The organism is Methylobacterium sp. 13MFTsu3.1M2 (assembly GCF_900112625.1).
Classification (GTDB): domain Bacteria; phylum Pseudomonadota; class Alphaproteobacteria; order Rhizobiales; family Beijerinckiaceae; genus Methylobacterium.
This window is the reverse complement of the sequence record NZ_FOMM01000004.1, coordinates 163625-219156: the sequence shown is the minus strand read 5'-3', so window position 1 is coordinate 219156 and position 55532 is coordinate 163625. Positions and strand designations below refer to the sequence as shown.

55 protein-coding genes, 1 tRNA gene, 1 pseudogene and 1 riboswitch (1 of these 58 cut by a window edge) are annotated in these 55532 nt (G+C 71.9%); of the genes and pseudogenes, 27 read left to right on the top strand and 30 right to left on the bottom strand.

Annotation, left to right across the window (positions count from 1 at the left end):
• Positions 1–52 precede the first annotated feature (52 nt).
• Positions 53–181: riboswitch (TPP riboswitch) on the top strand.
• Positions 182–245: 64 nt separating this feature from the next.
• The 4 genes from thiO to BM314_RS04455 are packed head-to-tail and all read left to right on the top strand — an operon-like array spanning position 246 to position 3137.
• Entirely contained in the window at positions 246–1469 is a 1224-nt protein-coding gene (thiO, locus tag BM314_RS04470) for a glycine oxidase ThiO (RefSeq protein WP_091977099.1), read from the top strand.
• Positions 1466–1678 (top strand): sulfur carrier protein ThiS, encoded by a 213-nt coding sequence (thiS, locus tag BM314_RS04465; protein WP_091977097.1) that lies wholly within the window; start codon positions 1466–1468, stop codon positions 1676–1678. Before thiO ends, thiS begins: the two co-directional genes overlap by 4 nt.
• 2 nt (positions 1679–1680) lie before the next feature.
• Entirely contained in the window at positions 1681–2484 is an 804-nt protein-coding gene (locus tag BM314_RS04460) for a thiazole synthase (RefSeq protein ID WP_091977095.1), read from the top strand.
• Complete coding sequence (locus BM314_RS04455) at positions 2481–3137, top strand: thiamine phosphate synthase (RefSeq protein ID WP_091977093.1); 657 nt, start codon at positions 2481–2483, stop codon at positions 3135–3137. The genes BM314_RS04460 and BM314_RS04455 overlap by 4 nt, the downstream gene beginning before the upstream one ends.
• A 58-nt stretch (positions 3138–3195) precedes the next feature.
• On the opposite strand, the gene BM314_RS04450 is transcribed toward BM314_RS04455, so the two are convergent.
• The 6 genes from BM314_RS04450 to map all read right to left on the bottom strand — a co-directional run bounded on the left by BM314_RS04450 (position 3196) and on the right by map (position 8965).
• Positions 3196–3948 carry a proteasome-type protease gene (locus BM314_RS04450; protein ID WP_020093523.1) on the bottom strand — a complete coding sequence of 251 codons (753 nt, stop codon included), beginning with the start codon at positions 3946–3948 and terminating at the stop codon, positions 3196–3198.
• Positions 3949–3992: 44 nt separating this feature from the next.
• Complete coding sequence (locus BM314_RS04445) at positions 3993–4820, bottom strand: transglutaminase family protein (RefSeq protein ID WP_020093522.1); 828 nt, start codon at positions 4818–4820, stop codon at positions 3993–3995.
• Positions 4821–4841: 21 nt separating this feature from the next.
• Entirely contained in the window at positions 4842–5789 is a 948-nt protein-coding gene (locus tag BM314_RS04440) for an alpha-E domain-containing protein (RefSeq protein ID WP_020093521.1), read from the bottom strand.
• A gap of 65 nt (positions 5790–5854) precedes the next feature.
• Complete coding sequence (locus BM314_RS04435) at positions 5855–7288, bottom strand: circularly permuted type 2 ATP-grasp protein (RefSeq protein ID WP_020093520.1); 1434 nt, start codon at positions 7286–7288, stop codon at positions 5855–5857.
• Positions 7289–7384: 96 nt separating this feature from the next.
• Entirely contained in the window at positions 7385–8131 is a 747-nt protein-coding gene (gene radC / locus BM314_RS04430; protein WP_020093519.1) for a RadC family protein, read from the bottom strand.
• Between the two features lie 6 nt (positions 8132–8137).
• Complete coding sequence (gene map / locus BM314_RS04425; RefSeq protein ID WP_056522448.1) at positions 8138–8965, bottom strand: type I methionyl aminopeptidase; 828 nt, start codon at positions 8963–8965, stop codon at positions 8138–8140.
• A gap of 200 nt (positions 8966–9165) precedes the next feature.
• On the opposite strand from map, the gene BM314_RS04420 reads away from it, so the two are divergent.
• The 5 genes from BM314_RS04420 (at position 9166) to BM314_RS04400 (ending at position 11308) form a co-directional block, all read left to right on the top strand.
• On the top strand, positions 9166–9423 hold the full coding sequence (locus tag BM314_RS04420; protein ID WP_020093518.1) for a zinc-finger domain-containing protein: 258 nt from the start codon (positions 9166–9168) through the stop codon (positions 9421–9423).
• A gap of 12 nt (positions 9424–9435) precedes the next feature.
• Positions 9436–10629: an FAD-dependent monooxygenase gene (locus tag BM314_RS04415; protein WP_091977092.1), complete on the top strand. Its 1194-nt coding sequence runs from the start codon at positions 9436–9438 to the stop codon at positions 10627–10629.
• 33 nt (positions 10630–10662) lie between these two features.
• Positions 10663–10749: transfer RNA gene (locus tag BM314_RS04410), tRNA-Leu, on the top strand.
• 43 nt (positions 10750–10792) lie between these two features.
• The gene (locus BM314_RS04405) at positions 10793–10957 is read left to right on the top strand and encodes a hypothetical protein (protein ID WP_244526932.1); all 165 of its coding nucleotides are present in this window, start codon (positions 10793–10795) and stop codon (positions 10955–10957) included.
• Between the two features lie 102 nt (positions 10958–11059).
• Positions 11060–11308: a flagellar protein gene (locus BM314_RS04400; protein ID WP_091977090.1), complete on the top strand. Its 249-nt coding sequence runs from the start codon at positions 11060–11062 to the stop codon at positions 11306–11308.
• On the opposite strand, the gene BM314_RS04395 is transcribed toward BM314_RS04400, so the two are convergent.
• The 4 genes from BM314_RS04395 to BM314_RS04380 form a co-directional block, all read right to left on the bottom strand.
• Complete coding sequence (locus BM314_RS04395) at positions 11298–11996, bottom strand: YoaK family protein (protein WP_091977089.1); 699 nt, start codon at positions 11994–11996, stop codon at positions 11298–11300. The genes BM314_RS04400 and BM314_RS04395 overlap by 11 nt on opposite strands.
• 112 nt (positions 11997–12108) lie before the next feature.
• Positions 12109–12480: a hypothetical protein gene (locus tag BM314_RS04390; RefSeq protein ID WP_020093513.1), complete on the bottom strand. Its 372-nt coding sequence runs from the start codon at positions 12478–12480 to the stop codon at positions 12109–12111.
• A 107-nt stretch (positions 12481–12587) separates the two neighbouring features.
• Positions 12588–12821: a hypothetical protein gene (locus tag BM314_RS04385; RefSeq protein WP_020093512.1), complete on the bottom strand. Its 234-nt coding sequence runs from the start codon at positions 12819–12821 to the stop codon at positions 12588–12590.
• Positions 12822–12971: 150 nt separating this feature from the next.
• On the bottom strand, positions 12972–13607 hold the full coding sequence (locus tag BM314_RS04380) for a carboxymuconolactone decarboxylase family protein (RefSeq protein ID WP_091977087.1): 636 nt from the start codon (positions 13605–13607) through the stop codon (positions 12972–12974).
• A 185-nt stretch (positions 13608–13792) separates the two neighbouring features.
• Here BM314_RS04380 and hrpB point away from each other — a divergent pair, with 185 nt between their 5' ends.
• From hrpB to BM314_RS04345, 7 genes are all read left to right on the top strand, one after another.
• Complete coding sequence (gene hrpB / locus BM314_RS04375; protein ID WP_091977086.1) at positions 13793–16258, top strand: ATP-dependent helicase HrpB; 2466 nt, start codon at positions 13793–13795, stop codon at positions 16256–16258.
• 41 nt (positions 16259–16299) lie between these two features.
• Positions 16300–16725 (top strand): PaaI family thioesterase, encoded by a 426-nt coding sequence (locus BM314_RS04370; protein ID WP_091977084.1) that lies wholly within the window; start codon positions 16300–16302, stop codon positions 16723–16725.
• A 73-nt stretch (positions 16726–16798) separates the two neighbouring features.
• The gene (locus tag BM314_RS04365) at positions 16799–18022 is read left to right on the top strand and encodes an SMP-30/gluconolactonase/LRE family protein (RefSeq protein WP_091977082.1); all 1224 of its coding nucleotides are present in this window, start codon (positions 16799–16801) and stop codon (positions 18020–18022) included.
• 90 nt (positions 18023–18112) lie between these two features.
• On the top strand, positions 18113–18697 hold the full coding sequence (locus BM314_RS04360) for a DUF1285 domain-containing protein (RefSeq protein WP_091977081.1): 585 nt from the start codon (positions 18113–18115) through the stop codon (positions 18695–18697).
• Positions 18694–19365 carry a CoA pyrophosphatase gene (locus BM314_RS04355; RefSeq protein WP_091977079.1) on the top strand — a complete coding sequence of 224 codons (672 nt, stop codon included), beginning with the start codon at positions 18694–18696 and terminating at the stop codon, positions 19363–19365. Before BM314_RS04360 ends, BM314_RS04355 begins: the two co-directional genes overlap by 4 nt.
• A gap of 9 nt (positions 19366–19374) precedes the next feature.
• Positions 19375–19632: a DUF6111 family protein gene (locus BM314_RS04350; RefSeq protein ID WP_020093505.1), complete on the top strand. Its 258-nt coding sequence runs from the start codon at positions 19375–19377 to the stop codon at positions 19630–19632.
• Positions 19629–20867 (top strand): CCA tRNA nucleotidyltransferase, encoded by a 1239-nt coding sequence (locus BM314_RS04345; protein ID WP_091977078.1) that lies wholly within the window; start codon positions 19629–19631, stop codon positions 20865–20867. The genes BM314_RS04350 and BM314_RS04345 overlap by 4 nt, the downstream gene beginning before the upstream one ends.
• Before the next feature lie 7 nt (positions 20868–20874).
• Here BM314_RS04345 and BM314_RS04340 read toward each other — a convergent pair whose 3' ends face one another.
• From BM314_RS04340 to BM314_RS04310, 7 genes are all read right to left on the bottom strand, one after another.
• A complete protein-coding gene (locus BM314_RS04340; RefSeq protein WP_020093503.1) occupies positions 20875–21276 on the bottom strand; it encodes a F0F1 ATP synthase subunit epsilon in 402 nt (133 codons plus the stop codon).
• Positions 21277–21416: 140 nt separating this feature from the next.
• Positions 21417–22871, bottom strand: coding sequence for a F0F1 ATP synthase subunit beta (atpD, locus tag BM314_RS04335; protein WP_020093502.1), 1455 nt, complete (start codon positions 22869–22871; stop codon positions 21417–21419).
• A gap of 42 nt (positions 22872–22913) precedes the next feature.
• Positions 22914–23804: a F0F1 ATP synthase subunit gamma gene (locus tag BM314_RS04330; RefSeq protein ID WP_056522491.1), complete on the bottom strand. Its 891-nt coding sequence runs from the start codon at positions 23802–23804 to the stop codon at positions 22914–22916.
• Between the two features lie 134 nt (positions 23805–23938).
• The gene (atpA, locus tag BM314_RS04325) at positions 23939–25471 is read right to left on the bottom strand and encodes a F0F1 ATP synthase subunit alpha (RefSeq protein ID WP_091977076.1); all 1533 of its coding nucleotides are present in this window, start codon (positions 25469–25471) and stop codon (positions 23939–23941) included.
• Between the two features lie 54 nt (positions 25472–25525).
• A complete protein-coding gene (locus BM314_RS04320) occupies positions 25526–26098 on the bottom strand; it encodes a F0F1 ATP synthase subunit delta (RefSeq protein ID WP_020093499.1) in 573 nt (190 codons plus the stop codon).
• Positions 26099–26314: 216 nt separating this feature from the next.
• Entirely contained in the window at positions 26315–27013 is a 699-nt protein-coding gene (locus BM314_RS04315; RefSeq protein WP_091977075.1) for a DsbA family protein, read from the bottom strand.
• Positions 27014–27142: 129 nt separating this feature from the next.
• The gene (locus BM314_RS04310; protein WP_091977073.1) at positions 27143–27769 is read right to left on the bottom strand and encodes a 2-hydroxychromene-2-carboxylate isomerase; all 627 of its coding nucleotides are present in this window, start codon (positions 27767–27769) and stop codon (positions 27143–27145) included.
• A gap of 212 nt (positions 27770–27981) precedes the next feature.
• Between BM314_RS04310 and BM314_RS04305 the strand changes: the two genes are divergently transcribed.
• Complete coding sequence (locus BM314_RS04305; protein WP_020093496.1) at positions 27982–29220, top strand: argininosuccinate synthase; 1239 nt, start codon at positions 27982–27984, stop codon at positions 29218–29220.
• 49 nt (positions 29221–29269) lie between these two features.
• Here BM314_RS04305 and BM314_RS04300 read toward each other — a convergent pair whose 3' ends face one another.
• Entirely contained in the window at positions 29270–29914 is a 645-nt protein-coding gene (locus tag BM314_RS04300; RefSeq protein ID WP_091977071.1) for a hypothetical protein, read from the bottom strand.
• 62 nt (positions 29915–29976) lie between these two features.
• Entirely contained in the window at positions 29977–30627 is a 651-nt protein-coding gene (mtgA, locus tag BM314_RS04295) for a monofunctional biosynthetic peptidoglycan transglycosylase (protein ID WP_244539837.1), read from the bottom strand.
• A 155-nt stretch (positions 30628–30782) separates the two neighbouring features.
• On the opposite strand from mtgA, the gene BM314_RS04290 reads away from it, so the two are divergent.
• Complete coding sequence (locus tag BM314_RS04290; protein WP_026604982.1) at positions 30783–31754, top strand: polyprenyl synthetase family protein; 972 nt, start codon at positions 30783–30785, stop codon at positions 31752–31754.
• 211 nt (positions 31755–31965) lie between these two features.
• Here BM314_RS04290 and mmsB read toward each other — a convergent pair whose 3' ends face one another.
• The 4 genes and pseudogenes from mmsB to BM314_RS04270 all read right to left on the bottom strand — a co-directional run bounded on the left by mmsB (position 31966) and on the right by BM314_RS04270 (position 37193).
• Complete coding sequence (gene mmsB / locus BM314_RS04285) at positions 31966–33093, bottom strand: multiple monosaccharide ABC transporter permease (RefSeq protein WP_244539843.1); 1128 nt, start codon at positions 33091–33093, stop codon at positions 31966–31968.
• Positions 33094–33188: 95 nt separating this feature from the next.
• Positions 33189–34724 (bottom strand): multiple monosaccharide ABC transporter ATP-binding protein, encoded by a 1536-nt coding sequence (gene mmsA / locus BM314_RS04280; protein ID WP_091977068.1) that lies wholly within the window; start codon positions 34722–34724, stop codon positions 33189–33191.
• 99 nt (positions 34725–34823) lie between these two features.
• Positions 34824–35896: pseudogene (gene chvE / locus BM314_RS04275) on the bottom strand (multiple monosaccharide ABC transporter substrate-binding protein).
• A gap of 547 nt (positions 35897–36443) precedes the next feature.
• Positions 36444–37193 (bottom strand): SDR family oxidoreductase, encoded by a 750-nt coding sequence (locus tag BM314_RS04270; protein WP_056522513.1) that lies wholly within the window; start codon positions 37191–37193, stop codon positions 36444–36446.
• 210 nt (positions 37194–37403) lie between these two features.
• Here BM314_RS04270 and BM314_RS04265 point away from each other — a divergent pair, with 210 nt between their 5' ends.
• From BM314_RS04265 to mutS, 5 genes are all read left to right on the top strand, one after another.
• Positions 37404–39137 (top strand): patatin-like phospholipase family protein, encoded by a 1734-nt coding sequence (locus tag BM314_RS04265; protein WP_091977067.1) that lies wholly within the window; start codon positions 37404–37406, stop codon positions 39135–39137.
• A 127-nt stretch (positions 39138–39264) separates the two neighbouring features.
• Positions 39265–39468, top strand: a complete 204-nt coding sequence (locus BM314_RS04260; RefSeq protein WP_091977064.1) for a hypothetical protein — start codon at positions 39265–39267, stop codon at positions 39466–39468.
• A 70-nt stretch (positions 39469–39538) separates the two neighbouring features.
• Complete coding sequence (locus BM314_RS04255; protein WP_091977063.1) at positions 39539–40396, top strand: alpha/beta fold hydrolase; 858 nt, start codon at positions 39539–39541, stop codon at positions 40394–40396.
• A gap of 237 nt (positions 40397–40633) precedes the next feature.
• The gene (locus tag BM314_RS04250; RefSeq protein ID WP_026604979.1) at positions 40634–40942 is read left to right on the top strand and encodes a hypothetical protein; all 309 of its coding nucleotides are present in this window, start codon (positions 40634–40636) and stop codon (positions 40940–40942) included.
• Between the two features lie 142 nt (positions 40943–41084).
• Entirely contained in the window at positions 41085–43802 is a 2718-nt protein-coding gene (gene mutS, locus BM314_RS04245; RefSeq protein ID WP_091977061.1) for a DNA mismatch repair protein MutS, read from the top strand.
• Positions 43803–43842: 40 nt separating this feature from the next.
• Here mutS and BM314_RS04240 read toward each other — a convergent pair whose 3' ends face one another.
• Both BM314_RS04240 and BM314_RS04235 read right to left on the bottom strand, forming a co-directional pair.
• Positions 43843–44280, bottom strand: a complete 438-nt coding sequence (locus tag BM314_RS04240; RefSeq protein ID WP_020093483.1) for a response regulator — start codon at positions 44278–44280, stop codon at positions 43843–43845.
• A 57-nt stretch (positions 44281–44337) separates the two neighbouring features.
• Positions 44338–45414: a histidine kinase dimerization/phosphoacceptor domain -containing protein gene (locus BM314_RS04235; RefSeq protein WP_091977059.1), complete on the bottom strand. Its 1077-nt coding sequence runs from the start codon at positions 45412–45414 to the stop codon at positions 44338–44340.
• A gap of 203 nt (positions 45415–45617) precedes the next feature.
• On the opposite strand from BM314_RS04235, the gene BM314_RS04230 reads away from it, so the two are divergent.
• From BM314_RS04230 to BM314_RS04220, 3 genes are all read left to right on the top strand, one after another.
• Entirely contained in the window at positions 45618–47003 is a 1386-nt protein-coding gene (locus BM314_RS04230; protein ID WP_091977058.1) for an AmpG family muropeptide MFS transporter, read from the top strand.
• Between the two features lie 25 nt (positions 47004–47028).
• On the top strand, positions 47029–47967 hold the full coding sequence (locus BM314_RS04225; protein WP_091977056.1) for an EcsC family protein: 939 nt from the start codon (positions 47029–47031) through the stop codon (positions 47965–47967).
• Between the two features lie 82 nt (positions 47968–48049).
• Positions 48050–48709, top strand: coding sequence for an MgtC/SapB family protein (locus tag BM314_RS04220; protein ID WP_020093479.1), 660 nt, complete (start codon positions 48050–48052; stop codon positions 48707–48709).
• Positions 48710–48744: 35 nt separating this feature from the next.
• Here BM314_RS04220 and ilvA read toward each other — a convergent pair whose 3' ends face one another.
• From ilvA to BM314_RS04195, 5 genes are all read right to left on the bottom strand, one after another.
• Entirely contained in the window at positions 48745–50337 is a 1593-nt protein-coding gene (ilvA, locus tag BM314_RS04215; RefSeq protein WP_280142534.1) for a threonine ammonia-lyase, biosynthetic, read from the bottom strand.
• 25 nt (positions 50338–50362) lie between these two features.
• Positions 50363–50710, bottom strand: coding sequence for a diacylglycerol kinase (locus tag BM314_RS04210; protein ID WP_020093477.1), 348 nt, complete (start codon positions 50708–50710; stop codon positions 50363–50365).
• Complete coding sequence (locus tag BM314_RS04205) at positions 50707–51765, bottom strand: AbrB family transcriptional regulator (RefSeq protein ID WP_020093476.1); 1059 nt, start codon at positions 51763–51765, stop codon at positions 50707–50709. Before BM314_RS04205 ends, BM314_RS04210 begins: the two co-directional genes overlap by 4 nt.
• A 110-nt stretch (positions 51766–51875) precedes the next feature.
• Positions 51876–53366, bottom strand: a complete 1491-nt coding sequence (locus BM314_RS04200; protein WP_091977052.1) for an argininosuccinate lyase — start codon at positions 53364–53366, stop codon at positions 51876–51878.
• 90 nt (positions 53367–53456) lie between these two features.
• Positions 53457–54392 carry a LysR substrate-binding domain-containing protein gene (locus tag BM314_RS04195; RefSeq protein ID WP_091977051.1) on the bottom strand — a complete coding sequence of 312 codons (936 nt, stop codon included), beginning with the start codon at positions 54390–54392 and terminating at the stop codon, positions 53457–53459.
• A gap of 136 nt (positions 54393–54528) precedes the next feature.
• Between BM314_RS04195 and BM314_RS04190 the strand changes: the two genes are divergently transcribed.
• Positions 54529–55532: the 5' portion of a catalase gene (locus BM314_RS04190; protein WP_056522549.1), read on the top strand. Its footprint extends 586 nt past the window's final position; 1004 of the gene's 1590 nt are visible here — the first part of the coding sequence; it begins with the start codon at positions 54529–54531; its stop codon lies off the right edge, out of view.

Here is a 55532-nt window from a genome sequence, read left to right as displayed (position 1 = left end):
TGGATGCTCGCGGCGCGGGGTTGACCGGCAGCGGCCGGGGAGCCACATCTGCGTCTGTTCCAGGGAGATCCCCGGCAAGGGGCTGAGAAACCGCTGGCACGTCCGTCAGGACCTGCGGCGCGGAAATCCTTCGAACCTGATCCGGCTCATACCGGCGTAGGGATTGGACCGCGGCCGCCTGAAAGGCAGGCCACAGCTTCTCACCGAAGCGCACGGCCCGATCTCCGCGACGGCAATCCGCGGAGATGATTGTGCCCCTCGACCGACCCGCCTCACCGATCGGCCGCCGCCGCAACCCGGACGGCAGCGTCGCGCCGGCGACCCTTCCGGCGCGGACGGACGTCGCCGTGGTCGGCGGCGGGCTGATCGGGCTGTCGATCGCGTGGCGCCTCGCCCGGGCCGGCCGCGCCGTGACGGTGCTGGAGCGGGACACGATCGGGGCGGGCGCGAGCCTCGCGGCCACCGGCATGCTGGCCCCGGCCGCCGAGCACGAGCCGGGCTCCGATCCGCTGCTCCCTCTCGCCCTGGACTCGCTGCGGCTCTGGCCCGAGTTCCGCGACGCCCTGGAGGCCGAGTCCGGCCGGGCGATCGACTACCGCGCCGACGGCACCCTGGTGCTGGCGGTCGGCCGCGACGAGGTCGAGCGCCTGCGCTTCCGCTACGACCTTCAGCGCCGCTCGGGACTCGAGGCCACGTGGCTGCCGGGCAGCGAGGTGCGGCGCCTGGAGCCGGGCCTGCGCCCCTCCGTCACCGCCGGGATCCATTGTCCGCGCGACCATCAGGTCGATCCTCGCCTAGTCATGGACGCCCTCACCGAGGCCTGCCGCCGCGCCGGAGTGATCCTGGCGGAGCGGACCCCCGTCACCGCCCTGGACTGGTCGGGTGGCCGCGTGACCGGGATCCGCGCCGGCGACCGCGTCGTGTCGGCTGAGACCGTCATCCTCGCCTCCGGCGCCTGGAGTGGGGAGGGCGGCCTGCTGCCCGACGCGCTCGCCCTTCCGGTCCGCCCGCTGAAGGGCCAGTCCCTGGCCCTGCGCACCACCGCCCGGACCGGTACCCTGGCGCGGATGGTCTGGACCGAGCAGGTCCACATGGCCCCGAAGAGCGACGGCCAGCTCGTCGTGGGCGCGACCGTGGAGGATTGTGGCTTCCGTCCCGGCGTCACCGCGGGCGGGCTCTACGCCCTGCTGGAGGGCGCCCGCCGGGTGCTGCCCGGCATCGAGGAGATGGAGGTGGAGGCTGTGTGGAGCGGCTACCGACCGACTTCGGACGACGACGCACCGATCCTCGACGCGATCGCCCCTGGCCTCGTCGCCGCCACCGGGCATCACCGCAACGGCTACCTGCTCGCCCCGGTCACCGCCGACGCGATCGCCGCGCTGGTGCTGCGCGGCGCGCTGCCGGAGGTGGCGCGTCCCTTCACCCGCGCGCGCTTCGGCCAGCCGGAAGCGCTGAGGGCCTCGGCATGAAACTCCTGGTCAACGGTGAGCCGCGCGAGTGCGCGGTCGAGACGGTGGACGCCCTGTTCCGCCTCGAGGCGGAGGAGAGCAGTATCGAGAGTCCGCAGGGTGTCGCCATCGCGCTGAACGGCCGCGTTCTGCGCCGCCGGGACTGGGGCGAGACACCGGTCGCGGAGGGCGACCGGGTCGAGATCGTCCGCGCCATGCAGGGAGGTTGAGCATGGACCAGAGTCACACGCCGCCGCGCCCCGAGGGTGGGGATGACAGCCTGACCATCGCCGGGGTGAGGCTGTCGTCCCGGCTGTTCATCGGCACCGCCGGCTACCCGACGCAGGCGATCATGCGCGACGCCGTCGCGGCGAGCGGCGCCGACGTGGTCACCGCCTCGATCCGCCGGGTCTCGCTGCAGGGCCACGGCTCGGACACGGTCAAGATCCTGAAGGGCAAGCGCTTCCTGCCGAACACCGCCGGCTGCGAGACGGCCCGGGACGCGATCATGACCGCCGAGCTCGCCCGCGAGGCGCTCGACACCAACTGGATCAAGGTCGAGGTGATCGGCGACCGCGAGACGCTCTACCCGGACGTGATGGAGCTGATCGAGGCCTGCCGCCATCTCGTGGACGACGGCTTCGTCGTGCTGCCCTACTGCAACGACGACCCGATCGTGTGCCAGCGCCTGGAGGATCTCGGCTGCGCCGCGGTGATGCCCATGGGCTCGCTGATCGGCTCCGGGATGGGTGTCGCCAATCCGGCCAACTTGGAGCTGATCTGCCGCCGGGCGACGGTGCCGGTGGTGGTCGATGCCGGCATCGGCACCGCATCGGACGCGGTGATCGCCATGGAACTCGGCGCCTCCGCCTGCCTCATCAACACCGCCGTGGCCAAGGCCGACGATCCGGTGCGGATGGCTCGCGCCATGGGCCGGGCCGTGGAGGCCGGGCGCGACGCCTACCTCGCCGGGCGGATCCCCCGCCGCGGCCGGGCCGAGCCGTCGAGCCCGCAGCTCGGCCTCGTCGGCTCGTGAGGGCGCTGCCGTCGCCGCTGCTCGCGGTGACGGACCGGCACGGGCATCCGCGGCCCCTCGCCGAGACCGTCCAGGCGGTCCTCGACGGCGGCGGGCGCTGGATCTGGTTCCGCGACAGGGACCTGGAGGCGGATGCCCGCCTGCGCCTCGGCGCGCGCGTGGCCGAGCGCGTGCGAGCCGCGAACGGCGTCCTGACGATCGGAGGCGACGTCGCGCTCGCGCGCGCCCTCGGTGCCGACGGCGTGCATCTCGGCGGCGGCTCGGGACCGGAGGTGATCGCGGCGGCGCGGGCCACCCTGGGCGCGGCTGCGCTCATCGGCGTTTCCGCGCACGCGCCGCACGAGGCCGCGGCCGCCGCGCGGGCCGGCGCCGACTACGTGACCCTCAGCCCCATCTTCACGACCACGAGCAAGCCCGGTTACGGACCGGCTCTCGGACCGGAGGGCCTCGCCGCCGCACGCGCGGCGGGCCTGCCGATCGTGGCTCTGGGCGGTGTCGGTCCGGAGGTAATCGGGGCCTGTCGCGCGGCGGGGGCGGCGGGCTTCGCCGTCATGGGCGGCCCGATGCGGGCGATGGATCCGGCCGAGGCGACCCGGGCGCTCCTGAAGGCCTGGGGCGCAGCGGAGTCTTCAGCGGCTCGGACAGCCACGTAGAAATCTGCCCCCGTCCCGGCGAGCGCAGCGGAGCAAGACGGCCGATGCTGTGGTTGCTCTAGGCGTTGGACGGTCCGTAGGGCGGGCGCGGGATCGCCCGGTGCGCCGCGCGCAGCGCAGCCGACCAGCGCTCGCGCAGATCGTGGAAGTAGCCCTCGCCGGCCTCGATCCGGTGGTTCACCTCGAGCGTCAGCGCGTTCCGGCGAGCGACGGCGATGTCGATCGGCAGGCCGACGCCCAGATTGGAGCGCATGGTCGAATCCATCGAGACCAAGCTCACCTTGAGGGCGTCGTAGAGGTCGGTCGTGTACTTCACGGCGCGGTCGAGGATCGGCTTGCCGTACTTGTGCTCACCGATCTGGAGGAACGGCGCGTCGGTGCTGCACTCGATGAAATTGCCGGCGGAGTAGATCAGGTACAGCCGCATCTCGCCGGTGCCGATCTGGCCGCCGAACAGCAGCGAGATCGAGAACCGGATATTGGCCGCCTCGAACCCGTCCTTCTCGATGGCGCGCACCCGCCGGATGGCCCGGCCGATCAGCTGCGCCGCCTGGAACATCGTCGGCGCCTCGACGAGCTTCTGCGGCGGCTCACCCTCCTCCTCGCCGGGCACGCCCTCCTGGAGCAGGCTGAGCACCGACTGGGTGATCGAGAGGTTGCCCGCGGAGGCGAGCATCATCACCCGCTCGCCCGGCACGTTGAAATGGTGGAGCTTGCGGTAGGTCGAGATGTCGTCGAGCCCCGCATTGGTGCGGGTATCGGCGACCATGACCAGCCCTTCCTCCACCAGGACACCGACGCAGTAGGTCATCGTTTTCGGGCTCTCGTGCGGTCGGCGGACCGGGGTCGGGACGGTCAGGATTGAGCGGCGGCCCTGCCTTGCTCGACCCGCAGCTTCACGTCCAGTGTTTCGGTGCCACCGCCGGTCCGGCTGCCGCGGATCGGCGCCGCCCCGAGATAGTCCAGGCCGGTGGCGACGCGGATGTAGTTGTCCGTCGGGCTGACATCGTAGCACGGGTCGAACGCCACCCAGCCGAGATCCGGCACCAGGGCCTCGACCCAGCCGTGGGGCGCCTCGACATCCGCCTGCCCGTCCTCCCGGGCCCGGTAGCCGGCGACGTAGCGCGCCGGGATGCCGATGTGGCGGGCGGCGGCGATGAGCACGTGGGCGAGATCCTGGCAGATTCCGCGGCCCGCCGCGAACGCCTTGCCGGCCGGCACCGCGCCGCTCGCGGGACCGGGCTCGTGGGCCACAGCACCGTGGACCGCCCCCATCAGCCGGTGGAGTCGGGCCAAGGTCGCACCGTCGTCCTCGGCGGCGACGCGCTCCGCGAAGGCGTGCAACTCCGGGCTCGCGGCGCACAGGTCCGTGTCGCGCAGGTAGAACTCGTCCGGCAGGCGCTCCACCGTGCCACGCACGACGCCGTGCGTGTCGTCGGTGTCGACCTCGCCGGTGACCCGGATGGTCAGGGCGTCGGCCGGCTCGTCCGGGGTGAACCAGTGGACGACGTTGCCGAACCCGTCCTCGCGGGCGGTCAGCCGCCCGTCGACGGTGGTGTCGATCCGCCACCCGCGGACGTACTGCCCATCATGGTCGCGCGGCGTCAGCCGCAGGACCTGCACGAGCCCGCGGGCGGGCTGCTCGTACGTGTAGATGGTCTCGTGAACCACGCGGATGCGCATGCGCCGTCCTGTCCGTCCTGTTCAGCCGACCAGATACTGCTTCGCGATCGCCTCGCCCACCTTGTTGTTCTCGGCGATGAACGCCTCGACGAACTCGTGCAGCCCGGTGGCGAAGACCCGGTCGATATCCTCGCCCTCCAGCTTCGCCAACATGTTTCCGGCGAGGCGCTGGCTCGGGCCCCGGCGGCCGTAGGCGTCGGCGATCAGGTCGAGATACTCGACGATCACGCCGTAGCAGTTCGCGAAGGAGCGCGGCATCTGCTTGTTGAGCATCAGGAGGTCGGCCACCAGCAGCGGCTTGATGCTCTCCCGGTAGACCCAGTGGTAGGCGTTGAACGCCGACACTTCGCGCAGGATCGTGGTCCACTGGAAGTAGTCGAGGCTGCCGCCCACCGTCTCGTCGTGCGGCAGCAGGATCTGGTACTTCACGTCGAGGATGCGGGCGGTGTTGTCCGCCCGCTCGATCGCCGTGCCGAGCCGGGTGAACCAGAAGGCGTCGTTGCGCAGCATCGTCCGGAACGCCGAGCCGTCGAAGGTCAGCGAGACGGTCTTCACCCAGTCGAGGAAGCGGCCGAACTCGTCGCGGTTCAGGTCTTTGCCGGCGTAGTTGCGCAGCTCCAGCCACGCGCCGTTGATCGCGTCCCACATCTCGGTGGTGAGCGCCGTGCGCACCGAGCGGGCATTCTCGCGGGCCGCCTCGATGCAGGAGCGGATCGAGGACGGGTTGTGCGGGCTGAAGGCCAGGAAGTCGCAGACCGTGTCGGCGTTGATCGCGCTGTAATGGGTCTTGAACGCGTCGGGGTCGCCGGCCGAGGCGAGGGCCGATTCCCACTCGTTGCTCCCGCCGCCGCCGTAGCTCGTCGGCAGCGACGCGAATCGGTGCGCCGCGTCGAGGATGCGGGCGACGAAGTCGGCGCGCTCGACGTAGCGGGAGAGCCAGAAGAGGTTGTCGGCAGTCCTGGAGAGCATCGGTCTTCAGCCAAGTCGTGCGGACCACGGTGTCCGCGCCTCGGAACGTCCGGATATCGCGGAGCTCAGGCGTCGAGCACCCAGGTATCCTTGGTGCCACCGCCCTGGCTGGAATTGACCACCAGGGAGCCTTCCTTCAGCGCCACCCGGGTCAGGCCGCCCGGAACGATGCGGATCTTGTCGGCCCCACACAGCACGAAGGGCCGCAGGTCGACGTGGCGGGGCGCGACGCCCGAGGCCACGAAGGTCGGGCAGGTGGAGAGCGACAGGGTCGGCTGGGCGATGAACCCGTCCGGGGCGTGCTTGAGCTTCTTGGCGAAGTCGTCGAGCTCGCGCTTGCTGGCATGCGGCCCGACCAGCATCCCGTAGCCGCCCGAACCGTTGACCTCCTTCACCACCAGGTCGGACAGGTTGTCCATCACGTACGCGAACGCGTCCTTCTCGCGGCACCGATAGGTCGGCACGTTGTGCAGGATCGGCTCCTCGCCGGTGAAGAACTTCACGATCTCCGGCATGTAGCTGTAGACCGCCTTGTCGTCCGAGATGCCGGTCCCGACCGCGTTGGCGAGGGTGACCGAACCGCGCTCGTAGGCGTTCATCAGGCCGGGCACGCCGAGCACCGAGTCCGGGCGGAAGACCAGCGGGTCGAGGAAGTCGTCGTCGAGGCGGCGGTAGATGACGTCGACCTTCCGCGGCCCCTCGGTTGTGCGCATGTAGACGACGTCGTCCTTGGTGAAGAGGTCGGACGCCTCCACCAGCTCGACGCCGAGCTTGTCGGCCAGGAACGAGTGCTCGTAGAACGCGGAATTGTAGCGTCCGGGGGTCAGCAGCACGACGGTCGGGTCCCGGGTCGCCGAGCCCGGCGCGAGGCTGCGCAGGGTGGCGAGCAGGGCGTCCGGGTAGTTCTCCACCGGCGCGACCCGGTGCTTCGAGAACAGGTCCGGGAACAGGCGCAGCATCACCTCCCGGTTCTCCAGCATGTAGGAGACGCCCGACGGGATGCGGGCGTTGTCCTCCAGCACGAAGAAATCGTTCTCGCCGGTCCGGACGATGTCGATGCCGGCGATGTGCACGTAGAGGTCGTGCGGCACGCGGAAGGACCGCATCTCCATGCGGTAATGGGCGTTGCGGTAGACGAGGTCGGCCGGGATGATGCCGGCCTTGATGCATTCCTGGGCGCCGTAGATGTCCTTCAGGAACAGGTTGATGGCGGTGACCCGCTGCGTCAGCCCGCGCTCCAGGAAGGCCCATTCCGGCTTGGTGATCACCCGGGGGATGATGTCGAACGGGATCAGCCGCTCGGTCGACTCGTTGTCGCCGTAGACCGCGAAGGTGATGCCGATCCGGCGGAACAGCAGCTCGGCCTGGCTGCGGCGGGTGTTGAAATGCTCGGGCGGCGTGGAGTCGAGCCAGGCCTTGAGCTGGCCGTAGGCGTCGCGGACGGCCGCCGGATCGGCCGCGCCGATCCCGTTCATCTCGTCGAAGGCCGTCACCGCCATCTCGCTCCTCCCGTACGCTCCCGCTCTTGAGGCAAGAGGCGCGCCACCCGATCATGGCTATATCCGCGGGCGATAACGCTCAAGGCGGCCGGAGGATCAGATCAACTTCAGGCCTTTCAGGCTGGCGTGACCGTTTCGGCCGAGGATCACGTGGTCGTGGACCACGATCTTGAGCGGCGCCAGGACGGCCACGATCTCGCGGGTCATCGCCACGTCGGCCGCCGACGGGGCCGGGTCGCCGGACGGGTGGTTGTGGGCCAGGATGATGGCCGTCGCCGACAGTTCGAGCGCCCGGCGGGCGACCTCGCGCGGGTAGACCGGCGTGTGGTCGACGGTGCCGCGTCCCTGCACCTCGTCGGCGATGAGGTGGTTGCGCTTGTCGAGGAACAGGACGCGGAACTCCTCGCGCGGGGCGAACGCCATGGTGGCGCGCAGATACTCGTGCAGCGCGCTCCACGAGCCCAGGAGCGCGCGCTCGCGGATCGCGCCCCGGGCCAGCCGCCGCGCCGCGGCCTCGATCACCTTGAGGTCGGACGCAACCCCGGCGCTCACGCCCTCCACTTCCATGAGCCGCGCCGGCTCGGCGCTGACCACCTCGGCGAAGCTGCCGAACCGGGCGACCAGCGCCTTGGCGAGGGGCTTCACGTCGCGCCGGGGAATCGCCCGGAACAGGACGAGCTCCAGCAGCTCGTAATCGGGCAGCGCGTCGGGCCCCGCGGCGGAGAACTTCTCCCGCAGGCGGTCGCGATGGCCGTGGTAGTGCGGCGTCTCCTTCTCGACCGGCGACGGGGCGGCGCTGTCGGCGAACAGCCCCGCCTCACCGTCGTCCTGCCGCTCGGGCACGGTCGGTCAGGCGGCCGGGTTGACGGGCTGGTGCAGCCCCTTCGGCGAGATCGTGAAGATCTCGACGCCGGTCTCGGTGACACCGACCGTGTGCTCGAACTGGGCGGAGAGCGAGCGGTCGCGGGTCACGGCGGTCCAGCCGTCGCCCAGGACCTTCACGGCGGGCCGGCCCAGATTGATCATCGGCTCGATCGTGAAGAACTGGCCGGGTTTGAACGGCACGTCGTAGCTGGCCTCGACGTAGTGCAGGATCGTGGGCGCGTCGTGGTAGGTGCGCCCGAGGCCGTGGCCGCAGAAATCGCGCACCACCGAGCAACGCTCGCCCTCGGCGTAGGACTGGATCGCCCGGCCGATGTCGTTGGTCGATCCGCCGGGCTTCACAGCGGCGACGCCCCGCATCAACGCCTCGTAGGTGATCTCGCACAGGCGCTGGGCCTTGCGCGGCACCTCGCCGACATAGGCCATCCGGCTCGAATCACCGTGCCAGCCGTCGAGGATCAGGCAGATGTCGAGGTTGACGATGTCGCCCTCGCGCAGCGGCTTGTCGTTGGGGATGCCGTGGCAGACCACGTGGTTGATCGAGGTGCAGATCGACTTCGGGTAGCCGCGATAGAGCAGCGACGCCGGATAGGCGCCGTGGTCCATGGCGAAGGTGTAGGCGAGCCTGTCGAGCTCCTCGGTGGTGACACCGGGCTGCGTCGCCTCCATCAGCAGGTCGAGGGCCTCGGCGGTGAGCCGCCCCGCCCGGCGCATGCCCTCGAAGCCCTCGGGACCGTGGATCGGCGGTTCCGGGGCGCGGCGCGCACCCTGCGCACTGGCCTGTTCCTGCTGCATGGTCGGGACTTTTTTCGCGGCGGCGTCAATCGGGCTTCGCCCTATGTACGGCGCGGGGCCCGCGAGTCCAAGCCGCATCGGTCGTAGGTCGGGCGAGGCTTGCGCCAGTCGCGGGGCTGGCGGCATAAGCGGCCGCGAGACGCCCGGGAGCGCGCTGGCAGATTCGCCGCGCGGTCGGTCGCGGGGCAGGCGAGGGCCGGATGGCAGGCAAGGCGGTACCGCACTTCCACAACGAGCCGGGCGTGCCGGTGATCACCGTGGGCGTGAAGGAGTTCATGTGCATCGGCGCGCTGCCGCCGTTCGACCACCCGCACGTGTTCCTCGACATGGGCGCCGACAGCGAGATCATCTGCCAGTACTGCTCGACGCTCTACCGCTACCGGGCCGGCCTGAAGGCCGACGAGGCGGAGCCGCAGGCCTGCGTGTGGCGGGACGACGCCAAGGTCGCGGCGGAGTAGGCGCCGCCCACCGTGCCTTCTGGCAGTCCATCACTGCGGATCGGGATCGTCGGGGCCGGGATCGGCGGCCTGACGGCGGCGCTGGCGCTGTCGGATGCCGGCCACGCCGTCACGGTGATCGAGCGCCGGACCGGCTTCAGCGAAGTCGGGGCCGGGATCCAGATCTCGCCCAACGCGAGCCGGGTTCTGGCGGGCCTCGGGCTCTCCGCGGCGCTGCGCCGGGCGGCGAGCGAGCCGCCCGCCGTCGAGGTGCGGGCCCTGGACAGCGGCCGCCGCATCGGCAGCGTGGCGCTCGGCGCGCAGGCGCAGAGCCGCTTCGGCGCGCCCTACTACGTGATCCACCGCGCCGACCTGCAGACGCTGCTGCTCGACGCGCTCCGGAGCCGCTCGACGATCCGCCTGCTGATGGGGCGCACCGTCACCGCCGTGTCCCAGACCGCGTCCGAGGCCGTCCTCACCGTCGAGGGCGCGAGCGGGGCCCAACCGGTCGCCTTTGACCTCGCGATCGGCGCGGACGGGCTGAGGTCCCGGCTGCGCGCGCATCTCGATTCGGCGCCGCTCCGGCCGGGTCAGGCCGCGGCGTGGCGCGCGCTCATCCCGATGGAGGCGGTCCCGCAGGACCTGCGCGGCGGCGCCACCGGCCTGTGGCTCGGCCGCGGCCGGCACGTGGTGCATTACCCGGTGCGGGACGGCCAGTTCCTGAACGTGGTGGCGGTGGTGCCCGAGGCGGTGGGCGACGAGGGCTGGGGCCGGCTCGGGGAGCCGGCCGTGCTGCGCGGGCACCTGCGCGGCAGCGCCGCGCCGCTGCGCGACCTCCTGAGCCTGCCGGATTCCTGGCTGGTCTGGTCGCTCGCCGACCGGGCCGTGGCGCGCCCGCTCGCCCGCGACCGGCTCGCGCTGATCGGCGATGCCGGCCACCCGGTGCTGCCCTATCTCGCGCAGGGGGCCGCCCTGGCGATCGAGGACGCCGCGGTCCTCACGCGCGCCCTCGCGGACAACGCCGACGTTCCGGCCGCGCTCGCGGCGTATTCGGGCGCGCGGACCGCACGGGTGCGACGGGTCCAGAAGGCGGCGCGGAGCAACGGCCGGACCTATCACGCCGGCGGCGTGGTGGCGTTCCTGCGCAACGCCGTGATGGCCCGTCTCGGCCCGGACGGCATGCGCGACCGCTACGCCTGGCTGTATGGCTGGACGCCCCCCGCTTGATCGGACCCGCCGCCCCCGCTACCGAGGGTGCATGCGGACGTGGCGGAACCGGTAGACGCACGAGACTTAAAATCTTGCGGCCGCGAGGCCGTGCGGGTTCGAGTCCCGCCGTCCGCACCAGCACGCAGCGCGACGCCGGACCGGGATGCCGGAGGGGAATGGCGTGATCTACGTGCTCATCATCATGCTCGCCGGCTCGGGCTCCGCGATCGGATCGGTCGAGTTCAACACCAAGCAGGCCTGCGAGGCCGCCGCGAAGCAGATCGCCGAGGCGGAGCGGCCCTACGGCGGCGCCTCTCCGGTGACCGTGTGCGCGCCGAAGGGGTGAGGCGGACGCGGCGGCCGTCGCGCCGGATGGATCGCATTTGAGCGATCGCCGAAACCGGCCCTTGTCGTGTCCCTGCCAGAGTGGCGGCGGGGAGATTCCGGTATGATCGACGCCCTCCAGACCGCCGCGACCGGCATGACCCGGGCCACCGACCGGCTCGGGAGAGCGGCCGAGACCATCGCGGCGAGCGGCGCGCCCACCGGCGACACGGCCCTGCCGCCGGCCGCGCAGGTGGACCTGTCGGGCGCCGCGCTGGACTTGATCGGGTCGCGGTCGGCCTTCGCGCTGAACGCCGCGGTGGCGCGCTCCGCCGACCGCATGATGGGCCAGCTCCTCGACGTCACCGCCTGAGTGCGGGGAGGGCGAGTCCGGCCAGGATCGCGGCCGCCGCGAAGAGCAGGGCCACGCCGACGAGGCGGTAGGCCACGACCCCCACCACACCGCCCGCCAGGAAGGCGCCGACGGTCAGCAGGTACAGCCGCAGCCGCTCCGGATCGTGGGGCTTGAGTGGATCCGCGCCGGATGGGCCGCGGTCTAGCCAGCGCGCGAGTTCGATGCCGATGTCGGTGATCATGCCGGTCACGTGCGTGGTCCGCACCCGCGCCTCGGAGATCTTGGTCACGGCCGCGTTCTGAAGGCCCAGGACGAAGCTCAGGCCGAGTACCAGGGCGTGGCTCCGCGCCGGCTCGTGGAGCGGCAGCACGAGCAGGCCGACGGCGACGAGGAGGATCGCCTCCGCGAAGACCCCGTAGGCGTAAGCGCCCGGACGGTGCCCGCGGCGGCGGCTGCGGATCAGCAGCGTCGCGGTGGCGGCGCCGAGCACGAACAGGACGACGAGCAGACCGGCCTGCGCGGCGAGGAGCAGGTCGCCCGTGCCGGTCCTGTCCGAGATGGCCGAGACGTTCCCGGTCATGTTCGAGGCGTAGAGGCCCACCGCGTAGAAGCCGGCGGTGTTCAGCGCGCCGGCCACCCCGGCGAGGGAGAGGGCGAGCGCCCTATCGGCCTCGGGGGTGCGCGTCTCGCCTTCGTGGACCAGCATGGACCCGTCGATGACCCGTCGGTGGGGTGCCGGAAACCCGATTCGGTCGGCGCCCCCACCGTCTTAAGCCACGCGCCCGGGCGCCGTCACGGCGCCGGGCGCAACCCCCGGCTCACCAGCCGCGATAGCCGTAGCCGCCCTCGTAATCCCCGCCCCAGTGGCGGGCGGGGCCGTAGCCGACCGGGACCCGCTCGTAGGTCACGGTGCGGCGGGTGGCGTAGACCGGCGCGTCCTCCTCGTAGACGCGGTAGACCGGGGGCCGCCGCACGACCACGGGAGCCGGGGCGTAGCCGTAATCCGCGTATCCGTAGCCGTAGCCGGGCGCCGCGTGGGCCTGGGTCGCAGCGCCGATCAGGGCGCCGGCCGCGAGGCCGCCGATGATGCCGGCCGCGATGGCGCCGCCGCCGCGGGCCTCGGCGGCGGTGGAGGCCAGGGTGCCCGCGCCGATCAGCGCGGCGGCCGAGAGCAGAGCGATGCGTGTCATGACCTGTCTCCGGTGGGTGCGGGGAGCGCCTGCGGCGCCCCGGATCACACGAGGGACAATGCCGCGCCCGCGCTGCACCGATGCTGAAGCCGGCCTGCAGCCACGGTTCAGCTTGCCGGTCCGGCCTCCGTGTCGGGGGCGGTGCGGATGTAGCCTCGGGAGATCAGGCGACTGCGCTCGCGCGTGCGCCGCTCGGCCTCCATCAGGTCGGACAGGGCGTCGGCGATCGCGCAGCGCAGGGCGATCCCGGCATCGCCGCCCGCGAAGCCGAGATACGCGGTGCTGATCGCCTCGACGGGGCATACGTGATCGTCGCGCTGGGCCAGGACCTGGGTCAGCATCGGGTTCTCCTTCGTCGCGTCCGGGAACGAAAAGAGAACAAGCCATAAGGGTTAACGTTCCGTCAACGGCGGCCGAGCCGGCCGCGCGTGACCGGCCAAACCCTGTGGACAACACTGTTTCCGCTGCCGGACGACTGTGGATAAGCCGGCTCACTCGGGCATGCGCGGCAGCGGCTTGCCGTCAGCGGGAATCGGGTAGCGGGCCGCGTTCAGCTCCATCGCCAGGAACGTGTAGTAGCCCGAGATCGCCGCCAGATCGACGACGCCGGGCTTGCCGAACCGGGCCTCGGCGCGCGCGAAGGTCGCGTCGGAGACGCGCTTCGTGTCCTGGAGCTCGGCGGTGAAATCGTACACGAGGGTCTCGTCCTCGCTCATCCTGGCCGGCCGGCGGCCGTCGCGGATCGCCGCGATGATCTCGGGGGCGATGCCGGCCTTCTCGGCGATCGGCGCGTGGACGTACCACTCGTAATCCTGCGTCCAGCGACGGGCGGTCATCAGGATCACCAGCTCCGAGAGCGTGGTTCCGATCTTCGGCTTGAACCGGAGGTAGTCGCCCATCGACCGGGCGAGCGTCATCACCTCCGGCGAGTACATGAGCGGCTCGAACGGCCCGAAGGGCGGCTTCCCGCGGGCCTGCGCGAAGGCCTCGGCCGCCTGCTTCTGCTCGGGGGTGTAGTCCTGGGGCGGGATGGTCGGCAGCCGGTCCTGCGCCCGCGCCGCGGCGGTCGCCAACGGCAGGGCCAGGGAGAGGGCGGCAAGGGTCAGCGCGCGGCGGCGGCGGGTCATGGTTTCGCTCCCGTTGGATCTGTGCAGTCGCGCCGCACGATTACGGCGGCGGCGCGCGGCCGCCAGGGCCCGGGCGGGAAAGCCCGTATCGAATCCCGCGCGGCGTCAGCGGAAGGCCCGGCGCGTCGCGGAGCCGGGTTCGGACCGGTTGCGCTCGGCGCCGCGCCGCGCCATCAGCGGCCGCGATGGCCGGTCCCGCTCCCGTGCTGCCGATCGAGGCGGCGCTCCCCGATCTGCGCCGCGCGCTCGCGGCGCGGAACGCCGCCGTCCTGGTGGCGCCCCCCGGCGCCGGCAAGACGACCCGCGTGCCCCTCGACCTCCTCGCGGCGCCCTGGCTCGACGGGCGCAAGATCATCCTGCTGGAGCCGCGCCGCCTCGCCGCGCGGGCCGCCGCCGCCCGGATGGCGCAGACGCTCGGTGAGCCGGTCGGCGGCACGGTCGGCCTGCGGGTCCGCCTCGGCTCGAAGATCACCGCGCGGACGCGGATCGAGGTGGTCACCGAGGGCGTGTTCACCCGGATGATCCTGGACGATCCGGAACTCTCCGGGATCGGCGCCGTCCTGTTCGACGAGTTCCACGAGCGCTCCCTCGACGCCGATCTCGGCCTCGCGCTGGCGCTCGACGCGCAGGGCGGCCTGCGGGAGGACCTGCGGATCCTCGTCATGTCGGCGACCCTCGACGGCGCCCGGGTCGCGCGGCTGATGGGCGACGCCCCGGTCGTGGCCTCCGAGGGCCGCGCCTTCCCGGTGGAGACCCGCTACGCCGAGCGCGATCCGAACCGGCGGATCGAGGATTCGGTCGCCGAGGTCACGCTGCGAGCCCTGCGGGCCGATCCGGGCTCGATCCTGGTGTTCCTGCCCGGGCAGGCGGAGATCCGCAGGACCGCGGATCTCCTGGCCGAGAAGGTCGGCCCCGAGGTGCAGCTCGCCCCCCTCTACGGCGCGCTGACGCCCGCCGAGCAGGACCGCGCCGTCGCGCCGGCCGCCGCCGGCACCCGGAAAGTCGTCCTCGCGACCAGCATCGCCGAGACCTCCCTGACCATCGAGGGCGTCCGGATCGTGGTCGATTCGGGGTTGGCCCGAATCCCCGTCTACGAGCCGGGCCTCGGCCTGACCCGCCTGGTCACCGCCCGCGCCTCCCGCGCCTCCGTGGACCAGCGCCGGGGCCGCGCCGGCCGGACCGAGCCCGGCCTGTGCTGGCGGCTCTGGTCCGAGGCCGGCACCAACGCCCTGGAGCCGTTCACGCGGCCCGAGATCCTGTCGGCGGACCTCGCCGGGCTGCTTCTCGACTGCGCCGCCTGGGGCGTGACCGACCCGTCTGCGCTCGCCTTCCTCGACCCGCCCCCCGCGCCCGCCCTGGCGGAGGCGCGCGCCCTGCTGACCGAACTCGGCGCGCTCGACGCCGACGGCCGGCTGACGCCGGTCGGCGCGCGCCTGCGGGCGCTGCCTCTGCCGCCGCGGCTCGCCCGGATGGTGACGGTCGCGGCCGGCAGCGGTCAGGCGCGGCCCGCCGCCGACCTCGCGGCCGTGCTGGTGGAGCGCGGCCTCGGCGGCGACGGCCTCGACCTCGACGAGCGGGTCGAGCGCTTCCGCCGCGACCGGGGCGGGCGCGCCGCCGACATGCGCCGGCTCGCCGAGGGCTGGGCCCGGATCGCCGGGGCCGACGCGCCGGCGAGTCCGGATGCCGGCCCGGCCGCCGCCGGGCCGCTCCTGGCACTCGCCTATCCCGACCGGGTCGCCCGGACGCGCGGCCGCGAGGGCGAGTTCGTGATGGCGAGCGGCCGGGCCGGGCGCCTCGATCCGGCGAGCCCGCTCGCCCGCGAGACCCATCTGGTGATCGCCGACCTCGCCGGATCGGCCGGGAGCGCCCGGATCCTGGCCGCGGCCGCGATCGGGACCGAGACGATCGAGCGCCTGTTCGCCGACCGGATCGAATCGCGCACCGAGATCGCCTTCGATCCGCAGGCGGCCGCCCTGCGGGCGCGCGCGGTCCGGCGGCTCGGCGCGGTCAGTCTCGGGACGCGGCCGCTGCCGGTGCCGCCCGACCCGGACAGCGCCGCGATCCTGGCGCGCGGCATCGCCGATCTCGGGATCGACCGCCTGCCGTGGACGCCGGCCCTGGCGCAGTGGCGGGCCCGGGTGAGCTTCCTCCACGCCGCCGAGGGCGCGGCCTGGCCCGACCTCTCGGACGACGCGCTGGCCCGCACGGCGGAGACGTGGCTGGCACCGTCCCTGCTGGGTCGCGCCGCCCTGGCGTCGGTCACGGCGAGCGACCTCACGGACGCCGTCCAGGCCCTGCTGCCCTGGGACCTGCGCGCCCGGCTCGACGCGGAGGCGCCGACCCATGTCGAGGTGCCGACCGGCTCCCGCATCCCGGTGGATTACACGGCCGAGGAACCGGCGCTGGCGGTCCGGGTCCAGGAGCTGTTCGGCCTCGACCGGCATCCCAGGGCCGGCGGCCGGCCGCTGGTCCTGCACCTGCTGTCGCCGGCCCAGCGGCCGATCCAGATCACGCGGGACCTGCCGGGCTTCTGGCGCGGTTCCTGGGCGGCGGTGCGGTCCGAGATGCGCGGGCGCTACCCGCGCCATCCCTGGCCGGAGGACCCGCTCAGCGAGGCCCCGACCCGCCGGGCGAAGCCCCGGGGAACCTGATCACCGCCTCACGAAGCCTCGACGCGAACGGACCCGACGCGATGACCACCGACACGGATGCCCACGACCCCGCCGCCGACGGCTGGACGCTGGTGGAGGACAAGGGCTTCATCGCCCATGTCGGGCCGCTGCATGTCCGGGGCGCGGACGGCGCCTACGCGTTCCAGGCCGATCAGAAGCACGCCAACCTGATCGGCGTGGTCCACGGCGGCATGCTGATGAGCTTCGCCGACCGCGCCCTCGGCGAGACCGCGATGCGCGCCGCCGACGGCGCCAACTGCGTGACCATCCAGCTGGAGATGAAGTTCATCGATGTCGGCCGGCTCGGCGACTGGATCGAGATCCGGCCGCAGGTCGTCAAGCGCACGGGCTCCCTCGTGTTCATGCGCGGCGACGTCCGCGACGGTACCCGTCTCCTCGCCTCGGCGGACGGCGTCTGGAAGATCCTGCGGCGCCGGCCGAGTTGACCGGATCAGGACAGGTGTCCTAGCCTGCCGGCGCGCGTCGCGGCCCGTCGCAGGATGCGCGGGGGAGGATCGTATGCGAGCGTCGCAGACCGATGCATCCGGGATCGCGGCCGAGCGCGGGCATGTCCCGCCGTCCCGGCGCACCATCCTCGCGGCCCTGGGAGCACTCGCCGTCACGGCCGGCGACGCGGCGGCGCAGCCCGCGCCGCCCAGCACGGTGACGAGTCCCCCGCGCGACTTCCGGCCGGGCGCCGCCCCGACCACCTACTTCACCGATCCGGACATCGTCACGGTCGACCCGGCCTTCGAGCCCTACATCGTGCCGAACAGCGCCATCCGCCGGCTCTGGACCGGCGCCCTCTGGGTGGAGGGACCGGCCTGGAACGCCGTCGGCCGCTATCTCGTCTGGAGCGACATCCCGAACAACCGGCAGATGCGCTGGCTGGAGGAGGACGGGCACGTCTCCACCTTCCGGATGCCGAGCTACAATTCCAACGGCAACAGCTTCGATCGCCAGGGGCGGCAGCTCAGCTGCGAGCACGCCACCGGGCGCGTCGTCCGCTACGAGCTCGACGGCTCGGCCACGGTCCTGGCCGATTCGTTCGAGGGCAAGCCGCTCAACTCGCCCAACGACGTCGTCCAGCACCCGGACGGCGCGTACTGGTTCTCCGATCCGCCCTACGGCGCGCTGCTCTACGAGGGCCTGCCCGACGCACAGGGCGGTCCGAGCAACCCGCGGGGCCATCTCGATCCGCGGCTCGGCCAGCCGGCCGGGGCCGTCCCGCGGCGACGCGCGCTCCCGAACGCGGTCTACCGCATCGACCCGTCCGGCCGGGTCGACCGCGTGCTCACCGACGACGAGGTGCCCGACCCCAACGGCCTCTGCTTCTCGCCCGATCACCGGACGCTCTACGTCTGCTCCACCGGGAAGGGGCCGGGGGATACCGGGCCGGGCGGCAAGGGCGAGATCTACGCCTTCGACGTCGGGACCGGGGCGGCGCTCTCGAACAAGCGCCTCTTCTCGGACTGCGTCGTGGACGGGGTGAAATGCGGGCCCGACGGCCTGCGGACCGACGTCGACGGCAATCTCTGGGTGTCGAGCAATGCCGGCCGGGCCGTGGGCTACAACGGCGTCACCGTCTGGACGCCCCAGGGCAAGCTCATCGGTCGGATCCGCCTGCCGGAAGTGTGCGGGAATCTCACCTTCGGCGGCCCCAAGCGCAATCGCCTTTTCATGGCGGCGAGCCAGTCGCTCTACGCCCTGACGGTGAATACTCAGGGCGCCGGGCCGGCCTAGGATCGCGCACCTGCGATCCGGGACGGAACCGGCGCCGATCCTCCTCTCGGCCATGGCTGACCGGGCATCGCGACGCTATCTGTCACGGGCATGACCGAGGATCCCGCCCCCGACCCGACCTTGAGCCGCCTCAGCGCGGCCCTCGGGGATCTGCCGAAGCGCGGGTTGCCGCCGGTCGAGCGGTGGGACCCACCCTATTGCGGCGCCATCGACATCCGCATCGCCGCGGACGGGACGTGGTTCCACAACGACTCGCCGATCCGACGGGACAAGCTGGTCAAGCTCTTCGCCACCATCCTGCGGCGCGAGCCGGACGGCCGGACCGTCCTGGTCACGCCGGTGGAGAGCGTGGGCATCACCGTGGACGACGCGGCCTTCGTGGCCGTCGAGATGGCGGTGGACGGGAGCGGGGCGGACCGGCGGGTCTCGTTCCGGACCAACGTCGACGACCTGGTGAGCGTCGACGCCGAGCACGCCCTCCGCTTCGAGGAGGCGCCGGACGGGGCGCTGAAGCCCTACCTCCATGTCCGCCGCGGGCTGTGGGCGCTCGTGACCCGCGCGCTCACCTACGACCTCGTGGACCTCGCCGAGGAGCGTCTGGTCGACGGGAAGCCCTGGCTGGGCCTGTGGGCCGGCGGCGCCTTCCACACGATCGCGCCGGTCGCCGCCGCGTGAGCGAGCCGCTCGCCGACTTCCTCGCCCGCGCCGCCGCCGGCCTGTCGCCGGACCCGCCCGGACCGGACGATCCGACCTCCAATCCCCGGGGCGACCACAGCCTCGATCCGGACGGGACGGCCGTGATCCCGCCGCCGCCGCACCGCCGGGCCGCCGTCCTCGTGCCGGTCGTGCCGCGCGCGGACGGTCCGACCCTGATCCTGACGATGCGGGCCGCCAATCTGCGCGACCATTCCGGGCAGGTGGCGCTGCCGGGGGGCAAGATCGATCCCTCCGATCCCGGGCCTGCGGACGCGGCCCTGCGGGAAGCCTACGAAGAGATCGGGCTACCGCCCGAGGCGGTGCGGTTCCTCGGCTATCTCGACCCGTACCTCTCGGGCACCGGCTTCCTCGTGACCCCGGTCATCGGCCTGGTCGATCCCGGCGCGGTCCTGACGCCGAACCCGGACGAGGTGGCCGACGTCTTCGAGGTGCCGCTCCCGTTCCTCATGGATCCGGAGCGCTACCGCCTGCGCTCCCGCGCGTGGCAGGGCCGCGAGCGCTGGTTCTACGCCCTGACCTTCGGCGAGCGGCTGATCTGGGGCGTCACCGCCGGGATCCTGAACAATCTGCGGGAACGGCTCTACCCGGAGGCGGCGCCGGGCGACGCCGACCGCGCAGCGCGTTAGGCTGACCGCATGCTCCGCCGCATCCTCGAAGAGTTCGGCCTCTTCCTCATCCCCTTCGCGCTGTTCCTCGTCTACCTGCTGCTGTCCGGCCGCAATCCCCTGCGCCGGGTGCACTGGGACGCGCACCTGTTCCGCTTGGTCCTGGCCGGGCTGGCGGTGGTGATCGGCACCCTCGTCTACGAGGGCCTGTTCTCGGAGCGCCGTCCCGGGGGCTACGTGCCGACCCACATGGAGAACGGCCGCCTCGTACCCGGTGGCTTCCGGTGAGGCGCGCCCTCCATCCGGCGGGGCTGGCGGCCCTGCTCGAACGCCCGGGCGTCCGCCGCGTCCTCGCGGCCCTGGACGCGCCGGGCGCGGAGACCCGCCTGATCGGCGGCTGCGTCCGCGACGCGCTCCTCGGCGCGCCGACCGCCGACATCGACATGGCGACGACGCACCGGCCCGAGGCGGTGATGCGGGCGGCGCAGCGGGCGCCCGGCCTCAAGGCGGTGCCGACCGGCATCGAGCACGGCACCATCACGCTGGTGACCGAGGACGGGCCGATCGAGGTCACGACCCTGCGCGAGGACGTCGAGACCGACGGGCGTCACGCCGTCGTCCGCTTCGGCAGCGACTTCCTCCGCGACGCCGAGCGCCGCGACTTCACCGTCAACGCGCTCTCCCTCGGCGCCGACGGAACTCTGCACGACCCGGTGGGCGGCCGGCCCGACCTGACGGCCGGGCGGGTGCGCTTCATCGGCGACCCGGCGACCCGGATCCGCGAGGACGCGCTGCGGATCCTGCGCTTCTTCCGCTTCCATGCGCGGTTCGGCGCCGGGGCGCCCGACGCCGCGGCCCTGGCGGCCTGTGTGGCCGCGCGTGACAGCCTGGACCGGCTCTCTCGCGAGCGCGTGCGCGCGGAATTCCTGAAGTTGCTCGCGGCCCCCGGCGGCGCGGCCATGGTGACGACGCTGAGCACGACCGGGCTGCTGCCGCGGATCACCGGCGGCGTCGGGGAGCTCGGGCGGCTGGAACGGGCCGCAGCCGCGGGCCTGCCTCCGGTGACGCGCCTCGCGGCCCTCGCCGTCGGCGCCCGGCATGACGCCGACCGGCTGCGCGAGCGGCTGCGCCTGTCGAAGAGCGAGCACGGGCAGCTGCTCGGCTATGCCGCGGCGCTGGCCGATCTCCACGGATGCGCGGTGCTGGACGCGGTCGCGGCGCGGGCCCTGGCGGCGGAGCACGGCCTGTCGTGCCTGGCCGACGCGCTGGCGATCCTGGCCGGAGAGCCGCGGCCCGCCGTGACGGAGGCGGCGCGGGCGGCCCTGCGGGCCCTGGAGGGGGAGGGGGCGTCGCCGGCCTTTCCCCTGGCGGGAGCGGATCTCGTCGCGGCCGGTGTGGCGCCGGGGCCCGGGATCGGGCGCGGGCTGGCCGCGGCGCGGAGGATCTGGCTGGAGCGGGGCTGCCCGACGGACGCGGCAGCGCGGGCCGACCTGCTGGCGCGAGCGCTGGAGAGCGCCCGCTGAACGAGGCTCAGAGCTTCAGGAGCGCCTTGGTCTCCTGGAGCTGGACGATCTGGCCGTTCAGCTCCTCGCGCTTCTGCAGGTCCTCGGTGGCGTCGCGCTGCATCTCGATCGCCTCGATGTCGCGGTCGAGGGATTCGTGCGTCAGCTCCTCGATCGGGGCGGCGCGCTCGGCGAGCACGGTCACGGCCGTCGGGCCGATATCGGCGAAGCCGCCGCGGACGTAGATCCGCTTGCCGCTGCCCTGGCTCTCGGTGATCACGATGACGCCGACCCGAAGGGAGGTCAGCACGGGCGCGTGGCCCGGCATCACGGTCATCTCGCCCTCGGTGCCGGGCAGCTGAACGGCGGTCACCTCGCCGGAATACAGCGTCCGCTCGGGGCCGACGAAATCGAAGTGGAAGGTGGCCATGGCCTGACGTGTTCCCGGATCGGCGGCGCGCGCCCCGCCAAGCGGGCGGAGCGTCTCGGAAAAAGGCTGCGCGGACGGCACCGGTCAGGGTCGCCCGCGCGGCCTCTGTCCCCTTCCCGCGCGGGGAAGGGGGTGTCGTCTTACGCGGCCTTGAGCTTCTTGGCCTTCTCCTGGGCCTCCTCGATGGTGCCGACCATGTAGAAGGCGGCCTCCGGGAGGTCGTCGTAGTCGCCGTTCACCAGGCCCTTGAAGCCCTTGATGGTGTCCTCGAGGGCGACCTGCTTGCCCGGCGAGCCGGTGAACACCTCGGCCACCGAGAAGGGCTGCGAGAAGAAGCGCTCGATCTTGCGGGCGCGGGCCACGGTCAGCTTGTCCTCCTCGGACAGCTCGTCCATGCCCAGGATCGCGATGATGTCCTGGAGCGCCTTGTAGCGCTGCAGGGTCTGCTGGACGCGGCGGGCGACGTCGTAGTGCTCCTCGCCGAGGATCGCCGGCGACAGCATGCGCGAGGTCGAGTCCAGCGGGTCCACCGCCGGGTAGATGCCCTTCTCGGCGATCGAGCGCGACAGCACGGTCGTGGCGTCGAGGTGGGCGAACGAGGCGGCGGGCGCCGGGTCGGTCAGGTCGTCGGCCGGCACGTAGATCGCCTGCACCGAGGTGATCGAGCCCTTGGTCGTGGTGGTGATGCGCTCCTGGAGGGCGCCCATGTCGGTGGCGAGCGTCGGCTGGTAGCCCACCGCCGAGGGGATGCGGCCGAGGAGCGCCGACACCTCGGAGCCCGCCTGCGTGAAGCGGAAGATGTTGTCGACGAAGAACAGCACGTCCTGGCCGTCGTCGCGGAACTGCTCGGCGATCGTGAGGCCGGTCAGGGCGACGCGCGAGCGGGCGCCCGGCGACTCGTTCATCTGGCCGTAGACCAGGGCGCACTTCGAACCCTCGGCGGAGCCGTGCTCCTTCGGGTCGACGTTCACCTTGGACTCGATCATCTCGTGATAGAGGTCGTTGCCCTCGCGGGTGCGCTCACCCACGCCGGCGAACACCGAGTAGCCCGAGTGCACCTTGGCGATGTTGTTGATCAGCTCCATGATCAGCACGGTCTTGCCGACGCCGGCGCCGCCGAACAGGCCGATCTTGCCGCCCTTCGCGTAGGGGGCGAGCAGGTCCACCACCTTGATGCCGGTGACGAGGATCTGGGCCTCGGTCGACTGCTCGGCGTAGGAGGGGGCCGGCTGGTGGATCGCGCGGAACGTGTCGGCCTGGACCGGGCCGGCCTCGTCGATCGGCTCGCCGATGACGTTCATGATGCGGCCCAGCGTGTTCATGCCGACCGGAACCTTGATCGGCTCGCCGGTGTCGGTGCACTCCTGGCCGCGGGTCAGGCCCTCGGACGTGTCCATGGCGATGCAGCGGACGGTGTTCTCGCCGAGCTGCTGGGCGACCTCGAGGACGAGGCGGGCGCCGTTGTTCTTGGTCTCCAGCGCGTTCAGGATCTCGGGCAGGTGGCCCTCGAACTGCACGTCGACCACGGGGCCGATGACCTGGGTGATCTTGCCGACCTTGTTGGAGCCGGTGCCGGGGAGTGCGGTGTTCGCCATCGTTAACCTACCCTTCAAGCTGTGCGGTCGGGTCGCGGTGCCTCAGAGGGCTTCCGCACCCGAGATGATCTCGATGAGTTCCTTGGTGATCATGGCCTGACGCGTCCGGTTGTAGATCAGCGTCTGCTTCTTGATCATCTCGCCCGCGTTGCGGGTCGCCGAGTCCATGGCGCTCATGCGCGCGCCCTGCTCAGAGGCGGCGTTCTCCAGGAGCGCCCGGTAGATCTGCACCGTCAGGTTCTTCGGCAGCAGCGTCTCGAGGATCGCCTCCTCGGACGGCTCGAATTCCAGGGCGGCGTTGCCGGCCGCCGCCTTCGCGGTCGTGTCGACCGCCGGCAGCTCCGCGGGGATCAGGCGCTGCGCGGTCGGGATCTGCGAGATGACCGAGCGGAACTCGGAGTAGAACAGGGTCGCGACGTCGAACTCGCCGTTCTCGAAGCGGGTCAGGATCTTGTCGGCGATCGAGGCGGCGAACTCGTAATCCACCGGGCGGTTGCCGCGGATATCCATGCTCTCGACGATCTGGTCGCGGTACTGCCGGCGCAGCGCGTCGAGGCCCTTCTTGCCGACCGTCATGATCTTGACGGTCTTGCCCTCGGCGGCGAGCTTCTGGGCGTACTCGCGCACCGCGAGGCGGACGATCGACGAGTTGAACGCGCCGGCGAGGCCGCGGTCGCCGGTGCACACCACGAGCAGGTGCGTCTGCTCGGAGCCGGTCCCGGACAGGAGCCGCGGGGCGCCGACGCCGCCGACGAGGTTGCCCGCGAGGTTGCCGAGCACCGCCGACATCTTCTCGGCGTAGGGACGGCCCGCCTCGGCGGCCATCTGCGCCCGGCGCAGCTTGGCGGCGGCGACCATCTGCATGGCCTTGGTGATCTTCTGCGTCGCCTTCACCGAGGTGATGCGGTTGCGCAGGTCCTTCAAACTCGCCATCGGGTGAGGTCCAGGTCCGTTCTATGGGCCTCTCCTTCCCTCGGCGGGAAGGAGCCGGAAGTTCGGGCGGTGCGGCGGGGACCGGGATCCCCCCGCACCACCCAAGATCCCTCCCCGCGGGGAGGGGCCTCACATCAGCCGATCGACTTGGCGACGCTCTCGACGACGCTCTTCAGCTTGCCGGCGTTCTCGTCCGACAGGTCCTTGGAGGCGGCGATCGAGTCGAGCAGGTCCTTGTGCTTGGACCGCAGGGTGCTGAGCAGCGCATCCTCGAAGGGACGGACCTTGCTGACCGGCATCTTGTCCAGGTAGCCGTTCACGCCGGCGTAGATCACCGCGACCTGCTCTTCCATCTTCAGCGGCGAGAACTGCGGCTGCTTCAGGAGTTCGGTGAGCCGCGAGCCGCGGTTCAGGAGCGCCTGGGTGGAGGCGTCGAGATCCGAGCCGAACTGCGCGAAGGCGGCCATCTCGCGGTACTGCGCGAGCTCGCCCTTGATCTTGCCGGCGACCTTCTTCATCGCCTTGGTCTGGGCCGAGGAGCCCACCCGCGACACCGAGAGGCCGACGTTCACCGCCGGGCGGATGCCCTGGTAGAACAGGTCGGTCTCGAGGAAGATCTGGCCGTCGGTGATCGAGATCACGTTGGTCGGGATGTAGGCCGAGACGTCGTTGGCCTGGGTCTCGATGACCGGCAGCGCGGTCAGCGAGCCGTTGCCGGCGGCGTCGCCCATCTTGGCGGCGCGCTCGAGCAGGCGGCTGTGGAGGTAGAACACGTCGCCCGGATACGCCTCGCGGCCCGGCGGGCGGCGCAGCAGCAGCGACATCTGGCGGTAGGCCACGGCCTGCTTGGAGAGATCGTCGTACACGATCACGGCGTGCATGCCGTTGTCGCGGAAGTACTCGCCCATGGCGCAGCCGGCGAACGGCGCGATGAACTGCATCGGGGCCGCGTCGGACGCCGTCGCGGCGATGACGATGGAGTACTCCAGCGCGCCCTGGTCCTCCAGGACCTTCACGAACTGGGCCACCGTCGAGCGCTTCTGGCCGATAGCGACATAGATGCAGTAGAGCTTGGCCTTCTCGTCACCGCCGGCGGTGTGGCCCGGCTTCTGGTTCAGGATCGTGTCGAGGGCGATTGCGGTCTTGCCGGTCTGGCGATCGCCGATGATCAGCTCGCGCTGGCCGCGGCCGACCGGGATCAGGGCGTCGATCGCCTTGAGGCCCGTGGCCATCGGCTCGTGCACCGACTTGCGCGGGATGATGCCCGGGGCCTTGACGTCGACGCGGCGACGCTCGGTCGACTGGATCGGGCCCTTGCCGTCGATCGGGTTGCCGAGGGCGTCGACGACGCGGCCGAGCAGGCCCTTGCCGACCGGCACGTCCACGATGGCGCCGGTCCGCTTGACGGTCTGGCCTTCCTTGATCTCGCGGTCGGAGCCGAAGATCACGATGCCGACGTTGTCCTGCTCGAGGTTCAGGGCCATGCCGCGCACGCCCGACTCGAACTCGACCATCTCGCCGGCCTGGACGTTGTCGAGGCCGTAGGCGCGGGCGATGCCGTCGCCGACGGACAGGACCTGCCCGACCTCGGAGACCTCGGCCTCCTCGCCGAAGTTCTTGATCTGCTCTTTCAGGATCGCGGAGATCTCGGCGGCGCGGATGTCCATACTCGGGCCTCTGTCGCTGATGCGTCTATGCGTGTTCGGGTCGGATGGGGGCGCTTACCGCGCGGCCCGCATCGCGAGGCGGATACCGTTGAGCTTGGTCTTGAGAGAGGCGTCGACCATGCGCGAGCCCATCTTCACGACGAGGCCGCCGATCAGGCTGGGATCGACCACGAGGTCGACGGCAACATCGGCCTTGGCGATGTCGCGCAGCGACGCCTTGATCTCCTCGATCACCGCGTCGGAGGGCTTCTCGGCCACCCGGACCTGAGCGCGCACGATGCCCTTCGAGTCCTGGACCAGGGTCCGGAACGCGTCGATCATGTCGGGCAGGGCGAAGAGCCGGCGGTTCGAGGCCGCGAGGCGGATGAAATTGCCGGCGAGGCCGCCGATGCCCGCCTTGTCGAGCACGGCGCCGATGGCGGCCGCCTGCTCCTCGGCGCTGAAGACCGGGCTGCGGACGAGGCGGCGGAGATCCGCGCTCTCCTTCAGCAGCGTGTCGAATTGATCGAGAGACTCGGCGACCGCGTCGACCTGGCGCTCGTCGCGCGCGAGCTCGAACAGGGCGGAAGCGTACCGGCCCGCCACGCCTGCGACCAGGGGACCAGCCTCGGAACCGTTCTGCGCCACCCGTCGCTCTCTTCTCTGGTTGCCCGTCCGCTCCGCGCGCTCCGGCTGGAGCGCGGTGCGAGACCGTTCGGGACGTGGGATCGCGCCGGCAACGGACAGGTCGAGAACTGTCCTCGCGGCGCGGCGACCGCCTAGCATGCCAGCATGGCCGCGCGCAACACGGCAGGCGCCCGTCGCTGCGCGTCAGGACGGCGGAAGTGTGACGCGGGTCCCGCCTCAGCAGGCGAGCCGGTCGCAGCGCCGCACGCTCGCGATCATCTTGGCCATGGCGCCGGCGCCGGGATGCCCGAGGATCCCGCTGTTGCCGATCACGTAGGACGGCGTCGCGTAGAGGCCGAGATCCGCGGCCATCCGCATCTGGCTCTTCAGCGCCGCGCGCACCTCCTCGCTGTCGGCGATCTCCTCGACCTCCCCCTGCGGGATCCCCATCGTGGCGGCGACGGCGAGCGCGCCGGGCCCGTCGATGCGGCCGGGCTTGCCCAGCAGCGTCTGGTAGAAGCGCCACGCGGCCTCGGAGCCGAGCTTGCGCTGCACCGCCAGCATCACCTTGGCGGCCTGGGCGGATTGCGGCGACAGGATCGGGTTGTGGACAAGCCCGATCCGCAGCTCCGGATCGCTGTCGTGCAGGGCGACCACGTCGGCGGCCGCCTTCCGGCAGTACGGGCAGTTGAAGTCGAAGAACTCGTAGAGCGTGGTCCCGGCATCCCGCGGCCCGACATAGGTCACGCCGCGCAGGGCCGGGATCTGCCCGGTGATCTCGCCCGGCAGGATCGAGTTCGCCACCGCGCGCCCGTCGTCGCCCGTCACCGCGACCCGCTGGCCGTAGGATTGCGCGGAGGCGCCGGTCAGGCCGGCACCGAAGGTGGCGGCTGCGGCGAGCAGGAGACGTCGCGAGACAGGCTTCGAAACAGGCATGGGACTCGTCCGGGGCATCGCTGTCCCGCTCCGGCCGCGCCGAAGCGGAGCCGGACCAGAACCAGGGGGTCGAGTCGGTTTCATGGCCGAGCGGCCGTGAACGTCGCGCTACCGCGCGGCGGGCGCGGCCTAGCGCAGCCCCTTCGGCCGGTCGCCGGTCGCCCAAGCCAGGGCCTGCTCGAGCCGGTCGTTGCCCCAGAACAGCTCGCCGTCGTCGACCAGGAACGTCGGCGCCCCGTAGATCCCGCGGGAGCGCGCCTCCTCGACGCTGACCCGCAGCTTCGTCTTGTTGGCCTCGGCGGCGGCGGCCCGCACGGTCTGCGTGCCGTCGAGCCCGAGCGAATCGAGGATCTCCGCGACGGCCGCCGGCTCCGCGATCGAGCGGCCCTCGGCGAAGCTCGCGGTGAAGACCGCCTTCGAGAACGGCACCAGCCACGGCTGGTCCTGGCCGAGGATCGCGACCCGCACCGCGCTGAGGCTGTTCTGCGGGAACTGGGCGGGGCGCGTCACCGGCGGCAGGCCGAGGCTGGCGGCCTCGCGCTCGACGTCGCGCCACATGTTCTTGCCCTTGGCCGCGTAGAGATTGAACGGCGAGGTGGTCCAGCCCTGCGCGGCGAAGAGCGGCCCGACCAGGAAGGGGCGCCACCGGATCGCCACGTCCGCCTCGGCGGCGGCGGCCTCGACGCGCATGGCCGCGAGGTAGGAGTAGGTGGAGGCGAATTCGTACCAGAACTCCAGAATTGGCTGGCGCGCCATAGACTTCGCTTCTCCGATGCACTCTCGCGGCGATGACGACCTGCAACGCCCGCGCCGTTTCTGACACAACCGCAAGGCCGTCGTGAGGCGAAACGCGGCCGATCCTCCGGCATCTCGGCTACGCGCGAGGCGGCGCGCCGGTTGCAGGCCGGTGACACCCGCGATAAGCCGCAAACGCCGAGCCAGATCCCTCGCCCAGTTCCGGAAGTCCCATGTCCGTTCCCGCGAAGAGCCCCGTGAAGAAGGTCGTGCTGGCCTATTCCGGCGGCCTCGACACATCGATCATCCTGAAGTGGCTGCAGACCACCTACGGCTGCGAGGTCGTCACCTTCACGGCCGATCTCGGCCAGGGAGAGGAGCTGGAGCCCGCGCGCCGCAAGGCGGAGCTGCTCGGCATCAAGCCCGAGAACATCTATATCGAGGACCTGCGCGAGGAATTCGTCCGCGACTACGTCTTCCCGATGTTCCGGGCGAACGCCGTCTACGAGGGCGTCTACCTGCTCGGCACCTCGATCGCCCGGCCGCTGATCGCCAAGAAGCAGATCGAGATCGCCGAGCGCGTCGGCGCCGACGCGGTCTGCCACGGCGCCACCGGCAAGGGGAACGATCAGGTCCGGTTCGAGCTCGGCTACTACGCGCTGAAGCCCGACGTCACGGTGATCGCGCCCTGGCGCGAGTGGGACCTGCGCTCGCGCGAGCAGCTCATCGCCTTCGCCGAGCAGCACCAGATCCCGATCGCCAAGGACAAGCGCGGCGAGAGCCCGTTCTCGGTGGACGCCAATCTCCTGCACGCCTCCTCGGAGGGCAAGGTGCTGGAGGATCCGGCCGTCGAGGTGCCGGACTACGTCTACTCGCGCACCCTCTCCCCAGAGGAGGCGCCCGACCAGCCGACGGTCATCACGATCGGGTTCGAGCGCGGCGACGCCGTCTCGATCGACGGCGAGGCTCTGTCGCCCGCGAGCCTGCTGACCAAGCTCAACGAGCTCGGCCGCGCCAACGGCATCGGCCGGCTCGACCTGGTGGAGAACCGCTTCGTCGGCATGAAGAGCCGCGGCATGTACGAGACGCCCGGCGGCACGATCCTGCTGCCGGCGCACCGCGCCATCGAGTCGATCACGCTGGACCGGGGGGCCGCGCACCTCAAGGATCAGCTCATGCCGCAATACGCCGAGCTCATCTACAACGGCTTCTGGTTCTCGCCGGAGCGCGAGATGATCCAGGCCCTGATCGACAAGAGCCAGGAGAAGGTCACCGGCACGGTGCGGCTGAAGCTCTACAAGGGCGGCGTCCACGTGATCGGCCGCGAGAGTCCGCACTCGCTCTACGACCAGGACCTCGTGACCTTCGAGGAGGGCGCCGTCGCCTACGATCACCGCGACGCGGCGGGCTTCATCAAGCTCAACGCCCTGCGCCTGCGCACCCTGGCCCAGCGCAAGAAGCGCGAGGGCTGAGCCCGGTGCCGGTCGCCGCCGCGCGGGCGGCCGCGACCGGAGGTAGCCGTCAGGCGGGGAGCCAGCGCTCGGCGGCCCGACGGAAGTCGCCGGGCCCGAGATCGGCGTAGCGCAGGAAGATCTGCAGGGCCGGCTGCAATTCGCGATGGAGGCGCACGAGCCGCGTCTCCGCGTCCTCGTCGTCGTTCGCGGCCGCGCCCGGCACGGCGGCGAGAAGGCGCTTCATCGCCGCGGTGTAGGCGCCGTCCGCGCCGTAGGGCCGCTCCGGGTCGACGCGCGGCACCCCCTGCTCGGCGTTCCACCCGATATTCAGCTGCGGGATCAGCGCGAGGTGCTCGGGCGTCACCGCGAAGGTGATGACGTCCGGGGTCTCGCCGGTGGCCGCGTCCCGGAAGACGTCGCCCACGGCGCCCGGATCGAGCTTGGCCAGACCGTTGTGGTACTGGTACCGGCCCGGCTTCAGCTGCCCGTTCTGGACGAAGACGGCGAGGCCGTCCTCGAGCGACCGGTGCTCCTCCTCGGCGCCCTCGTCGTCGCCGGTGACGTTGGCGATGTCGCCGTCGCGGTCGAGGCTGCCATAGGGGGCGGCCGGGTGGATGGTCGGCGCCCCCGGCTCGGCGCCGTCCCAGGCGACGACCATCCGGCGGATCAGGGCGATGCGCTCCAGGCTCAGGTCGTAGACGGCATCGCTCATCGTGTATCGGTCCCGGCTCTCACGCTTGGAAGGCCCGTCTTACAGAGGCGAGTCGCCCCCTGCTACCGCCGCAAGCAGCCCGTGAGGCCGTCGATCTGTCCCATCATCGCCTGGATCCGCGCGGCCCGGCGGCGCACCCCGGGAGAGGGCCGGCCGGCGCTGCGGGTGATCGGGTTCGGCAGCACGGCGGCGAGCAGGGCGGCCTCGTTGCGGGTCAGCCGGCTCGCGTCCTTGCCGAACCAGTGCCGGCTCGCGGCCTGCGCGCCGTAGATCCCGTCGCCCCACTCGGCGACGTTGAGGTAGATCTCCATCATCCGGCGCTTGCCCCAGAGCGTGTCGAGCGCCAGCGCCAGCGGGATCTCGATGGCCTTTCGGATGTAGGAGCGGCCGGGCCACAGGAAGACGTTCTTCACCGTCTGCATGGCGATCGTGGAGGCGCCGCGGCTCGGGGAATCCTCGTCCTCGACCACGTCGCGGATCGCGCCGAAATCGACCCCGTGATCCAGGCAGAAGCGCTGATCCTCCGAGGCGATCACCGCCTGCGGCAGGACCGGCGCGATGGCGGAGAGCGGGACCGGATCCCGACTCACCGGCTGAAGCGTCAACCACCGTCCCAGCATCAGGGTCGACGGCGGCATCACCGCGCTATAGACGAGCGCCAACGTCAGCGCGAGGACGAACCCGACGGCGGGGAGCAGCAGCAGCGCTCCCACAAGCTGTCGGACGCGACGGGAACGGCGCGGGCGCGCGAGCGGGAGGTCGCGACCTGCCGTCTCCCGCCTGCGTCGAGCCCCGTCCACCGTGAGTCCGTCCCCGCCCAACTGACACCCGATTGGTTTTCGCAAGGCCAGGACCGGACGTAAGCCCGATGACCCCGACCCCCTCAACGCAGGCACCGACCGGTTCGGTCAAGGCAGTCACGCCGGCCGCCGATTTTACCCACAGGTTGACGGAGGTCGCCGGCACGGTCGAGACCTTCCTGGTCGAGCGGCTCGGCCCCGCGGTCGGCGCCGGCGAGATCGCGCGGCCGCCCCGCCTGATGGAGGCCATGCGGCACGCCGTGCTCGGCGGCGGCAAGCGCCTCCGGCCGTTCCTGGCCATCGAGACCGCCCGGATGCTCGGCGGCTCCGAGGCCGCCGCGCTGGCGGCCGGCGCCGGCGTCGAGCTGGTCCACTGCTACAGCCTCGTCCACGACGACCTGCCGGCGATGGACGACGACGACATGCGCCGCGGCAAGCCCACGGTCCACAAGGCCTACGACGAGGCCACCGCCATCCTCGTCGGCGACGCCCTGCAGACGCTGGCCTTCGAGATCGTGGCCGACCCGACCTGGCAGCCGGATGCGCGCATCCGCGCCGACCTCGTGCTCGGCCTCGCCCGGGCCTCGGGCCTCGGCGGCATGGTCGGCGGCCAGCTCCTCGACCTCACCGCCGAGGGCCGGTTCGGCGCGGCCAACATGGACGTGGACGACACCCTGCGGATGCAGGCGATGAAGACCGGCGCGATCCTGGCCTTCTCGGTGGAGGCCGGCGCGATCGTCGGCGGTGCCGACAAGGACCAGCAGGCCGCACTCCTGCGCTACGGCCTCGCCCTGGGGCAGGCCTTCCAGATCGCCGACGACATCCTCGACCGGGAGGCCTCGCCCGAGGCCATGGGCAAGGCCACCGGCAAGGACAAGGATGCCGGCAAGGCGACGCTCGTCGACCGTCTCGGCATCGACGGGGCCCGCGCCGAGTGCGACCGCCTCGTCGGCGTCTGCGAGGACGCGGTGTCGTCCTGGGGGGAGGGCGCCCGCGTCCTGCGCGACGCCGCCCGCTTCACGGTCGCCCGCAAGACCTGATCGCGCCGGGCGGGGGAAACCCGGCCGCCGCCTCGGGCGGCCGGGCCGGGCCCGGCGGCCCGACCTCCGCGAACACTGCGCCACGACCACGCGAGGCACGCCACAAGCGATCGCGGCACCGCCGGATCGACACCCTCCGCGAGGCGGACCCGCGCCGTCCCGATCGGGGCCATCCGAACCGGAGGCGGGGCCGCGGAGCGCGCGGCGCCGGTCAGAGCCGGTTGGTCTTGTTGTGGACGTCGAGGCACACGGCGGCGAGCAGGACGACGCCCTTGATCACCTGCTGCCAGTCGACGCCGATCCCCAGGATCGACATGCCGTTGTTCATGATGCCGATGATGAAGGCGCCGATCACGACACCCGAGACCTTGCCGATGCCGCCCGCCGCCGAGGCGCCGCCGATGAAGCAGGCCGCGATCACGTCGAGCTCCATGCCGACGCCGGCCTTCGAGTTCGCGGTGTTGAGCCGGGCGACGAAGATCATGCCGGCGAGGCCCGCCAGCGCGCCCATGTTGGCGAAGGTCAGGAAGGTCAGCCGCTCGGTCTTGATGCCCGAGAGGCGCGCGGCCTTGATGTTCCCGCCCAGCGCGTAGATCCGGCGCCCGATCGTCGTCCGCGTCGTCACGAAGCCGTAGAGCGTCACCAGCGCCAGCAGCGCGAGGAGCACGTTGGGCAGGCCCCGGTACGCGCTCATCTGCCAGGCGAAGGCCAGGATCAGGATGGCGGTCACGCCGTTGCGGCCGATGAACGCCGCCGGGGACTCGGCCGGGCTCCCGTTCCGCAGCCGCGCCTGCCGCCGTCGCCAGTTCAGCCCGGTCAGCGTCGCGACCAGCGCGGCGGCGATCAGGACGGCGGTCCAGGGTCCGGCGCCGTTGACGAGGAAGCCCTTGGCGAGGAGCTGGAACACCTCCGGGAACGGTCCGATGGAGGCCCCCTGCAGCAGCACCTGCGTCAGGCCGCGGAACACCATCATGCCGGCCAGGGTGACGATGAAGCTCGGGATGGCGAGGTAGGCCACGAAGTAGCCCTGCAGACCGCCGATGACCGCGCCCACCGCGAGGCACAGGAGGGCCGCAGAGAACGGGTCGACGTGGAAGCGGACCATCAGCAGGGCGGCGAGCGCCCCCACGAAACCGACCACCGAGCCGACCGACAGGTCGATATGCCCGGCCACGATGACCAGCAGCATCCCGAGCGCCATCACGACGACGTAGCTGTTCTGGAGGATCAGGTTGGTCAGGTTCAGCGGCTGGAACAGGACGCCGCCCGTCGCGACCTCGAAGAACAGCGTGATCGCCGCCAGCGCGACGACGAGCCCGTAGGCGCGCAGCTGCGCCATCGGCAGGCGGCCGCGCCCGGCCCGGACTTCGCCCGCGGCGGCGGCCGGGATGAGGTCGCTGCCGGGGCTCACGGACTTGCTCACTGTGATGTCGGTCATCCGTTCGGCCCCCTGGAGCGCATGATGGCGCGCATGATCGCTTCCTGGCTGGCCTCGGCGCGGTCGAATTCGCCCACGAAGCGCCCCTCGTTCATCACGTAGATGCGGTCGCAGAGGCCGAGCAGTTCCGGCATCTCCGAGGAGATCAGGAGGACGCCGCGGCCGTCCTCGGCCAGCTCGTTGATGATGCCGTAGATCTCGTACTTCGCGCCGACATCGATGCCGCGGGTCGGCTCGTCGAGGATCAGCACCTTGGGCCGGGTGAACAGCCACTTGCTCAGCACGACCTTCTGCTGGTTGCCGCCCGACAGGTTCACGGTCTGCTGCGTCACCCCGACGGAGCGGATGCGCATCTTGGTGCGGTAGCCGGTCGCGACCCGGTGCTCGGCCGCCTCGTCGATCACCGCGGCGGTGGAGATCCCGGGCAGGTTCGCCAGGGTGGTGTTCCGGGCGATGTCCTCGCCCAGCACGAGCCCGAGCTGCTTGCGATCCTCGGTGACGTAGGCGAGGCCGGCCGCGATCGCCCGGTCGATGGTCGAGACGTCGACCTCGACACCCTCGATCCGGACCGTGCCCCGGATGTCCCGGCCGTAGGACCGGCCGAAGAGGCTCATGGCGAGCTCGGTCCGGCCCGAGCCCATCAGGCCCGCGATCCCGACGATCTCGCCCCGGCGCAGGCTCAGGTCGACGTCGCGCACCACCGCCCGGTCGGCGTGGACGGGGTGGTGGACCGTCCAGTCGCGCACCTCCATCAGCACTGCGCCGATCCGCGGCGTGCGGACCGGGTAGCGGCTCTCCAGCGTGCGGCCGACCATCGCCCGGATGATGCGGTCCTCGTCGATCGCGCCGCCGCGGCAGTCGAGGGTCTCGACGGTGCTGCCGTCGCGCAGGACCGTGATCCGGTCGGCCACCTTGGCGATCTCGTTCAGCTTGTGGGAGATCAGGATCGAGGCGATGCCCTGCGCCTTGAAGCGCAGCAGGAGCTGCAGCAAGGCCTCACTGTCGGTCTCGCTCAACGACGCGGTCGGTTCGTCGAGGATCAGGAGCTTCGCCTCCTTAGAGAGCGCCTTGGCGATCTCCACGAGCTGCTGCTTGCCGACCCCGAGATGGGTGACGAGGGTGTCGGGGCTCTCGTCGAGCCCCACCATCGCCATCAGCGCGCGGGCGCGGGCCTGGACACGATCCCGGTCGATGACCCCGAACCGGGCCGGCTCGTTGCCGAGGAAGATGTTCTCGGCGATCGACAGGTACGGCACCAGGGCGAGTTCCTGGTGGATGATCACGATGCCGAAGCGCTCGCTGTCCGTGATGTCCCGGAAGCGGCCCGGCCGCCCCTCGTAGGTGATGTCGCCCGTGTACGACCCGTAGGGATACACGCCGCTCAGCACCTTCATCAGCGTCGACTTCCCCGCGCCGTTCTCGCCGACCAGGGCGAGGATCTCGGCTGGCTCGACCGTCAGGTTGACGTCGGAGAGGGCCTTCACGCCGGGGAAGGTCTTGGTGATTCCCCGCATTTCGAGAATGGGCTGCATGCGGCGCCTACCAGCTCGGACTTCACGTTCGGCCCGCGCGACGGTCGTCGCGGCGGGGATCGGATCGGGCGGAGCGACCGGGCTCCGCCCCGGCATCGGTCACTTGAGCTGGTCGAGCGCGTAGTAGCCCGTGTCGATCAGGGCCGGCTTCCAGTTGGCCCGGGTGACGATCACCGGCGTGAGCAGGTAGGACGGGACGATCTTCTTACCGTTGTCGTAGGTCTTCACGTCGTTGACCTCGGGCTGCCGGCCCGCCTCGATGGCGTCAATCATCGCCACCGTCACCTTGGCCAGGTCCCGGGTGTCCTTGAAGATCGTCGCCGTCTGCTCACCGGCGATGATCGACTTGACCGATTGCAGCTCGGCGTCCTGGCCGCTGATCACCGGCAGCTTCACGCCGCCCGACCCGTAGCCCACGCTCTTCACCGACGAGAGGATCGCCGTGGAGATGCCGTCGTAGGGCGAGAGCACGGCATCCAGATGTGCGTTGCCGTAATAGGCCGAGAGCAGGTTATCCATCCGCGCCTGGGCGGTCGCGGCGTCCCAGCGCAGGGTGGACACCTTGTCCATGCCGAACTGGCCCGAGCGCACAACGAGCCTCTTCGCGTCGATGTAGGGCTTCAGCACCGACAGGGCACCGTCGTAGAAAAAGTATGCGTTATTGTCGTCGGGCGAACCGCCGAACAGTTCGATGTTGAAGGGCCCCTTCCCGTCCTTCAGGCCGAGGGCGTCGACGATGGATGTCGCCTGCTGAACGCCAACCTTGTAGTTGTCGAAGGTGGCGTAGAAATCGACGTTCGGCGTCCCCCGGATGAGCCGGTCGTAGGCGATGACCCTGACGCCGTGCTCGCTCGCTTTCGACAGCACATCGCTGAAGTCGTGCCGTCGATGGAAGCGATCACCAGGATCTTCACGCCGGTGGTGAGCATGTTCTCGATCTGGGCGAGCTGGGTGGGGATGTCGTCGTCCGCGTATTGCAGATCCGGCTTGTAGCCCTTGGCCTTCAGAAGCCTGACGATGTTGTTGCCGTAGTCGATCCAGCGCTGCGACGACTTGGTCGGCATGGCGACCCCGATCGAATCCCCGCCGGCCGCCTGCGCGGATGTCGCGGCGGACACGCCGAGGAGCGACAGGCCCAGGATGTATTTGAGAACCGTCTGCCTGGCGATCATAATCCCCCCTACCGCTTCACAGCCGGATTTCGACTTCACTCGAAGCGAGTCCGTGCTTCCGTTATTGTCGATTGACTATTTTTTATAGTTACAACGCAATGTTGGACTTACCCAGTCTATGGCCGACACCCATCCACTGCCCGTCCGAAGATCCCTGCGGGAGCCGATCCGGCAAGCTTGGCCGGGTTGGCAGGCAGAGGCGCGATTCGGGCGCCGCCGGCAGCCTCTTCGAGGGCCAAGCCCGCACCTTGAGAAGCTCGGGCATTCAATTTGTATGAGTTATAGAAGGGGCCGTCAATCGGCACGCGCGGCGCCCCGTCTCGCGGCGCGGTCTCAGGTGTGTGTGTGGAGCGCGCCGCGGGTTCAGGCCCGGATTCGATCGCCGGTCGGCGCGATGGGGTCGCGCGGGCCACGGGGCGCGGCCGGCCGATCGGCACGGCGGCGACGACCGGTCCGCCCGATCGGATCCGGGCAGGCCGGATCCCGTGTCCGCAACGCCAAGCAGTTCAGCGCGGCGTCGCCGCGCGGGCCCGGAAACCGCGGTGTTTCAGCCGCGGCCGACGAACGGCATCTTGGTGGCCATGATGGTCATGAACTGCACGTTGGCCTCCAGCGGCAGGCTCGCCATGGACAGCACGGCCTGACCGACATGGTCCGGATCCATCACCGCCTCGGCCCGCAGGGAGCCGTCCGCCTGCGGGACGCCGGCCTTCATCTTGCCGCCCATGGGCGTGTCGGCGTTGCCGATATCGATCTGGCCGCAGGCGATGTCGTAGGCCCGGCCGTCGAGGGAGGTCGCCTTGGTCAGCCCGGTCACGGCGTGCTTGGTCGCCGTGTAGGCGATGGAGTTCGGTCGGGGCGCGTGGGCCGAGATCGAGCCGTTGTTGATGATCCGGCCGCCCCGGGGATCCTGGTCGCGCATGATCCGGAAGGCGTGCTGCGTGCACAGGAACAGCGCCGTGAGGTTGGTGTCGACCACCTGCCGCCAGGTCTCGAGGGGCAGATCCTCCAGCGGGACCGCCGGAGCGCCGATCCCGGCATTGTTGAACAGCAGGTCGAGCCGGCCGAACTCCGCCTTGGTGCGCGCGAACAGGGCGGCGATCGAGTCGGGATCGGTCACGTCGGTCGGGACCGCCACCGCCCCGTGACCGATCCGCGCGGCGACCTCCTCGAGGGGAGCCTGACGCCGTCCCGAGAGAACGACGCGCCATCCGGCGTCGGCGAGCGCCAGGGCGGCGGCCTTGCCGACACCCGTCCCGGCCCCGGTCACGATCGCGATCCGCTCAAGCCCCGACATGCGTTCCTCCCGGTTCCGGTGTTTCACCGCCTGTAGCGGATGGCCGCCGCCGCGCGAAGGCGTCGGCGTTTCAGATGCGGGCCGCGGTCACGGGGCGTACCGGCGGCCGCCATGCGCTATGGTGGTCGAAAGACACGGGGACGGGAACGGAACGATGGGGCAGGGTTCGTCGGCAGGCCTGCGCGGGACGAGCGACGCGGCGGTCCCGGCGTGAGCGCCCCCGAGATCCCGTTCCTCGCCGGCCTCGACGCGCCGGCAATCGCGGCCGTGCGGGCCCGGATGGAGCCTGTGGCGGTGCCGGGCGGCCGGACCCTGTTCGAGCAGGGCGAGACCGGGGACGCCCTGTACACGCTGGTCTCCGGCGCGGTCGGCGTCTCGGCCCGCGACCATGCCGGGCGGCCGACCCGGATCGCGCGCCTGCGGCCGCCCGAGACCTTCGGCGAGATGGCCCTGCTGTCGGACGCCCCGCGGGCGGCGACCGTTATGGCGCTGCGCGATTCGCACCTCCTGCAACTCACCCGCGACGCCTTCGAGGCGGTGATCGCCGAGCACCCGCACACGCTCCTCTACTTCGCCCGGATGCTCGCCGACCGCCTGCGGGCGATCTACAACGGCCACTCGGTCCACCACGCACCGCGGATCTTCACGATCCTGGCCGTGACCGAGGGGCCCGATCCGGCGCGGGTGGCGCGGCAGCTCGCCGCCGCCTTCGACGCCCTGCTGCCCGGGAAGACCGGCTGCCTCACCGACTGGCCGGAGGGCGCCGACGAGGCGTGGTTCCAGGCCTTCGAGGGCGCCCACGCGCGCACGATCTTCGCGGCGCACGACATCGACTGCCCCTGGTGCCGGCAGAGCCAGCGGCGGGGCGACCATGTCCTGCTCCTCGCCGAGCCCGGCGCGCCGCCGCGGCCGGGCGCGGCGGCCTATCTCGACCGGGTGCGCTCCGACTGGATCCGCATGGACCTCGTCGTGCGCCAGGACCCCGCGGCCCGGCGCCCGAAGGCCCTGCATCCGGAGGTTGCCGCGCTGCCCGCGGCGATGCGCATCCAGGTCCGGGACGGCGACCGGGGGGATCTGCATCGCCTCGCGCGGCTCGCCAGCGGATCGGCGCGCGGCCTCGTCCTCGGCGGCGGCGGGGCGCGGGGGCTCGCCCATCTCGGGGTGCTCAAGGCCCTCGACGAGGTGTCCTGCGCGCCCGACTTCGTGGGCGGGACCAGCATGGGCGCGATCATCGCGGCGAGCCTCGCCATGGGCTGGAGCGTCGCGGAGATCCAGGCCCAGATCGAGGCGTTCTTCGCCACCAGCAACCCGATCAACGACTACACGCTGCCGCTGCACGCGTTGACCCGCGGCGCCAAGGTCGATGCCGGCCTCGCGGCGCGCTACGGCGGCGTGCGCATCGAGGACCTCTGGCTGCCGTTCTTCTGCGTCTCGTCGAACCTGACGACCGGCAACACCATGGTGCACCGCTCGGGCGAGCTGCCGAAGGCCCTGCGCGCCAGCATCGCGATCCCCGGCCTCCTGCCGCCCGTGCTGTGCGACGAGGGCGTCCTGGTCGACGGCGGCATGATGAACAACCTGCCGGCCGACGTCGCCGCCGGGCTGGAGCGCGGCCCGGTGCTGGCCGTCGATGTCGGGACCGACCGGGCGTTCCAGGACATGCCGCGGCGCGGGTGGAGCGGACGGCTCATGCGCAGGCTGATCGGCTCGCCGCTGGCGATGCCGGGCCTGGCCCCGCTGCTCCTGCGCGCCGCCACCGTGTCGAGCGACGCGCAGAGCCTGATGGCGGCGGCCCACGCGACCGCCGTGCTGAAGCCGCAGCTCTCCGGCATCGACCTGCGGGCGTGGTCGCGCTTCCGGGAATCGGCGGAGCTCGGCTACCGGGAGACCCGCGCGGGCATCGCGACCGGGACCCTCGCGCGCTGGCTCGATCCGATGCGCTGAACGGGTGCGCTGACCCGGTGCGCTGAGATGTCCGCGTGCGGCGGCGCACGCGCGGCGCCCGCGGCCCTGTAACCCGGACCATCCGCCGACGATCTCCGGTGCAACACGTCATCGGGAGACCGGAACCATGACCCATCCTGCCAAGACCCCGACCGGCGCCGTGCCCGGTTCCGCGCGGGACCGGCGCGCCGCAGCCGACCATTCCGGGCCGCACGCCCTCCTGCACGGCGCCGCCTTCGTGCTGCTGTGCCTCTGGACGCGGACCGCGCCGGAGCGTCTGCGCGACCAGCTCTCCCCGGACGCCGGCGACGGCGCCGCGCTCGGCTTCTGAGCGGATCGGACCGGAGGATGCGCGCGTTCTCCGCCGCGGGGGGGCCCGACATGACGGAGCGCGCGCGAGGATGACCGTCGCGGGAGTGAGGTTTCACCGGATCGCCCTGCCGGAGGTCGGCCTGCACGTGGCCGAGGCAGGCCCCGAGACGGGGCCGCCGACCATCCTGCTGCACGGCTTCCCGGAATCCTGGTACGGCTGGCGCCACCAGATCGGGCCGCTCGCCGAGGCGGGGCTGCGGATCATCGCACCGGATCAGCGCGGCTACGGCCTCAGCGACAAGCCGGCGGGGATCGCCGCCTACCACCTGGACCGGCTGGCCGGCGACGTCCTGGCCCTGGCCGACGCCTACGGCGCGCCCACGGTGCGGCTCGTCGGCCACGACTGGGGGGGCCTCGTCGCGTGGTGGGTGGCGAGCCGCTACCCCGAGCGGATCGACCGGCTGGCGATCCTCAACGCGCCGCATCCCGCGATCGTCGGCACCTACATGCGCCGCCATCCCGGTCAGTGGCTGCGCAGCACCTATGTGGGCCTCTTCCAGCTCCCGCGCCTGCCCGAGCGGCTGCTCACGGCGGATCGCGGCCGGGCCCTGCGGCGCGCGCTGACAACCTCCAGCCGGCCCGGCACCTTCGCGCAGGCCGATCTCGACCATTACGTCGCGGCGTGGCTCCAGCCCGGCGCGATGACCGGCATGCTGAACTGGTACCGGGCCCTGGTGCAGCTGCCCCGGGCGCGGCCGCCGCGGGTGCGCGTGCCGGTGCTGATCCTCTGGGGGCGACGGGACACGGCGCTGCAGCCCGGCTTGGCGGAGGCGAGCCTCGCGTACTGCGACGCCGGCCGGCTCCGCTGGTACGAGCGGGCCAGCCACTGGCTCGCCCACGAAGAGCCCGAGGCGGTCAACGCCGACCTCGGCGCGTTCCTCCGCTAGCCGCCTTGCACCCGCGTGAAAGCGGGCCGGTCCACGCGGGCAAGTTGTAGAGCGATATTCAATGCACGGCCGGATCTCGCAAGTCTCCGCGCCGGCGCGTGCGGACGCGCGTCGGGCGGTGCGGTAATCCGTTCGCTTCTCGGAAGCCACGTACTATTTTTCGCTCGCCGCTCCGGAACATGACGAGCACTTGTCACTTGGTGGTGGCCCATGAGGGCTGATCGGAGCTACTCCACGATGTCTTTTCGTTCTTTCCTGACCGCGGGTGTGGTCTTCGGCGGCCTCCTGGCCGGAACCGTCGCGTCGCAGGCCGCGCCCGCGATCGCGCAGCCCGGCTTCGCCGGATCCGACATGGTCGAGACCGTGGCGATGCATCGCCACCACCGCATGCATCATCACCGGATGCACCGCCATCACTCGACCCGGCACGAGCGCCGGATGCGGCGCATGAACACGATGCGCCACGGCAACCCGAACGCCCGCAACCCGTCGCGCCCGGGCTACCAGCAGCAGCTCGGCAACACCACGGGCGGCCCGCGCTACTGACATCGCGACCGCGCCCGGATCCCGCGCAGGCTGTGGCGGATCCGGGCGCCATCCACCGGCGATGCGGCGTCCGGGCGCCTTCTCCCCAGGCGCATCGGTTCGCCCGGCCTGATTCGCCGGCGTCGCTCTGCTAAGAGGCGGCATGGCCAGAACCGCCGTCCGCCCCGCCGCCGACACGACGCCCACGCCCGGCCTGGACCCGGCCGGCGCGACGCCGATGATGGCGCAGTACATCGAGATCAAGGCCGCCAATCCGGACTGCCTGCTGTTCTACCGGATGGGCGACTTCTACGAGCTGTTCTTCGAGGACGCCGAGATCGCGTCCCGGGCCCTCGGCATCGTCCTGACGAAGCGCGGCAAGCACGCGGGCGGCGAGATCCCGATGTGCGGCGTGCCGGTCGACCGGTCCGACGACTATCTCAACCGCCTCATCGCCCTCGGCCACCGCGTGGCGGTGTGCGAGCAGACCGAGGATCCGGCCGAGGCCAAGAAGCGCGGGCCGAAATCCGTGGTCCGCCGCGAGGTCGTGCGGCTCGTCACCCCCGGCACGATCACCGAGGACCGGCTCCTCGACCCCGCCCGCGCCAACCTCCTCCTGGCCATCGGCCGCCGGAAGACGGGGGAGGGGGCGGTCGCCTACGGCCTCGCCGCGGTGGACATCTCCACGGGCCGCTTCTCCCTCAGCGAGGTCGCGGGCGGCGACCTGTCCGGCGCCATCGCCCGGCACGACCCGCGGGAGATCGTCCTGTCGGAGGCGATCCACGCCGATCCGGCCCTCGCGCGCCTCTGGCAGGAGAGCCGCGCGGCCGTCGTACCCCTCGCGCAGGCCGAGCTCGAGCCCGCGGCCGCCGAGCGGCGCCTGCGCGAGCAGTACGGGGTCTCGACCCTGGAGGGGTTCGGCCAGTTCACCCGGGCCGAGATCGCGGCCGCCGGGGCGGCGCTGCTCTACATCGCCCGCACGCAGCTCGCGGCCCGTCCGCCCCTGGCGGTCCCGACCCGCGAGGATGGCGGGGCCACCCTGGCGATCGACGCGGCGACGCGGACCAACCTCGAACTCACCCGCACCCTATCGGGGGAGCGCGCCGGGAGCCTCCTCGCCACGATCGACCGGACCGTGACGGCGAACGGGGCGCGGCTGCTCGCCGAGCACCTCGCGGGCCCGTTGACCCATCTCGACGCCATCGCCCGGCGGCACGCCGCGGTGGCGTACCTGGTGGAGGACGCGCGCCTGCGCGGCTTCCTGCGCGACGCCCTGGCCCGCGCGCCCGACCTCGCGCGGGCGCTCTCGCGGACGGGGCTCGGTCGCGCGGGTCCTCGGGACCTCGCGGCGATCCGCGACGGCCTCGCGGTCGCGGCGGATCTCGGCGCGCGCCTCGCCGCCATGCACGGCCTCCCGGCGGAACTCGCCCGGCTGGCCGAGCATCTGGCCGAGGCCGACCGGGCGCTCATCGCGACTCTGGCGGCGGCGCTCGCCGACGAGCTGCCCCTGAGCCGGCGCGACGGCGGATTCGTCCGCACGGGCTACCACCCGGAGATCGACGAGGCGCGCACCCTCGGACAGGATTCCCGCAAGGTGATCGCGGCCCTTCAGGCGCGCTACGCCGAGCAGACCGGCTGCCGGACCCTGCGGATCAAGCACAACAATCTGCTGGGCTACTTCATCGAGGTCCCGCAATCCGTCGGCGAGGCCTGCCTGAAGGGCCTGCAGAGCGAGTTCGTCCATCGCCAGACCATGGTGGACGCGATGCGCTTCACCAGCGTCGAGCTGGGCGAGCTCGAATCGAAGATCTCGGGCGCCTCCGACCGGGCCCTGGCCCTGGAGGCCGCCGTCTTCGACGACCTCGCGGCCCGCGTGCTGGCCCAGGCCGAGCCCGTCGCCGAGGTGGCCGAGGCGCTGGCCGGGCTCGACGTGGCGGCGAGCCACGCGGAACTCGCCGTCGAGCTCGACTGGCGGCGTCCCGTGGTCGACGACTCGCTCAGCTTCGTCGTGGTCGGCGGCCGCCACCCGGTGGTCGAGGCGGCCCTGCACCGGGCCGGCGAGCCGTTCATCGCCAACGACTGCGACCTGTCCGGCGACACGCGCGGCCGGATCCGCCTGATCACCGGCCCCAACATGGGCGGCAAGTCGACCTTCCTGCGCCAGAACGCGCTGATCGCGGTGCTCGCCCAGATCGGCGCCTTCGTGCCGGCCGCGGAGGCGCGGATCGGCCGGGTCGACCGGCTGTTCTCCCGCGTCGGCGCCGCCGACGACCTCGCCCGTGGGCAATCGACATTCATGGTCGAGATGGTCGAGACCGCGGCGATCCTCAATCAGGCGACCCGGCGCTCCCTGGTGATCCTGGACGAGATCGGCCGCGGCACCGCGACCTTCGACGGCCTGTCGATCGCCTGGGCCTGCCTGGAGCACCTCCACGAGGTGAATGCCTGCCGGGCGCTGTTCGCCACGCATTTCCACGAGCTGACGGCGCTGGGCGACCGGCTGGCGCGGCTGGAGAACGCCACCCTCAAGGTGGCCGAGCACCGGGACGGCGTCGTGTTCCTGCACGAGGTCGTGCCGGGCGTCGCCGAGCGCAGCTACGGGCTGCAGGTGGCACGGCTCGCCGGCCTCCCGGGCAGCGTCGTGACCCGGGCCGGGGCGATCCTCAAGAGCCTGGAGAAGGCCGAGCGGGGCCGCCCCGCCCGCGCCCGGATCGACGACCTGCCGCTCTTCGCGGCCCTCGCGCCACCCCCGCCGCCGGAGCCGCCGCCGGAGGATCCGCTGGGCGCGCTGCTCGACGGGATCGACCCGGACGCGCTGACGCCGCGCGAGGCGCTGGACGCGCTCTACCGGCTGAAGCGCGAGCGGGCGGCGCGGGGCTGAGACCCGTGGGCCGCGCGCCGGGGGCCTGACCCGAAGAACCTCAGACGGGCGCGGGCGAGAACCCGTCCGGGCAGGCCGGCCCGTCGCGGCCGGCCCGGCGATCGGCCACGTAGTCGAGGGTGCTGGCCACGACGCGCTCGGAATAGGGCTTGGCGATCACCCCGATCGCGCCGGCGAAATCGGCCGGGATGCGCTTGGCGTTGGCGGTCATGAACACCACGGTGGTGCGCCGGTCGGCCGAGAGCGCCCGGGCCACGTCGATGCCGGTCGGGCCGTCGACGAGGTGGATGTCGACGAGGGCGACGTCGGGCGCCGTGGACCGGCCCATCGCGATGGCCTCCGTCGCGTTGCCGGCGACGCCGACGGTGACGTGCCCGAGATCGTCCAGCAGGCATTCCAGCTCGAGGGCGATCAGGGCCTCGTCCTCCACCACGAGGATGCGGAGGGCGGCGTCCGCGGCGGCGTTCCCGGTCCCCATGCGCTCTCCGTTGTCCGGCCCCGCGGCCGACGAGCTTGATGCCTCCACGTCGATTTCTCAAGCCGGCTGCTGGAGCGGGATGTCGATCTCGACGGTCGTGCCCGGGCCGGCATCCGCCCAGGCGATGGTCCCGCGCATCTGCCGGACCACCATCTCCACGAGATTGCGCCCGAACCCCGCCGGGTTCGGGGCCGCCGCGGCGACGCCGACGCCGTCGTCGCGGATCGTCATGTGCATCCCGCCATCGGTGCGGCGGGCGACGATCGACACGCGCCCCTCGCGCTCGCCCGGAAAGGCGTGGCGCAGGGCGTTGGCCGTCAGTTCGTGGATCATCAGCGCGAGAGGCGCCGCCATCGCGGCGGCCACCGCGATCGGCTCGACATCGGCCTCCACCCGGCGCCGCTCCGGGTCCAGCCCGGCATTCATGTCGGCCAGGAACTCGGCCGCGAAGTCGCCGAGGTTGAAGTGCGTGCAGTCGCCTTCGGAGTAGAGCATCCGGTGGGCGGTCGAGAGGGCGCCGATCCGCTCCGCCATGCCCTGGAGCGCGTCCCGCGCCTCGCCGTCGGGAGTGCGCCGGGCCTTCAGGAGCATCAGCGAGGAGATCACCTGGAGATTGTTCTTCACCCGGTGGTCGACCTCGTGCAGCAGGGCGGTCTTCTGCTCCAGCGCCGATGTCAGGTCCTGGGTCCGCGCCGCGACGAGGCGCTCCAGCTCGTCGTTGGTGCCGCGCATCGACACTTCCATCTGGTGGACATGGGTCATGTCCGCCTGCGCGGCGTAGAAGTAGGCGAGCCCCTCAGCGTCGCGCACCGGCGTGATGGTCATCGCGTTCCAGAACGACGACCCGTCCTTGCGATAGTTGAGCAGCTCCACCGAGATTGCCTCGGCGGACTCGACGGCCGCGCGGATGCGCTGGATCGTCGACCGGTCCGTGGCCGGCCCCTGCAGCATGCGGCAGTTGCGCCCGACGATCTCGTCGGCGGCGTAGCCGGTGGCGTTCAGGAAGGCGTCGTTCGCCCAGGCGATCGGGTTGTCGGGCGCGCGCGCATCGGTGATGACCATCGGCGACGGGCTCGACGCGAACGCGTCGACCAGCGTCGCGAGGGGCGGACCGGTCTCGGATCGGGCACTCAACGCATCATTCCACAGTCAGGCGGTGGCCCCGTTCGTCCGGCGGCGCCACCATCGCGCTCCGACCGCGGGACGTGGACACCGCGTTAAGCAAGCTTCTACCAAGATTGGGGCGCAAGACAGCACGATCCAGCGGAGACAGGTGCGGCGTAAGGCTGCCACGATTTCGCGGGATCAAGGCCACGAACGCTCAGGAGTTCCATGCCATGGCGAACCAGCCACAGGCGACGCGTCGCTTCCGGCTCCGCGACATCGTCGAGGACCGGCGGATCGCGCTCATGCTGGCACTCGGATTCTCGTCCGGACTGCCGCTGCTCCTGGTGCTGGGGACGTTCACGCTCCGCCTCGCCTTCTCGGACATCGACGTCCGGGCGATCGGCCTCTTCAGCTACGTGGCGCTGCCCTACTCGCTGAAGTTTCTCTGGGCGCCCGCGATCGACCGCCTGAACGTGCCGGTGCTGAGCGCCCGGCTCGGGCGCCGCCGCGCCTGGATGGTGACGACGCAGGCCGCGGTCGCCCTGTGCCTGATCCTGATGGCCTTCTCGGACCCGAAGACCAACCTCGCGCTCCTCGGGCTCGGGGCCTTCCTGGTGGCGTTCTGCGCGGCCAGCCAGGACGTCGTGATCGACGGTTGGCGCATCGACGCCGCCGGCAGCGACTTCCAGGGCATCCTGGCGGCGACCTCGAACCTCGGCTACCGCCTCGGCCTGATCAGCGCCGGCGCGGGCGCGCTGTTCATCGCCTCCGCGGGGGGCTGGACGCTGGCCTACCTGATCATGGCCGCCCTCATGCTGGTCGGGATGATCGCCGCCCTGCTGGCCCCGGCCTTCGACAGACCGCGCGCGGCCCCCGCCGAGACGCCCGGCCGGTCCCGGTTCTGGTCGATGCGCCGCGCCATCCTGGAGCCGCTGACCGAGCTGCACGGCCGGTTCGGCGGCTCGCTCTGGGGCATCCTCCTGCTCGTGGCCCTGTTCCGGCTGCCCGACTTCCTGTCCGGCGTCATGGCGAGCCCGCTCTACCGGACGCTGGGCTTCGACCTGAAGGAGATCGCCACCGTCACCAAGCTCTACGGCATCTGGGTCGGCATCGCGGGCGGCTTCGCGGGCGGCTGGGCGCTGGCCCGGTTCGGCCTGTTCCCGACGCTGCTGCTCGGCGCCTTCCTGGCCGCCGCCTCCCACCTCGCCTTCGCGTGGCTGGCGGCCGGCGCGCCCGAGATCTGGCGCCTGACCGTGGCCATCTCGATCGAGAACTTCTGCGGCTCCTTCGCGGGGATCGTGCTGATCGCCTACATGTCGAGCCTCACCAGCCCGGCCTACGCGGCGACGCAGTACGCGCTGTTCTCCTCGCTCTACGCGCTGCCGGGCAAGCTGATCGCGGGCTCGTCGGGCTTCGTGGTCGCGGCGATCGGCTACCCGGCCTTCTTCGTCATGACCTCCCTCGTGGGAATCCCCGTCCTCGTGCTCTGCCTCGCGGTCGGGCGGCGGAGCGGTCGGGTGGAGGCCGCGGCCCCGGCGCGGGACGCCCAGGAGCCGGGGAACCGCATCCCGGGGCCCGAGCTTCCTACCACGGCGCGCGCCCCCGGGGCGGCGTGAGCGGGACAGATCCAGGGATCGACGGATGAGCACGAGCGACCTCACCCGCGCCGGCGAGACGCTGCCGGCCGAGACGCCAGAGATAGCGCTGAGCGACGCGGATCTCGCCGCCCTGCGCCGCGCCGTGCAGGTGCTGGAGCGTCCGAGCCTCGCGGCGCGGCTCTCCGCGGCGGCCGGCGCGCCCCTCGACATCATCGGCCGATCGCTGCCGACCCCGGTCACCGAGGCCGTCAGCCGCAGCACCGAGGTGGCCATGCGGGGCGCGCTGCGCGTCGCGCTGGCGACGCTGCCGCGCAAGGAACTCGTCCCCGCCGAGGGCGAGGGTCTCGGCGGCGTGGCCGCGAAGGCCGAGAGCCGTCTCACGCGGCTGCTCGGCTCGGGCGACGCCAAGCACAAGGCGATGGCGGCGCTCTCGGGCGCGGTCGGCGGCGCGTTCGGCCTCGCGACGCTGGCGGTCGAGCTGCCGGTCTCGACCACGCTGATGCTGCGCTCGATCGCCGAGATCGCCCGGGAGGAGGGGGAGGATCTCGAGACCCCCGAAGGCGCGCTCGCCTGCGTGCAGGTCTTCGCCCTCGGCGGCCGGGCCATGGCGCAGACCGAGGCGGGCTCGGCGCTCACCGAGAGCGGCTACTTCGCGGTCCGCGCCGCGCTGGCCAAGACCCTTTCGGAAGCGGCCCGCTACGCCGGGAGCAAGACGCTCCTCGACGAGTCGGCCCCGGCGCTGATCCGCTTCACCGCCCAGATCGCCGCGCGCTTCGGGCTCGTGGTCTCCCAGAAGGTCGCCGCCCAGGCGGTGCCGATCCTCGGCGCCTTCGGCGGGGCGGCGGTCAACACCGCCTTCATGAACCACTTCCAGTCGACCGCGCGGGCGCATTTCACCGTGCGCCGCCTGGAGCGCGCCTACGGCGCCGCCGCCGTGCGGGCCGCCTACGAGGTCGAGAAGGCGGCGCTCGGGATCGCTTGATCCGCCCGCGCTAAAGCCGCAAGGATCCGCGCCATCCGCGCGGGGCGGAGGCACGGAGGCGGCTCTGATCGGCAACGGCGAGATGGTGGCCCGGCTGGCGCTGGCGGCCCTGTTCGGCAGCGTGGTCGGCCTGGAGCGCGAGCGCCTGCTCTGGGCGGCCGGCCTGCGGACCCACATGCTGGTCTGCGTCGGCTCCTGCCTGATCATGCTGGTCTCGGCCTTCGGCTTCGCCGACGTGCTGGGCGCCGAGCACGTCGTCCTCGACCCGTCCCGGATCGCCGCGCAGGTCGTCTCCGGCATCGGCTTCCTCGGCGCGGGGACGATCCTGCTCCGCGGCGAGGTGGTGAAGGGCCTCACTACGGCCGCGAGCCTCTGGGGCGTGGCGGCGATCGGGCTGGCGATCGGCAGCGGCCTCTACGTGCCGGCGCTCGCCGCGACGGCGCTCATCGTCGGGATCCTGGCCGGCGTGAAACCCTTCGAGGAGCGCTGGCGCGACCGGATGCGCGCCCAGACGCTGCGGCTGACCGCCAAGCGCGGCACCATGTCGATCGACACCCTCCAGGCGGCGACCGGCGAGCGTGCCTCGCGCGTCCGGACCTTCACGGTCCATCCGGGGCCCGACCCGGACCTCGACGAGGTCACCGTCACCTTCGTGCGCCTGTCGCGCACGAGCTTCGAGACCATCGCGGCGAAGCTGCGGGCGATGCCGGACGTCACCTCCGTCGACGTGGCGGAGAGCTGACGGCGGGTGACGCGGGGGCGTGCCGCCGCCGGGGCTCAGAACGTCCCGGCGCCCTCGCCGTCGAGGAACAGGCGGTAGGCCGGGTTCTCGGTCTCGTCGGTGGCCGGGTAGCCGAGCGCCTCGATGACGGCGTCGAAGCGGGCGCGCTCGGCCGGCGGCACCGCGATCCCGGCGAGCACCCGGCCGTAATCGGCGCCGTGGTTGCGGTAGTGGAACAGCGTGATGTCGAAGTCCGGGCCCAGCGCTTCGAGGAACTTCATCAGCGCGCCCGGCCGCTCCGGGAACTGGAAGCGGAACAGGCGCTCGTGCGCCACCCCCACGGCCCGGCCGCCGACCATGTAGCGGACATGGACCTTGGCCATCTCGTTGTCGCTCATGTCGAGGACGCGGTAGCCGGCGTCGCGCAGGGAGCCGATCAGCGCCTGCTTCTCGCGCTTGCCGCCGCCGACGTTGATGCCCACGAAGATCTGCGCCTCGGAGCCCGGGGCGTGGCGGTAGTTGAACTCGGTGACGGCGCGCGGGCCGAGCGCCTGGATGAAGGCGCGATAGGCGCCCGGACGTTCCGGGATCGTCACGCCGATCAGGACCTCGCGCTGCTCGCCGATCTCGGCGCGCTCCGCGATGTGGCGCAGGCGGTCGAAGTTCAGGTTCGCCCCCGACGAGATGGCGATCAGCGTGCCGTCGCCGCCCTCCCGCTCGGCGTACATCTTGGCGCCGGCGAGGCTCAGCGCCCCGGAGGGCTCGGACACCGCGCGGGTGTCGTCGAAGATGTCCTTGACCGCGGCGCACATGGCGTCGGTGTCCACGGTGATGACCTCGTCGAGATGCTCGCGGCAGAGCCGGAAGGTCTCCTCGCCGGCCTGCCGCACGGCGACACCGTCGGCGAACAGGCCGACGCTCGGCAGGCTGACCCGGGTGTCGGCCGCGAGCGCGGCGGCCATGCAGGCGGCGTCCTCGGGCTCGACGCCGATCACCTTGGTGCCGGGCCGCAGGTACTTCACGAAGGTGGCGATCCCGGCGGCCAGCCCGCCGCCGCCCACCGGCACGAAGATCGCCTCGATCGGGCCGGTATGCTGCTCCAGGATCTCCTTGCCGATGGTGCCCTGGCCGGCGATCACGTCCGGATCGTCGAAGGGGTGCAGGAAGGTCAGGCCCTGCTCGGCCTCGAGGATCTTGGCCTGCGCCAGGGCCTCGTCGAAGGCGTCGCCGTGCAGCACGACCTCGGCCCCGCGCGCCCGGCAGGCATCGACCTTGATCGAGGGGGTGGTGCGCGGCATCACGATGACGGCCCGCGCGCCGAGCTTGGCGGCGGCGAGGGCGACGCCCTGGGCGTGGTTGCCCGCCGAGGCGCAGACGACGCCGCGGGCGATCTGGTCGGGGCGCAGGCCCGACATCTTGTTGTAGGCGCCGCGCAGCTTGAACGAGAAGACCGGCTGGAGATCCTCGCGCTTGAGCAGGACCGGCCGGCCGAGCCGCTGCGTCAGGCGCGGCATCGGATCGAGAGGGCTCTCGATCGCGACGTCGTAGACGCGGGCGGTGAGGATCTTGCGGATGTAGTCCGTCACGGTGTGCAGTCTCGGCCGATGCGCGGGGCGATGCCGGCCAGATAGACCCTCCGGCCCGCGGATGCGAGCGCGCCCCGCGCGCGGCAGGTCAGCCGAGACGGTCCACCAGCGCCGCCACCCAGACGAGCAGCGCCGCCATCTGCGCCATGAACGTGCCGGCGGAGGCGAGGTCCTTCACGGTCCCGATCATCGGGTGATGGCCCGGATGGACGTGGTCGCAGAGCTTCTCGACGGCGGTGTTCAGGAACTCCGCGGCCAGCATCAGCAGCAGGCTGACCATCAGGGCGACGCGCACCCAGAGCGTCGCGCCGAGGAACAGCGCGACCGGGATCCCGAGCGCCAGGAGCACGAGTTCCTGTCTCACGGCCCGCTCGGTGCGCGCGCCGTGGCGCAGGCCGCGCCAGGAATTCAGGAAGGCGAGGACCAGGGCGTTCATCGGATGGCGGCCTCCGGCACGGACCGGCTGATCCACTTGGCGAGCAGCGGGCCGGTGAGCAGCACCACGAACAGGCGCAGGGTCTGGACGGCCAGCACGAAGGAGACGTCCGCCTTCGAGCCGACCGCGATGATCGCCACCGAGTCGAGGCCGCCGGGGCTCGTGGCGAGGATCGCGGTCAGCAGGTCGATGGGCAGCAGCAGGGTCAGCCCCCAGCCCCACGCCGCGCAGAGGGCGATGACCGAGAAGGTCGCCGCCAGGATGCCCGGCAGGGCGGTGACGGTCAGGCGCAGCGTCTCGCGGGTGAAGCGCAGGCCCACGTAGATGCCGATGCAGGCGTAGGCGAGTTCGAGGAGCGGCACCGGCAGCGCCATCCGGACGAGCCCGGTGGCGTGGAGCAGGCTGCCGAGAACCATCGGCCCGATCTGCGCGCCGGCCGGAACCCGCAGGGCGAGCGCCGCGCCCGCGCCGACGACGGCGACCGCGAGCGTCGCCAGCAGCGAGAGCGGACCGGTGACCTCGCCGGCGCCGGCCGACGCCCCCGGGACCGGGGCCTCCATCAGGAAGCGGGCGGCCAGCGAGGCCGAGAAGACCACGGCGGCGACGCGCACGTACTGCATGAAGGCGACGAGGCGCGGATCGGCGCCGAAATCCTCGGCCATCGCCACCATGGCGGAGGCGCCGCCGGGGGACGAGCCCCAGGCCGCGGTGGTCCCGGGGAGCACGCGCAGGCGCGTCAGGATCCAGCCGACCAGGCCGCTGACCGCGACGGTGACCAGCACGACCGCGACGATGAGCGGCCCGTCCTCCATCAGGGTCTGGGCGATCTGCCCGGTGACGGCGTGCGCGACAAGGCAGCCGATCGCCGCCTGGGAGGCCTGGAACGCGGGCCGCGGGACGCGCAGGCGCGAGCCGCCGACGCCGAAGGCGATGGCCGCGATCATCGGCCCGAGCAGCAGCGCGGCCGGGAATTGCGCCTGCATCAGGCCGTACGACACGGCCGCCGACGCGGCGGCGAGGGCGGCCCAGAGGCCGAGGGTGCGGAGAGGGGGCAAGGCGACCGATCGGGAGAGGCCCGCTTCAGCCGGCAGGCGTCAGGCGCGCGCTATACCGCAATATTGGCCCTGTCACGGCAGAGTTTCGGCACGGCGCCCCCGCGCGGAACTCAGGGCTCGCGCGTGAGGGCCGCGAAGGCGGCGTCGAGGCGCGCCCGGGCGTCGGCCAGGCCCTTGCGGCGGGCGTCGAGCCAGTCGCGGTCGGTCCGCAGCCGCGTCTGCGCGGCGCCCAGCATCCGCCGGACCTCCGCGGGCTGCGGGCCGCCGAGCCCCTTCGCGGCGTCGATCATGCCGCGGGCCGACAGCGCCGCCCGGAAGCGGGCCTCGTCGAGGGGCAGGTCCGGCTTCAGCCCCGACCCCGCCGCGGCCTCGGCGTAGATGCGCCGCACCTCCGGGAAGGGCAGGTCGGCCGGGCGCAGGTCGTGGCTGCGGCCGTAGCTCACGAGCTCGGACGCGAAGTGGTGGCCGAGCCGGAACGGCACGTCGGCCTCGCGCTGGAGCGTGTCGGCGAGCTCGGTGGTGGTGGAATAGTCAGCCGCGACCTCGTCGGCGGCGCGCGCCCGGTCCACGACCAGCCCGTCGAGGACGCGCGTCCAGCGCCGGCACATCTCGGCGGCCTCGGCCAAAGTTCGCCCCGGCGGCTCGGCCTGGTTGCGCTTGTAGTCCGGCATGCCGGAATCGACGTTGTGCGCCATGATGACGAAGGCCTGGGCGGCCCCCACGACGTCGCTGGCCTTCATGCGCAGGCTGTAGAGCGCGACGGGGTTGCGCTTCTGCGGCATGATGCTGCTCGGCCCGGTGAGCGCGCCCTCCCGCAGCAGGATCCAGGGCCGGGTCTGGTGGTACTGCGCGTAGAGGTCCTGCGCGAAGCTGCCGGCCGTGGTGGCGAGGTTCGCCGCGAGCCCGGTCAGCTCGAGCCCCATATCCATCGGCGCGAGCTGGCCGGAATCGTAGCTGTTCTCCACCGGCGCGTCGAAGCCGAGCAGCGCCGCCAGCCTCTCGCGATCCACCGGGAAGCTCGACGTGCCGAGGGCGGCCGCGCCCAGGGGCGACAGGTTCAGCCGCGCCCAGGTCTCCCGGAGGCGGTCGGCATCGCGGGCGAGGACGGATGCGTAGCCCAGGTAGACGTGGCCGAGCGTCGTCGGCTGGGCCTGCACCCCGTTGGTGTAAGCCGGGACGATCGTGTCGGCCTCGCGCTCGGCCACCGCCAGCAGAGCCGCCCGGGTCTCGTCGAGCGCCTTGGCCAGGTTCAGGAGACGGTCGCGCTGCTCGAGCTTCAGCACCGTCGGGATGATGTCCTGGCGGCTGCGCCCGGAATGCATCCGGGTGGCGTCGGCCCCCGCGATGGCGGTGATCAGCGGCTCGATCCGCAGGTAATCGTCCGGCCGCTCGGCGCCCGGCTTGGCGGCGTCGGCGGCGACCTGGTCGAGGGCGCGGGCGACGGTCGCGCCCAGCGCCCGCGGCACGATGCCGGTCTCCACCGTCATCACCAGGGAGGCGCGGTTGATCTGGTCGATCCGGGCGAAGCTGTCCTTCGGCTCGGCGCGTGCGCCCGCGGGGATCAGCAGCGCCAGTACGGCCCAGACCATCGTGCGCCGCATCGAGCCGCTCCCTGTCGTCACCCGTCCTGATAGACCGGTCGCGGCCCCTCTTCCTATTCACAACCGCTCAAGGTGGGCGTCCGCGGCGGCTCAGGCGACGGCCTCCCCGTCGCGGCAGGCGGCCGTGCCCGCTGGCGCGTGCGCCCGGAAGAAGGCGGCCAGGCTCGCGAGGCCGGCGGCCCGCGGATCGCTCGCGCGCCAGACCAGCGCGATGGTCCGCCCCGGGCCGTCGACGTCGAAGGCGCGGGTGACCGTCAGGCCGTTGGGATCGGGGCTCGCCGGCACCGCCAGGGCCGGCAGCAGCGTGTAGCCGGCGCCGGCCGCCACCATCGAGCGGAGCGTCTCCAGGCTGGTCGCGTGGCGGCCCACCGAGGAGCCGGCGCCGCAGGCCGCGATCGTCTGGTCGCGCAGGCAGTTGCCCTCGTCGAGGAGCAGCAGGTCCGGCCCCGCGATCTCGTTGGCGGAGAGCGCGCCGCCCCGGGCAAGGGTGTGCTCGGCCGGGCAGGCGAGCCAGAACGGCTCGACGAACAGCGGCGAGACCGCGAGCCCGTGCGAGGGCAGCGGCAGCGAGACCAGGGCCGCGTCGATGCGGCCGTCGCGCAGACCCTCGACGATGTCGGCCGTGCGCGATTCCGACAGCGAGAGCATCAGCAGCGGGTACTGCTCGCGCAGGGGCCGCAGCACGAGCGGGAAGAAGTAGGGGCCGAGCGTCTGGATCGCCGCCAGCACGAGACGCCCGGTGAGCGGCGAGCCGCGCCCCTCGCTGGCCAGCGCCAGGAGCCGCTGCGCCTCCGCCAAGACGACCCGCGCCTGCCGGACGATGGCCTGGCCCGCCTCGGTGAGCAGGATCCGCCGGTTCGAGCGCTCGAACAAAGTCAGGCCGAGCGCGGTTTCCAGCTTACGGACCTGCACGCTCAGCGTCGGCTGGCTGACGTTGCAGCGCTCGGCAGCCCGGCCGAAATGCCCCTCGTCGGCGACGGCAACGACGTATTCGAGATCGCGGAGGGAGAGGCCGGTCAGATTCATAGGCTGCGTCTATCAGAACCTTTGTGACGATGCATTTGCCTCGGGGTCACGCCCCGGTCATAACCCTTCACCAGAACGGTTCCAGGCTGACCCCACTGTCCACCGAGAGCCTTCGCAGTACGGAGAGACGGTACGCATGAGCGATCAACGCCCGATCCTGACCACCCGCCAGGGCCATCCGGTCCGCGATAACCAGAGCACCCGCACGGTCGGTGAGCGGGGCCCGGCCACGCTCGAGAACTACCAGTTCATCGAGAAGATCACCCACTTCGACCGCGAGCGGATCCCGGAGCGCGTCGTCCACGCCCGCGGCGCCGGCGCCCACGGCTGGTTCGAGGCCTACGGCAAGATCGGCGACGAGCCGGCCTCCAAGTACACCCGCGCCCGCGTGCTGAACGAGACCGGCGTGAAGACGCCGATGTTCGTGCGCTTCTCGACGGTCGCCGGCGCCAAGGAGAGCCCGGAGACCGAGCGCGATCCGCGCGGCTTCGCGGTCAAGTTCAAGACCGTCGACGGCAACTGGGACCTCGTGGGCAACAACCTCAAGGTCTTCTTCATCCGCGACGCGATCAAGTTCCCCGACATGATCCACGCGTTCAAGCCGGACCCGGTGACGAACCGGCAGGAGGCGTGGCGCTTCTTCGACTTCGTGGCCCAGCACCCCGAGTCGATCCACATGGTGACGCACCTGAAGTCGCCCTGGGGCATCCCGGCCAATTACCGCGAGATGGAAGGCTCGGGCGTCAACACATACAAGCTGGTCAACGACCAGGGTGAGGCGGTGCTCTGCAAGTTCCACTGGGAGCCGAAGCAGGGCGTGCGCAACCTGACCTCGAGCCAAGCCTCCGAGATCCAGGCCAAGGATGTCGGCCACGCGACCCGCGACCTGTACGACAACATCAAGGCCGGGAATTTCCCCGAGTGGGAATTCTGCGTCCAGATCATGCCGGACGGCCCGAACGACCACCTGTCGTTCGACCCGCTGGACGACACGAAGCTGTGGCCGGTCGACCAGTTCCCGCTGCTGCCGGTGGGCCGCATGGTGCTCGATCGCGTGCCGGACAACTTCTTCGCCGAGGTCGAGCAGTCGGCCTTCGGGACCGGCGTGCTGGTCGACGGCATCGACTTCTCGGACGACAA

Excerpts from the sequence above, each read along its gene's own strand:
- thiO (WP_091977099.1), top strand. The coding sequence starts at position 246 with ATGATTGTGCCCCTCGACCGACCCGCCTCACCGATCGGCCGCCGCCGC.
- thiS (WP_091977097.1), top strand. The coding sequence starts at position 1,466 with ATGAAACTCCTGGTCAACGGTGAGCCGCGCGAGTGCGCGGTCGAGACG.
- BM314_RS04460 (WP_091977095.1), top strand. The coding sequence starts at position 1,681 with ATGGACCAGAGTCACACGCCGCCGCGCCCCGAGGGTGGGGATGACAGC.
- BM314_RS04450 (WP_020093523.1), bottom strand. The coding sequence starts at position 3,948 with ATGACCTACTGCGTCGGTGTCCTGGTGGAGGAAGGGCTGGTCATGGTC.
- BM314_RS04445 (WP_020093522.1), bottom strand. The coding sequence starts at position 4,820 with ATGCGCATCCGCGTGGTTCACGAGACCATCTACACGTACGAGCAGCCC.
- BM314_RS04440 (WP_020093521.1), bottom strand. The coding sequence starts at position 5,789 with ATGCTCTCCAGGACTGCCGACAACCTCTTCTGGCTCTCCCGCTACGTC.
- BM314_RS04435 (WP_020093520.1), bottom strand. The coding sequence starts at position 7,288 with ATGGCGGTGACGGCCTTCGACGAGATGAACGGGATCGGCGCGGCCGAT.
- map (WP_056522448.1), bottom strand. The coding sequence starts at position 8,965 with ATGCAGCAGGAACAGGCCAGTGCGCAGGGTGCGCGCCGCGCCCCGGAA.
- BM314_RS04420 (WP_020093518.1), top strand. The coding sequence starts at position 9,166 with ATGGCAGGCAAGGCGGTACCGCACTTCCACAACGAGCCGGGCGTGCCG.
- BM314_RS04400 (WP_091977090.1), top strand. The coding sequence starts at position 11,060 with ATGATCGACGCCCTCCAGACCGCCGCGACCGGCATGACCCGGGCCACC.
- BM314_RS04395 (WP_091977089.1), bottom strand. The coding sequence starts at position 11,996 with ATGCTGGTCCACGAAGGCGAGACGCGCACCCCCGAGGCCGATAGGGCG.
- BM314_RS04390 (WP_020093513.1), bottom strand. The coding sequence starts at position 12,480 with ATGACACGCATCGCTCTGCTCTCGGCCGCCGCGCTGATCGGCGCGGGC.
- BM314_RS04385 (WP_020093512.1), bottom strand. The coding sequence starts at position 12,821 with ATGCTGACCCAGGTCCTGGCCCAGCGCGACGATCACGTATGCCCCGTC.
- BM314_RS04380 (WP_091977087.1), bottom strand. The coding sequence starts at position 13,607 with ATGACCCGCCGCCGCCGCGCGCTGACCCTTGCCGCCCTCTCCCTGGCC.
- hrpB (WP_091977086.1), top strand. The coding sequence starts at position 13,793 with ATGGCCGGTCCCGCTCCCGTGCTGCCGATCGAGGCGGCGCTCCCCGAT.
- BM314_RS04370 (WP_091977084.1), top strand. The coding sequence starts at position 16,300 with ATGACCACCGACACGGATGCCCACGACCCCGCCGCCGACGGCTGGACG.
- BM314_RS04365 (WP_091977082.1), top strand. The coding sequence starts at position 16,799 with ATGCGAGCGTCGCAGACCGATGCATCCGGGATCGCGGCCGAGCGCGGG.
- BM314_RS04360 (WP_091977081.1), top strand. The coding sequence starts at position 18,113 with ATGACCGAGGATCCCGCCCCCGACCCGACCTTGAGCCGCCTCAGCGCG.
- BM314_RS04350 (WP_020093505.1), top strand. The coding sequence starts at position 19,375 with ATGCTCCGCCGCATCCTCGAAGAGTTCGGCCTCTTCCTCATCCCCTTC.
- BM314_RS04340 (WP_020093503.1), bottom strand. The coding sequence starts at position 21,276 with ATGGCCACCTTCCACTTCGATTTCGTCGGCCCCGAGCGGACGCTGTAT.
- atpD (WP_020093502.1), bottom strand. The coding sequence starts at position 22,871 with ATGGCGAACACCGCACTCCCCGGCACCGGCTCCAACAAGGTCGGCAAG.
- BM314_RS04330 (WP_056522491.1), bottom strand. The coding sequence starts at position 23,804 with ATGGCGAGTTTGAAGGACCTGCGCAACCGCATCACCTCGGTGAAGGCG.
- atpA (WP_091977076.1), bottom strand. The coding sequence starts at position 25,471 with ATGGACATCCGCGCCGCCGAGATCTCCGCGATCCTGAAAGAGCAGATC.
- BM314_RS04315 (WP_091977075.1), bottom strand. The coding sequence starts at position 27,013 with ATGCCTGTTTCGAAGCCTGTCTCGCGACGTCTCCTGCTCGCCGCAGCC.
- BM314_RS04310 (WP_091977073.1), bottom strand. The coding sequence starts at position 27,769 with ATGGCGCGCCAGCCAATTCTGGAGTTCTGGTACGAATTCGCCTCCACC.
- BM314_RS04305 (WP_020093496.1), top strand. The coding sequence starts at position 27,982 with ATGTCCGTTCCCGCGAAGAGCCCCGTGAAGAAGGTCGTGCTGGCCTAT.
- BM314_RS04300 (WP_091977071.1), bottom strand. The coding sequence starts at position 29,914 with ATGAGCGATGCCGTCTACGACCTGAGCCTGGAGCGCATCGCCCTGATC.
- BM314_RS04290 (WP_026604982.1), top strand. The coding sequence starts at position 30,783 with ATGACCCCGACCCCCTCAACGCAGGCACCGACCGGTTCGGTCAAGGCA.
- mmsB (WP_244539843.1), bottom strand. The coding sequence starts at position 33,093 with ATGGCGCAGCTGCGCGCCTACGGGCTCGTCGTCGCGCTGGCGGCGATC.
- mmsA (WP_091977068.1), bottom strand. The coding sequence starts at position 34,724 with ATGCAGCCCATTCTCGAAATGCGGGGAATCACCAAGACCTTCCCCGGC.
- BM314_RS04270 (WP_056522513.1), bottom strand. The coding sequence starts at position 37,193 with ATGTCGGGGCTTGAGCGGATCGCGATCGTGACCGGGGCCGGGACGGGT.
- BM314_RS04260 (WP_091977064.1), top strand. The coding sequence starts at position 39,265 with ATGACCCATCCTGCCAAGACCCCGACCGGCGCCGTGCCCGGTTCCGCG.
- BM314_RS04255 (WP_091977063.1), top strand. The coding sequence starts at position 39,539 with ATGACCGTCGCGGGAGTGAGGTTTCACCGGATCGCCCTGCCGGAGGTC.
- BM314_RS04250 (WP_026604979.1), top strand. The coding sequence starts at position 40,634 with ATGTCTTTTCGTTCTTTCCTGACCGCGGGTGTGGTCTTCGGCGGCCTC.
- mutS (WP_091977061.1), top strand. The coding sequence starts at position 41,085 with ATGGCCAGAACCGCCGTCCGCCCCGCCGCCGACACGACGCCCACGCCC.
- BM314_RS04240 (WP_020093483.1), bottom strand. The coding sequence starts at position 44,280 with ATGGGGACCGGGAACGCCGCCGCGGACGCCGCCCTCCGCATCCTCGTG.
- BM314_RS04230 (WP_091977058.1), top strand. The coding sequence starts at position 45,618 with ATGGCGAACCAGCCACAGGCGACGCGTCGCTTCCGGCTCCGCGACATC.
- BM314_RS04225 (WP_091977056.1), top strand. The coding sequence starts at position 47,029 with ATGAGCACGAGCGACCTCACCCGCGCCGGCGAGACGCTGCCGGCCGAG.
- BM314_RS04220 (WP_020093479.1), top strand. The coding sequence starts at position 48,050 with ATGGTGGCCCGGCTGGCGCTGGCGGCCCTGTTCGGCAGCGTGGTCGGC.
- BM314_RS04210 (WP_020093477.1), bottom strand. The coding sequence starts at position 50,710 with ATGAACGCCCTGGTCCTCGCCTTCCTGAATTCCTGGCGCGGCCTGCGC.
- BM314_RS04200 (WP_091977052.1), bottom strand. The coding sequence starts at position 53,366 with ATGCGGCGCACGATGGTCTGGGCCGTACTGGCGCTGCTGATCCCCGCG.
- BM314_RS04195 (WP_091977051.1), bottom strand. The coding sequence starts at position 54,392 with ATGAATCTGACCGGCCTCTCCCTCCGCGATCTCGAATACGTCGTTGCC.